Consider the following 55,737-nt stretch of genomic DNA (forward strand, 5'->3'; position numbering starts at 1 on the left):
CGTGAGACATCCGTCCACGATGTCGTGAGACACGTGTGACCGATGTCCTGAACCAGCACACTGTCAGCCCGACCAGCCGTGGGGCCCGGATCCGCATCGGATCCGGGCCTCATGCCATTTCGGTTTCGCCGCCCGGACGCGTGGCAGACTCCCCGCATGTCCGATCGGGAGCCCGGCCAGGACCGGCCGTCGCTGGAGCTGCCCTCGCTCGGGGGCTGGCGGCACCGTCGGCGCGAGCAGCGCGCCGCGCGGGCCGCGCGGCCGTCCGGTAGTGGGTCCGGGTCGGTCCCGCCGGCGGCGACCGAGCCGGAGCCGCCGCCCAACGTCACGCCGGACCGCCGTGAGCAGCCGACCATCGTGCTTCCCGAGGCCGCTGCCCCGACCGATGCCGAGACCGCGCCGGGCAGCCGCAGGCTCCCGATCCGGGCCCGCCGATCCGGCGGACCGGTCGTCGTCGTGCTCGTGGGCGCCGTGGTCGGCCTCGCGGTCGTCGGACTGACCTGGGCGTCGCTGCGCACCTGCGAGCAGGTGCGGGGCACGAGCAGCTGCGGGACGGCCGGCTACCCGCTGCTCGTCCTCGTCCTCGCCCTCGCCGTGGTCGTCGGCGGCGTGCTGCTCCGGCTGGCCCGGGTCTCCGACCCGGTGAGCACCAGCATCCTCGGCGTCGGCCTGGCGTCGGTGGTCGCGCTGCTGTTCCTGGTCGACAGCCTGGACGAGCCCGCGATGGTCGTCGTCATCCCGGTGATCGCCGCGCTGACCTTCGCCGCCTCCCACTGGGTCACCACGACCTTCGTCGAGCCGGGCGAGCGCTGACCCGCCCGAAACTTTCGGGCGGGTCAGCGCGACGCGGCGATCAGCTCCGCGATCTGCACGGTGTTGAGCGCGGCGCCCTTGCGCAGGTTGTCTCCCGCGACGAAGAGGGCCAGCCCGCGGTCGTCGTCGACGCCCGGGTCCTGACGCAGCCGGCCGACATACGACGGGTCCCGGCCCGCCGCCTGCAGCGGCGTCGGGATGTCGGCGAGCTCCACGCCCGGCGCGGAGGCGAGCAGCTCCCGCGCGCGGTCGACCGGCATCGAACGCGCGAACTCGGCGTTGATCGCGAGCGAGTGGCCCGTGAAGACCGGCACCCGCACGCAGATGCCCGACACCTTCAGGTCCGGGATCCCGAGGATCTTCCGCGACTCGTTGCGGAGCTTCTGCTCCTCGTCGGTCTCGTGGAGGCCGTCGTCGACGATTGAGCCCGCCATCGGGAGCACGTTGTAGGCGATCGTCCGCGCGTACTTCTCCGGCTCGGGGAACACGACGGCCTCGCCGTCGTAGGCCAGCTCGCGCGCCTTGTCGCCCACGGCCGCGACCTGGGTCGCGAGCTCCTCGACGCCGGCGACGCCGGAGCCGGAGACGGCCTGGTACGTCGACGCGATGAGCCGCACCAGCCCCGCCTCGTCGTGCAGCGCCTTGAGCACGGGCATCGCCGCCATCGTGGTGCAGTTGGGGTTGGCGATGATGCCGCGCCCCGCGGCGATCACGCCCGCGGCCGCCTCCGGGTTGACCTCCGAGACCACGAGCGGGATGTCCGGGTCCTTGCGGAACGCGCTGGAGTTGTCGACGACGATGACACCCGCCTCGACGAACTTCGGCGCGAGCGCCCGCGAGGTCGTGGCACCGGCGGAGAACAGCGCGATGTCGAGCCCGGACGGGTCGGCCGTGGAGGCGTCCTCCACCACGATCTCGCGTCCGGCGAACGGCAGCACCGTGCCCGCCGAGCGGGCCGAGGCGAAGAAGCGGACCTGGTCGACCGGGAAGGCGCGCTCCTCGAGGATCTGGCGCATCGCGACGCCCACCTGGCCGGTGGCGCCGACGACTCCGATGTTGATGCCCATGGCCCTACCTCCCGGTCCCGCCGTAGACGACCGCCTCGACCTCGGTCGAGTCGAGGTCGAACGCCGTGTGGGTGGCGCGCACCGCCTCGTCGACCTGCGCCTCGTCGACGATCACGGAGATCCGGATCTCGGAGGTGGAGATCATCTCGATGTTCACCCCGGCCGAGGCGAGCGAGGCGAAGAACTTCGCGGTGATGCCCGGGTGCGAGCGCATCCCGGCCCCGATCAGCGAGACCTTGCCGATCTGGTCGTCGTACAGGAGCTTGTCGTAGCCGACCTCGTCCTGGATCCGCGCGAGAGCGCCCATGGCGGTCTGGCCGTCGGACCGGGGCAGCGTGAAGGAGATGTCGGTGAGGCCGGTGGCGGCGGCGGAGACGTTCTGCACCACCATGTCGATGTTGACCTCGGTCGCCGAGAGCGCCTCGAAGATCCTGGCGGCCTCGCCGACCTTGTCGGGCACGCCGACGACGGTGATCTTGGCCTCGCTGCGGTCGTGGGCCACGCCCGCGATGATCGCCTGCTCCATCTCTTCGTCTCCTGCCAGGCTGTCCGGGATGACCCAGGTGCCCTCCTTCTGGGAGAAGGACGAACGCACGTGGATCGGGATGTCGTAGCGGCGGGCGTACTCGACGCACCGCAGGTGGAGGATCTTGGCACCCGACGCCGCCATCTCCAGCATCTCCTCGGTGCGCACGCGACCGAGCTTGCGGGCCGCGGGCACGATCCGCGGGTCGGCGGTGAAGACGCCGTCGACGTCGGTGTAGATCTCGCACACCTCGGCCCCGAGCGCGGCCGCCAGCGCGACCGCCGTCGTGTCGGTGCCCCCACGGCCGAGGGTCGTGATCTCCTTGGTGTCCTGCGAGACCCCCTGGAAACCGGCGACGATCACGATGTGGCCCTCGGCGATCGCCGACTCGATCCGGCCCGGGGTGACGTCGATGATCTTCGCCTTGCCGTGCACCGAGTCGGTGATCACGCCGGCCTGCGAGCCCGTGAACGACCGGGCGCTGTAGCCGAGGTCGGAGATCGCCATGGCGACCAGGGCCATCGAGATCCGCTCGCCGGCGGTCAGCAGCATGTCGAGCTCGCGGGCGGGAGGCGCCGGACTGACCGCCTGGGCCTTCTCGATGAGGTCGTCGGTCGTGTCACCCATGGCAGAGACGGCGATCACGACGTCGTGGCCGGCCTTCTTGGCGTCGACGATGCGGCGTGCGACGCGCTTGATGGCCGCCGGGTCGGCAACCGACGACCCGCCGTACTTCTGCACGACAATGCCCACGATGCGGTCCTAGCTGGGAGGGGGAAGGTCCGCGGGCGATTCTATCGAGCGCCGGACTCCCGCGAGTCCAGCATCTCATCGGCGACGGCGAGCCGCTCCTCCTCCTCGACGGGGAGGTCGGCGTCGAGCCGGTCGTGGGCGACGACCGAGAGCAGCGCGTTGAGCGCGGCACCGGCGAGGTTGCCCCACGACGAGACGTAGGAGAACTGCCACCACCACAGTGCCTCGGACACGTTGCCGAGCCGGTAGTGGCGCAGCCCGTTCTCGAGGTCGGTGGCGATGCTGGTCAGGTCGTCGGAGAGCTGGCTCTCGACGACCTCCGGCACGTAGGGGTCGAAGACGAAGGAGTAGGTGTCGACGCCGCCGAGCATCTCGGCGAGCGCGAGCCGCATCTCGTCGAGGTCGGGCTCGGGGCCGACGTCGGGCTGGTACTCGGCGATCGGCGTGAAGTCCCGCTGCGCACCCAACCGGGCGCCGGCGAGCAGCACCTGACTGATCTCGAGCAGCAGCAGCGAGATCGCGCGCCCGCCGTCCGCCTGGCCCGCGATCGCGCGCAGCGCCAGCAGGAAGCTCTCGACCTGGTCGGCGATCTGGCCCGCGAACTCCCGGGTCTCGGGGTCGAGGGTCAGCTCGGTCTGGCGGTCAGTCATCTGCGGATCGTCTCCCTGCAAACGCTCGTCCGAGGGTCACTTCGTCGGCGTACTCGAGGTCGCCGCCCACCGGCAGTCCACTCGCCAAACGCGTCACGCGCAACCCGAGGGGCTTCAGCATGCGCGTGAGGTACGTCGCCGTCGCCTCGCCCTCGAGGTTGGGATCGGTCGCGAGGATGACCTCGGTGAGGTTGCCGTCGGAGAGCCGCACCATCAGCTCACGGATGCGCAGCTGGTCGGGTCCGATGCCGTCGATGGGCGAGATCGCGCCGCCGAGCACGTGGTAGCGGCCCCGGAACTCGCGGGTGCGCTCGATCGCGACCACGTCCTTGTACTCCTCGACCACGCACAGCACCGCGGGGTCGCGGCGCGGGTCCCGGCAGATCCGGCACTGCTCGTCCTCGGAGACGTTGAAGCAGGTGCTGCAGAACTTCACCTTCGCCTTGACCTCGATGAGCACGTCGGCGAGTCGCCGCACGTCGGTCGGGTCGGCCTGCAGCAGGTGGAACGCGATGCGCTGGGCGCTCTTCGGACCGACGCCCGGCAGTCGGCCGAGCTCGTCGATCAGGTCCTGGACGATGCCTTCGTACAACGCGGCCTCTAGAACCCGAGCTGGCCCGGAGCACCGCCGGGCTGGCCACCGCCGGGCAGGTCACCGCCGGGCAGGCCGCCCGCGAGCGGGCCGAGGGCCTCCCCGGCCAGCGCGTCGGCGTTCGCCTTGGCGTCGCGGTAGGCCGCGACGATCATGTCGCCGAGGTCGGAGAGGTCGTCGGGGTCGCTCCCGTCGAAGCCACCGGCCTTGACCTCGACGCCGACGAGCTCGCCGACGCCGTTGACCTTGACGGTCACCGCGCCGCCGGCGACGGTGCCGTCGACGACCGTCTCCTGCAGCCGCTCCTGGGCGCTCTGGAGCTGCTCCTGCATCTGCTGCGCCTGCTGGAGCAGCGCGTTCATGTCGAATCCGCCGCCGCCCAGGGCGTCGAAGGGGTTCTGGCTCATGAGTTGCCTCTCGTCACTGGTGGCGGATCTCCTCGATCGGCTGGGCGCCGAGCTCGCGCTGGAGCAGCTCGGTGGCGCTCAGGCCTTGATGGTCGGCATCGAGGTCGTCGGGATGGGCGTCGGCGTCGGCGGAGGCCCAGTCGGGGCCGGACTGCTCACGCTGGTGGTCGGCCCCACGGGTCTGCTGGATCGCCTCGCGCGCCGCGGCGCTGGCGCCGGGACCCACCTGCTCGGGGTCGCCGGCCGGAGGCGTCTGCTCCGCGACGGGCGCGGGCTGGGGAGGCGGCGCCGCGGGCTCGACGACGGCGGACCGGGTCACCGTCGGCGTCCCCTCGGCGCGGGCACCCGGGTCGACGATCGTCTCGATCCTCCACTCCGCGCCCACCACGTCGATCGCGGCCTGGCGCAGCACGTCGTCGCACCCGGCGCTGACGAAGGAGTCGCGGGCTCCCGCGTTGGAGAACCCCAGCGTGAGGGTGGCGCCGTCGACGGCGACGACCTGGCAGTTCTGGGTGAGGTGCATCCAGGCCAGGCGGCGGCGCAGCTTGGTGGCGTCGACGATGTCGGGCCAGAGGCGGCGGACGTCGACGAGCGCCAGGCCGCTCGAGGTGGCCGGTGCAGGCGTCGGCTCGGGCGTCGGCTCGGGCGTCGGCTCGGGTGCGGCAGTCTCGGATGCGGCAGGCTCGACGGATGGTTCCCGAGGAGCCGGGGCACGAGGCGACTCGGCGGCCTCGGCCACCGGTTGCGGCTCCGGATCGGGCGCCGGCTCGGGCGCCGGCTCGGGCTCCGGGCGGGCCGCCGCCGGGTCGGGTGCCGCCGGCCGATCGGCGGGTGGCGCGGGGCGGTCCTGGGCCGGCGCGGCGGGCGCGGGCACGGTCGGGGTCGGTGCTCCCCCGCTGATCGCCATCCGCTTCTCGATGCGGTCGAGCCGCGCCAGCACGCCGTCGGTCGCGTCGTCGGCGCCCGGCAGCAGCACGCGGGCACAGAGCAGCTCGAGCAGCAGCCGCGGCGCCGTCGCACCGCGCATCTCGGTGAGCCCGGACGCGACGATGTCGGCGGCGCGGGTGAGCTCGGCGGGGCCGAACCGGGCCGCTTGGGCCACCAGCCGCTCCCCCTGGTCCTCGGACACGTCGATCAGGCCCGTCGCGGGCGCGTCCGGCACCGCGGAGACGATCACCAGGTCACGCAGCCGGCGCAGCAGGTCCTCGGTGAACCGGCGGGGGTCCTGCCCGGTCTCGATCACCCGGTCCACGACGCCGAAGACGGATGCGCCGTCCCCGGCCGCGAACGCGTCGACGACGTCGTCGAGCAGCGTGTCGGGGGTGTAGCCGAGCAGTCCGGTGGTGAGCTCGTAGGTGACCCCTGTGGTGCCGGCACCACCGAGCAGCTGGTCGAGCACCGAGAGGGTGTCGCGGGCGGACCCGCCGCCGGCGCGCACCACCAGCGGCAGTGCGGCGGCGTCGATGCCGACGCCCTCCTTGTCGCACAGCTCCGAGAGGTACGACGAGAGCAGCCGCGGCGGGATCAGCCGGAACGGGTAGTGGTGGGTGCGCGACCGGATCGTCGGCAGCACCTTGTCGGGCTCGGTCGTGGCGAAGATGAAGCGCAGGTGCGGCGGCGGCTCCTCGACCAGCTTGAGCAGGGCGTTGAAGCCCTGCGTGGTCACCATGTGGGCCTCGTCGATGATGTAGACCTTGTAGCGGCTCTTCACCGGCGCGAAGAACGCCTTCTCACGCAGGTCGCGGGCGTCGTCGACGCCGCCGTGGGAGGCCGCGTCGATCTCGATGACGTCGATCGAGCCGGGTCCGCCTCGGGCCAGGTCGCGGCAGCTCTCGCACTCCCCGCACGGGTCGGCCACCGGCGCCTGCTCGCAGTTGAGCGCGCGGGCCAGGATGCGCGCGCTGGTCGTCTTGCCGCAGCCGCGCGGCCCCGAGAACAGATAGGCGTGGTTGACCCGGTTGTTCGCCAGCGCGGCCCGCAACGGCTCGGTCACGTGGTCCTGGCCGATGACCTCGGCGAAGGACTCGGGCCGGTAGCGGCGGTACAGGGCGAGGGGGGACTCCACGCATGAACCCTAACCAGCGGCACCGACAGCCGGTAGCGGGGCGGCGTGGTGGTGCGCCCCCGTCTTGGCCCGCCTCCGCCGCCTCACCTAGACTCGGGGCAACCCCCCGTGTGGCGGCATCTCGCCCAACTCCCCCAGGGCCGGAAGGCAGCAAGGGCAAGTGAGCTCTGCCGGGTGCGCGGGGGGCCTTTTCATGCCCGGATCTCCATGCCCGGATCGTCCCCGGCAGTCGATTTCGCGGCGCCGTACGCCGCCCGGTACCCTCCTCGACGGAGGTATCGCCTAGTGGCCTATGGCGCTCGCTTGGAAAGCGGGTTGGGTTAACGCCCTCGGGGGTTCGAATCCCCCTACCTCCGCCAGCGACGTCGACCCGCCCGAAACTTTCGGGCGGGTCAGCGTCGACGACGGGCGAGCACCGGTCGCAGCAGCAGGGCGATCACCAGCAGGCCGCCGCCGATCAGGCCCCACCACACCGCGTCGTCCCGCAGGTCGGCGAGCACGTCGGGCTCCGGCTCCGGGACGGGTGCCCGGGCCTGCGGCGCGTCGCGCACCACGGTCCGCTCGACCGTGCCGTCGGCGGCCGGCGCGAGAGGCCGCGTGAGCGCCTCGTAGGGCTGCACCACCCCGGCCCCGGTCAGCGGCGTCGGGTCGTCGGTCGTGCCGTTGGCCGTGTTGACCAGGCGCGCGACGACCTGACGCGGCCCGTCGTCGGGGTGGCGCCGCCACAGCAGCGCGAGCACCCCGGCCACCTCGCCCGCCGCCGCCGCGGTCGAGGTGGGCTGCACCAGGCAGGTGCCACCGTTGAGGCCGTAGGACACGGCGTCGTACGACGGCGCCGCGACGACCGTCCGGGAGTTCTTGAGGACGTTCGCGAACGCGCCCTCGGGATCTCCGGAGGAGTTGACGGCGACGACGCCGGGATAGCCAGCCGGGAAGAGCACCGGCCCGGCGTCCTCGGTGCGGGCGCTCGGGTCGGTGGCGTCGGTGGCGAAGTCGGTCGCGAGCTCGGTGCCGTCCTCGGGCCGGTCGCCGCTGGCCGCGACCAGCACCACGCCCGCCTGCTGCACGATCTCGACCGCATGCTTGAGCCCGCCGTTCTTGCGCACCGCGAACGGCACCACGGCGACCTTGATGTCGAGCTCGTCGGCCCGGTCGGCGACCCAGCGCAGGCCGTCGGAGAGGTGCGGCGCGGACGGACGCGCGGAGTCCTCGTCCGAAGCGCCGTCGCGGTAGACCCGGACGTCGACGATCTCGGCGTCGGGGGCGAACCCGACCGGCTGCCCGTCCGGCCGGTCGGCACCGGCCACCAGGCCGGCCACCTCGGTGCCGAGCGGGTCCTCGATCTCGCCCGCCGCCCCGCCCCGCACCTCGGTCGCGTGCACCGGAACGGCGCCGCCGAGCACGCCCGGCCCGAGCACCGCGACGCGCACCGGCGTCCCCGACAGCGGGGACGTCGCGCGCGCCACCTCCTGGGCGGCGGCGATCCCGAGGTCGCGGTAGGGCGCGCTCGGGCGACCGGTGTGGCCGGGCGCGACCGACGAGTCGACGCCGAGGCAGACGTTGTCGACGGCGTACGCCGGGGGCGCCACGGTCAGCGAGGCTCCCGCCACCGCCACGAGCGCCGCGGCGACCCTCAGGCGCATGCGGGCTCGTCCCGCTCACTGGGCGGCGAGAGGGCGGCGTCGCGGGAGAGGTTGACCCCGCAGTCGAAGAGCTCCACCCAGGTGTCCGGGACGACGACCGTGGCGTGGTCGCCGTAGCCGAGCGCGTCGGCGGCGCCGTCGCCCACGAGCGGGTTGGCGCGGCCCTTGGCGTCGATGAAGAACGGCGCGCCCTGCTCGGGATCGGTCCAGCCTCCGGAGAGCACGTAGGCCCCGCGGCCCGCGGCGACCACCGGCTCCTTCTCGCCGGCCGGCAGCCCCGCAGCGCCGGAGGCGTCACCCGGGTGGCGCAGCTGCACCGTCGGGGTCTTTCCGGGCTCGGTCTCCAGCTGGGCGCAGGGCTCGTCGATCGCCTCGTCGGGCAGGAGGTCCGGCCAGGCGGCCTCCTCGAGCAAGTCGTCGCCGCGCGGGACCCGCGGCGCCGCGTCGACGGTCACCGGCGCGATCACCCGGTCGTCGGGAGCGACCAGGTTGCTGTACGCCGCCGCCTCGAACTCGGTGAGCTCGACCGGCCCGCTCTCGGTGAGCAGCAGCTGCTGGTCGCCGGCCGCGAGCAGATCGCCCACCCGGTGGTCCCCGATCACCCCGGCGTCGTCGTCCGCGGCGTACGCCGGTGTCGACCCGTAGCCGGTGATCCCGAAGCTCTCCCAGTCCAGAGGCGCACCGACCGGGAAGAGGTTGATCCAGTCGCGGCTGACGGGGATCGCGTTGCCGGTGGTCTGGAGGTTCAGCGCGGACAGCAGGTTGTCGGTCTGGTTGCCCTGCGGCACGACCGGGAGCAGCACCGCGCCGACGGCGCCGGCGGCGGGTTCGTCGACGCCGTCGCGGGGCAGCACCACGAAGAGGTCGTCCCCGTTGGTGACCGTCACGCCCTGCGCCGGGGCGGGAAGCACGTCGGGCTGCTCGGCGACCTGCACCCGGACGCCGGCGCCGGCCGCCGTGCAGGCCGTCCAGCCGCTGTCGATGAGCAGGCCGGGCGTCGGCACGCTCGCCGGGGCACCGAAGATGCCGATGTCGTCGCCGATCCGCTGCTCGTCGATGGTCTCCTGCTCGACCAGCATCGGCTCGGCGTCGCCGCCCAGGATCAGCTTCGCGCTGGTCGAGTTGATGACCGGACGCAGCTCGGGGTCGTCGCTGTCGTCGACGATGACGTACGCCGCGCCGGTGTCCTTCGAGATGATGAGGCCCTGTTGCTTCCAGTCGGTGGGCGCGGTCGGCGAGAAGACCCCGGTGATCGCGGCGCCGGCCGCGAGCAGCACCGCGAGCGCGAGCCCGCCGACGAGCGAGCGGCCGGGCCGCGCCGGCTCGACCTCGCGCCCGCCCGGTGCGCCGGAGACGAACGCGGTGACCAGGCGGCGGCGGCTGAACGAATAGGCCTCGACGAGGTCCTTCTTGGTGGCCATGTCGGTCGGCTCAGCTGCGGATCGCGGAGAACAGGCCGACGGCGACGACGAGCAGCGGCAGCAGCGCCAGCAGCCCGACGCTCTCGGCGACGTCGCCGAGGCGGCCGCGTCGCACCGACGGGGTGGCCGGCAGCAGCGTGACCGCGAGGAGGAGCGCGCCGCTCGCCGCCAGCAGCACCGCGACGGTGGGACGCCAGTCCGGCTGCAGCCAGAGGGCGGCGACGGACGTCGACAGCAGGCCGAGGATCCCGGAGACCAGGCCGACGAGGACCTCGGGTCCGGTGCGGTACTGCCGGGTGCGCAGCATCACCACCGCGCAGCAGACGACGGCCAGGATCGCGCCGGCGACGCCGAGCGAGACGGCCAGCGGGGCGATCAGCACCAGCAGCAGGCCGACGGTCGCCGTGACCGCCACCAGGATCTCGTGGGCGACGCGCGCGTCGGCGCCGACCCGGGCCGCGTCGACCGGGCGCGGCTCCGCGGTGATGTCGGCGACGCTGTAGAGCTGGTCGACCGAGGTGCCGGTGGCGCCGAGCGCCAGCCAGGGGAAGACGCTGCCCGCGACCACCACGAGCACGAGGGCGACGCTCAGCACCACCGCGGGCTCGACGTCCGCGACGTCGAGCAGCAGCCCGTCGATGAGGAAGACCGCGCCCGCGACGACCGGCGGCAGCACGAGCGTCCGGCCGGCGCCGAGCCCGAGCAGGCAGATCAGCCCGGCTCCCATCGCCGCGGCGGCGCCGGCCATCACGGGTGGGCCGAAGAACGGCTCGTCGGTCACGAGCATCAGGCCCGCGACGGCGGCGTACAGGGTGCCGGTCCACGCCACGGCGACGGCCGCCTCCGGCTCGCGCTGGGCGCGCGAGAGCACGATCGCCCCGGTCACCAGGGCGGCGGCGACCACCGCCGCGGCCACGCCGGCGAGCAGCGAGCCGCGCTGGATCAGCAGCGCCACGGCGCCGAGCGCCATCAGCAGGCCGGCCGCGCACAGGGCGGTACGGCGACCCGCGGCGGGCTCCCACGGCTTGAGATCCTGCTCGACGACGTCGGTCATCGCCTCGACCACGTCGTCGTAGACCCGCGGCGGCTCGTCGTCGACGCCGGCCGCGACCGTGAGCAGGCCGCCGTCCTCGATGCCCTGGCTGACCAGGCCGGCGTCGGGCGCGAGCTCGCGGCCCTCGGGGGTGACGAGGCGGTAGCCGCCGTAGACGGAGCCGGCGTCGAGCAGACCGACGCCGCGGGCCAGCTCGGGGACCAGCTCGGCGACCGGGACGGCGCCGGGCAGCACCAGGTCGACCCGTCGGGTGCCGGACGCGACCGTGACGCGCACCAGCCCCGGGCTGCTCACCGGTGCCTGGTTCATCGCCCTCCGACTCCTCCCGTGTCCAGCGATCCTCGTTCAGCCGTGCTCACCTGTCGGGAGAGGGGCCGGCGCAGCGCGCCGACCCCTCTCCTGACGTGTGCCTCGCGTGCCTCACATGTCGAACGAGGCGGCGCCGCGTGCGTCGGCCGCCTTGTACTCGGCGTTCGACGTGTGCACGGTCGTGCTGGTGTCCTGCAGCAGGGTCTTCATCTCCTGCATCGCGGTGTCCCACTTGGACTTGGCGACGATGTAGGCCTGCTGGGCGTTACCGGTCCAGTCGCTGCGCAGGGGGGCCAGCTCGGACTCGAGCTGGTTGAGCCGGTCGTCGATCTTCTTCACGGCGTCGGCCAGGTCCTGGGCCGCCGTGTCGAGGCCGGCGTGGTTGACGCGGAGTCCGTCGAGAGCCATCTCAGTCACTTCCTTCGTTCCGGTTCCGGTCAGCCGAGACGGCCGGTCAGCTTGCTGTAGTTGGCGGACTGGGACTGGTCGGTGTTGACGTTGTCCTTCTCCGTCGAGGTCAGCGACGCCTCGAAGTCGTTGAGCGCCCTGGTGATCACCCGCTGCTTCTCGTTCCACGCCTGGTGGAGCGCGAAGAAGGCGTTGCCACCGGCACCGGCCCACTTGCCCTGGATGCCGGCGATCTGCCCCTCCAGGTTCTTGCTGAGGCTGTCGAAGTCCTGCTTGGCCGTGGCCACGAGCCCGGCCGCCTTGGTGAGTGTGCCCTCACCCTGTCCCATCTCTGCTGCGCCCGACATGACGCCAACTCCTTCCCCCGATGGCGGCGTCGACGCCGCTCGAGACCGATGCGATTCCGGTTAGTCAGCCCGGTCCGTTCCGAGCCGGACAGGCCCCGATTACCCGGGGCCCCCTCCCCTAAACCTGAATCCACAGATGGCCGTCCGGAACTCGGGCTCCGGATCGGCGTCAGTTCGCCAGCTCCCACAGGCTCGCGAGCTCCCACAGCTCGCGGAACCAGCCGGCCGACACGACGACCGAGGCGACGACGAGCGCGCCGCACCAGCCCTCGGCGACCTCCGCACGGCGTGCCCACCACGCCGACCTCCAGCCACGGCCGGTGGCCACCGCCACGACGACGAGGACGACACCGAGCAGGACCGCGGAGACGGCCAGCGCCAGGACCGCGCCGTCACCCATGATCGGCAGCACCCCCGCGAGCAGGGCGAGCCAGCAGCCGAGGCCGGCGACCCGCAGCAGCGCACGGGCGCCGCGGTGACGGTAGCTGCGCGCGGCGAGCAGCAGTCCCGCGCCCGCCAGGCCGACCAGGCAGCGCGCGCCGATCCGGTCTACCCGCAGGGTCGCGGTGGTCAGCAGGAGCGGGGCGGCGACGAGGGCGACCACCGCCACCGCGGCGGTCGCGGCCGTCAGCAGCCGGGCCCCCTCAGTGGCGACGGCGGTCACGGCGGCGCGGCGTACGACCGAGCGGCCGCGCTTGCCGCCCGTCCGCTCGCGCGCCGACCAGGCGGTGACGGCGAGCCGCTCGAGGTCGAGGAGGTACTGGTCGGGCACGTCGATCACCAGGCCCGGTACGACGCGCGCAGCCAGCACGGCGAGCACCAGCAGGAGCGACCACGTCAGCCGTGGGGGTGCGCCCGCCAGCGTGCACAGGCCGGTGAGCCCGAAGACCACCGCGCCCACTGTGATCCACACCTGCAGGGGCTCGTCGGCGTGGCGACCGAGGGCGCGGGCCGTCGCCGCGGCGAGCGCGGCCACCAACGCCACCAGTCCGAGCACCATCGGCAGGCGCGCGGGATGTGGGTCCCACACCACCGCGAGCGCCGCCGCCGCGGCGAACGCCGGCGCGGCCACCACCCGCTGCGCGGCGTGCCGACCCACGGGCACGGCCCCGACCAAGGCCCCGGCGACCAGCACGAGCACGACCGCGAACCGGAGGCGTTCGTCGTCGACCGTGGCCGCCGCCCAGCCGGAGGCCACGGCACCGAGCGCGGCGACGGCGGCCACGACCCCACCGACTCCGCCGCGCTGACCGGGCGCCGGCGCGCTCCGGGCGGCGGACCGGCCGGCCGGGACGACGTCGGTGGTGGCGACCAGCACGTCCCCGGCGCGTACGCCGGCCTGTGGCAGCGGTGCGTCGGGCGGCAGCACGACACCGATCCGGCTGCACAGCACGGGGACCGTGGGCAGCCCGACCCGGCGCGCGTACTCAGCGGCCACGTCGACCGCCGAGGCGCCGGCGGGCACGACGAGGTCGAGCACCCCGACCGGGCCGTGCACGCTCAGCGCCAGGTCGGCGGTCGCGCTAGTGGTCATCGCTGGAAGTTCCTCGGGGATGGCCCGTGCTCCGGGTGCGTGCATCGCAAGGCGGCGGAGCGAAGGCAGACTGGGTCGTCTTTCGAGCGACGCCAACGCAGCGAGGTGCGTGCCCGGGGTGCGGGACACCCGAAGAACTTCCGGTGGTGGCCACTAGTCACCTCGTCCTCACCCTCCTGCACCCATACTCGTCGCTCGGACTGCTCTTCCCCCGAGAACCGATGCGTCAACCACGCGCGAGCGGGGTAGTTGTCCGGCCGGATGCCGGACCAGCCCGGCCCAGCACTGGAGGGGGACGCGTTGACGACGACGCTGCGCGGCACGCGCCTGGACGAGCCGGAGATGCCGTCCGGCCAGCTCGTGCTCCAGTCGCCGCCGCAGATCGAGCCCAACGAGGGCGCGAGCGGCGTGCTCATGAACGCCATCCCGATGCTCGGCAGCCTCGGCTCGATCGTGCTGGTGGCGACGATGGGCCGGGCCAGCGGCGGCCGCGGGTTCATCGCGGCGGGCATGTTCCTCTTCGCGACCCTGGGCTTCATCATCGTCCAGCTCGACCGGCAGCGGAAGCAGCGCACCCAGCAGGTGACCGGCTCGCGCACGGAGTACCTGCGCTACCTCGCCAACGTCCGCAAGCTCGCCCGCGACGCGGCCGCCCAGCAGCGGCGCGCGCTGACCTGGCACCACCCCGAGCCGGCCTCGCTGCCCGCGCTCGCCGAGGAGCGGTCGCGGCTGTGGGAGCACGCGAGCGCCGACCCCGACTTCCTCCAGGTGCGGTACGGCGTGTGCGCCCAGCCGCTCGCGCTCGAGCTCGTGCCGCCGGAGAGCACGCCGATCGACCAGGTCGACCCGGCCGCCGCGTCGGCGCTGCACCGGCTGCTCGTGGTGCACCGGCTCCAACCGGACCTGCCGGCGTCGATCGACCTCCGCGCGTTCGACCGCATCGAGGTGTGCGGCCCCGAGGAGCCGGCGCGCTCGCTCGCCCGGTCGCTCATCTGCTCGGCCACGGCGTTCCACGCGCCCGAGCACCTCGCGGTCGCCGTGCTCGCGTCGGAGCCGAACCTCGCCCACTGGGACTGGATCAAGTGGCTGCCCCACGCCCAGAGCAGTCGGCAGTCCGACGCCGTCGGTCCGATGCGGATGGTCTCGACCTCGCTGGCCGACCTCGCCGGGCTGCTGCCCGCCGACCTGCCGGACCGGCCGCGGTTCGGGGCCGACGAGCGGCCCGCCAGCCCCCACCTGCTACTGATCATCGACGGGGGAGAGCTGCCGCCGGGCAACCACGTCGTACCTCCCGACGGCCTGCACGGCGTCACGCTCGTCGACCTGCCCGCGCGCTGGGACGAGCTCGAGGACCCGACCCGGCTGCGGGTGCAGTTCGACGACGAGGCCGCCCCCGACGCCCGGGGCCGCCACGCCATCCTCGCGCTGCGGCTGCGCGAGGAGCCGATCCGGGCGCGCGCCGACGCGTGCCCGCTGGCGACCGCCGAGGCGTTCGCGCGGCGGCTGACCCCGCTGCACACGGTCGCCGCCGGGGTCGTGGAGTCGAGCGGGGAGATCGCCGCGCCGAGCGACTTCATGGAGCTCCTCGCGCTCGGCGACGTCCACTCTTTCGACCCGGGGAGGGCCTGGCGGCCCCGGCCGGCGCGCGACCGGCTGCGGGTGCCGATCGGGCTCGGCGAGGGCAGCGCGCTGGTCCACCTCGACATCAAGGAGTCCGCCCAGCAGGGCATGGGCCCCCACGGTCTGGTGATCGGCGCGACCGGCTCCGGCAAGTCGGAGTTCCTGCGCACGCTCGTCCTCGGGCTGGCGATGACCCACTCCCCCGAGCAGCTCAACATGGTGCTCGTCGACTTCAAGGGCGGCGCGACCTTCGCCGGGATGTCCGACATGCCGCACGTCTCCGCGGTGATCACCAACCTCGCCCAGGAGCTCACGCTCGTCGACCGCATGCAGGACGCCCTGTCGGGGGAGATGGTGCGCCGCCAGGAGCTGCTCCGCGAGGCGGGCAACTTCGCGTCGGTGCGGGACTACGAGAAGGCGCGCGCGTCCGGCGACGACCTGCCGCCCCTGCCGTCGCTCTTCATCGTCGTCGACGAGTTCTCCGAGATGCTGTCGGCCAAGCCGGAGTTCATCGACCTCTTCGTCGCCATCGGCCGCCTCGGCCGCTCGCTCGGGCTGCACCTGCTGCTCGCCTCGCAGCGCCTCGAGGAGGGACGACTGCGCGGACTGGAGTCGCACCTCTCCTACCGGGTCGGCCTGCGCACCTTCAGCGCGACCGAGTCGCGCGCCGTGCTGGGCGTCCCCGACGCCTACGAGCTGCCGCCGGACCCCGGCCTCGGCTACCTCAAGCCCGACCCGACGACGATGATGCGCTTCAAGGCGGCGTACGTCTCCGGCCCGCCCAGCACGAAGGTCCACCACGTCCGGCGCGACGAGGGCGGCCACGTGCGCGGCATCCTGCCGTTCACGATCTCGGAGGTGCAGAGCCTGGAGATCGCCGAGCCCGAGCCGGAGCCGATCCCCGCGAAGCCGGCTCCGGAGGACGGCGAGTCGCTCTTCGCGGTCGCCGTGCGCCACATGGTCGGGCACGGGCCGGAGGCCCACCAGGTCTGGCTGCCGCCGCTGGATGCCCCGGACACGCTCGACCAGCTCATGGGCGACCTTGCGCCCACCGGCCGGCACGGACTGGTCTCCGACCAGTGGCGTCGGCTCGGCGGCCTCGTCGTACCGCTCGGCACCGTCGACCGCCCCCGCGAGCAGCGGCGCGACACCCTCACCGTCGACCTCTCCGGCGCCGGGGGGCACGCCGCCGTCGTCGGCGGGCCGCGCAGCGGCAAGAGCACGCTGCTGCGCACGATCGTCACCAGCCTGTCGCTGACGACGACGCCGCTGGAGTCGCAGTTCTACGTGCTCGACTTCGGCGGCGGCACGTTCGCGCCGTTCGCGAACCTGCCGCACGTCGCCGGAGTCGGCACCCGCGCGGAGCCCGACGTCGTACGCCGGATCATCGCCGAGGTGCGCGGCATCGTCGATCGCCGCGAGGCCCACTTCCGCGCCCACACCATCGACTCGATCGAGACCTACCGCTCCCGGCGCGCGGCAGGCCGCACCGACGACGGCTACGGCGACGTCTTCCTCGTCGTCGACGGGTGGAGCACGCTGCGTGCCGACTTCGACGACCTCGAGGCCGAGATCCAGCAGCTCGCGACCCGCGGCCTGACCTACGGGCTGCACCTCGTCGTCGGGGCCGCCCGGTGGGCCGACTTCCGCGCGGCGATGCGCGACCTCTTCGGCACCCGGCTCGAGCTGCGACTCGGCGACCCGATGGACTCCGAGATCGACCGCAAGGTCGCCGCACTCGTGCCGACCGGTCGCCCCGGACGCGGCCTCGTGCAGGCCAAGCTGCACTTCCTGGCGGCACTGCCGCGCATCGACGGCGTGTCCGACGCCGACACGCTCGGGGACGGCGTCGAGGACCTGGTCAAGCAGGTCGGCTCGGCCTGGACCGGGCCGGCCGGTCCCAAGCTGCGGCTGCTGCCCGAGCAGATCTCGCTCGACGACGTGCGCGCCCAGGGGCAGGACCACACGCGCGGGCTCCTTCTCGGCGTCGCCGAGAAGGACCTCGGCCCGGTCGCGCTCGACGTGGAGGCCGAGCCCCACCTGCTCGTCTTCGGCGACGGTCGGTCCGGCAAGAGCAGCGTGCTTCGGGCGTACGCCGCCGAGGTGATGCGCACCCGCACCCCCCAGGACGCCCAGCTGGTCGTCGTCGACTACCGGCGCTCCCTGCTCGGCGAGATCCCCGACGAGTACCTCCTCAACTACCTCACGTCCGCTACCCAGGCCCAGCCCGCCCTGCGCGACCTCGCGGCGTACCTCGAGGGCCGGCTGCCCGGCCCCGACGTCACTCCCGAGCAGCTGCGCAACCGCTCGTGGTGGACCGGCGCGGAGGTCTTCGTGCTCGTCGACGACTACGACCTGGTCGCGACCCAGCAGGGCTCGCCGCTGCACGCGCTGGTGCCGCTGCTGCCGCAGGCCCGCGACGTCGGGCTCCACCTGGTCGTCGCGCGTCGGTCCGGTGGCGCCTCGCGCGCCCTCTACGAGCCGGTCGTCCAGTCGCTCCGGGATCTCGCCATGCCCGGCCTGCTGCTCTCGGGCAGCCCCGACGAGGGTCCGCTGCTCGGCAACCAGAAGCCGCTGCCGGCCCCGCCCGGCCGCGGCCGGCTCGTCACCCGTGACCGCGGGGTCGAGGTCGTGCAGATGGCCTGGCGGGAGCCGTCGCTGTAGGGGGACTCACACGTGGGTGTGCTCCCCCGGCCCCTTCACCTTCGTGCCCGGCAGGTCGGCGAGGTCGTAGGTGATCTCGAAGGTGCGCCGGTAGCCGGTGTGGGAGACGCGCCAGCCGTCGGACGTGCGCTGGTAGCGGTCGGAGTAGAAGGCCGCGCCCTCGAGCATGAACCGGAAGGCGGGGACGATCACCTTGTCCTGCAGGTACCACCGCGCCGAGGCGGTGTCGCCGTCGACGTCGATCTCCGGGTGGTGCACCTGGTGCATGGTCAGCATGCCGTCGCCGAGGTTGTCGCGCATGTAGGTCACCAGCGCGTCCCGGTCGTCGAAGACCAGCCCGTTGTAGTCGCCGGTCGCCTCGGGCAGGAAGCAGGCGGCGAAGCCGTCCCAGTCCTTGGTGTCCAGGGTGCGCAGGTAGCGGTACTTCAGCTGGCTGATCGCGGTGATGTCGTCCACGAGAACCAGAACGTATTCCACTTCGGGCCGCAGCGGCACCCCGGGAACGTGTGACCTCGGCGTAACCCGGCGTCAACCTCCCGGCGATCTGAACGATCCAATCTGGTGCCGGCCGGTCGTTCCACCCACCGACGACCGCCACCGAGTCGACCACCACTCCCGACCAGGAGGCAGCAATGGACCAGCACTCCCGCACCGACCGCGACACCGTCTTCGAGCAGCGCACGACGCTGCGCCTTCGGCACGCGGCCGCACTGACGTCGCTCCTCGAGGAGCGCACCGACCTGCGCGGCGTGCACGCGCTCGCCGACCACTTCGACGACGCCGTCCGCTGGTCGGCCTGAGTCCGTCGTACGGCGTCACGCACGCCGCGTCCCACGACGACGCCGGCCCCCTGAGCCCGGATCGGGGCTCAGCCTGCATTCACCGATTGTCGGCGTCGCGAGCGTCACCAGGCGGGTGCGATGGCAAGGCGTCCGTCGCGAAGGCATACCGGGCGTCTTCCGAGCGGCGGCAACGAAGCCAGCGTGCCCGAATGGTGGCGCGCAGCAGGCGAGAATCGGTGAATGCAGGCTCAGGGGCCGTCGTTATAGTCGCGGCGTGATCTTCAAGCGCGTCGGCGTCGGACGGCCGTACCCGGACCACGGGCTCTCCGCCCGGGCCTGGGCCGACGTGCCGCCGCGTCAGGTGCGCCTCGACCAGCTGGTCACGACGAAGGACACCCTGCAGCTGGCCGCCCTGCTCGACGAGGACTCCACGTTCTACGGCGACCTGTTCGCCCACGTCGTCGAGTGGCAGGGCGAGTACTACCTCGAGGACGGGCTGCACCGCGCGTTGCGCGCGGCACTGCAGCAGCGCCACGTCCTCCATGCCCGCGTGCACGCCCTGGAGGGCTGATGGTGGACGCGGCCCGGACGACGATGACCCTGGCGGTCCTCGGCGCCCTGGTCCTCCTCGCCGCCGTCTGGGGCTGGAACGCGGCGACCGAGCCGCTGCCGGCCAAGGTCGACAGCGCGGTCTGCGTGGACACCGCGGTCGAGGCCGGGTCGCAGCTCTACCCGCAGCAGGTCACGGTCAGCATCTACAACGGCGGCCGCCGCGACGGCCTGGCCGGCCGCACGATGCGGCTCTTCGTCGACGCGGGCTTCGCCGAGGGCACGTCGGGCAACGCGGCGTCGGCGAAGGTGCGCAAGGTCGCGATCTGGACCACCGAGCCCGAGAGCCCGGCGGTGCAGCTGGTCGCGGGCTACCTGCCCGACGACGCCGAGATCGAGCGGCGCGACGGCATCGGCGCCGGCATCACGATCGTCGTCGGCGACGACTACACCACCACGCGGCTCGCCAAGGGGGAGAAGTCGGTGGCCGTCGAGTCGGACACCGAGGTCTGCAGCCCGCCCGTGGGCTGAGCTCACCGCGTCGTACGTCGTCCGCGGTCGCCGAGCCACTGGGCCAGCCGCCCGTGGTCACTGACCTGACGCAGCCGCTCCTCGGTCTGCTCGCGCAGCTTGCGCGGCGTGACGACCAGCAGGTCGTCACCGTGGCGGAGCACGGTCCGGCGCTCGGGCACGAGCGTCTGATCCTCGCGGATCACCATCGACACCGAGGCTCCGGTCGGCAGCCGGAGCTCGCCGACCTCGACCCCGTGCATCTTCGAGACCGGGCTGATCGTCACCTGGAGCAGGTCGGCCGCGATCCGCTCCAGCGGCGCCGCCTCCACGTCGAGACCGCGCGGCTCGGATCGACGCGAGACCTTGAGCACGCGGGCCACCAGGGGCAGCGTGGGCCCGGTGAGGACCGTGTAGATCACGACCATCACGAAGACGATGTCGAAGAGCCTCGCCGCGTCGTCGACGCCCTCGGCCAGCGGGATCGTCATCAGGACGATCGGTACCGCGCCGCGCAGGCCGGCCCACGAGATGAACGCCAGCTCGCGCCGCGGCAGCGGCTGGACCACCGAGCTGACCAGCACCGAGACCGGCCGCGCCACCAGCGTCAGGATCAGGCCGGCCAGCACCGCGATGCCCACGGTCTCCGGGGTGATCCGCCCCGGCGACAGCAGCAGCCCGAGCATCACGAACAGCCCGATCTGGGCCAGCCACGCCACGCCCTCCGCGAACGAGCGGGTCGCCGCCCGGTGGGGCAGCTCCATGTTGCCGAGCACGAGCGCTCCGATGTACACCGCGGCGAAGCCGGAGGCGTGCACGAACGACGAGACGCCGTAGCCCAGGAACGCCAGCGTCAGCACGGCGAGCGGGTAGAGGCCCGAGGACGGCAGCGCCGCGCGCCGCATCACCCAGGCGCCGCCGAACCCGGCGGCGAGGCCGATCGCGGTGCCGGCGGCCAGCTCGTAGCCGATGATCCCGAACATGCCGAGCACGCCGTGCTCGTCGGCGCCGCCGGTCGACACGAGGGTCACCAGGACGACGGTCGGGGCGTCGTTGAGACCCGACTCGGCCTCGAGCGAGCCGGTGAGCTTCTTCGGCAGCGGCACCACCCGGAGCACCGAGAACACGGCCGCGGCGTCGGTGGGCGAGGTGACCGCGCCCAGGATCACGGCGAGCTCCCACGGCAGTCCGAGCAGGTAGTGGGCGCCGAGCGCGACCAGGAGCACCGAGGTCGCGACCCCGACCGTCGCGAGCGAGACGCCGAGCCGGATCGAGGCGCGCATCTCCCGCCAGTTGGTGGTCAGACCACCCTCGGCGAGGATCACCGCGAGGGCCGCGAACCCGATCGCGTGCGCGAGCTCGGCGTCCTCGAACTCGATCCCGAGCCCGGACTCGCCGAGGGCGACGCCCATCAGGAGGTAGATCAGCAGGCTGGGGAGGCCGGCCTTCGAGGAGAGGCGCACGGCGAGGATCGCCAGGAGCGTGACGGCCGACCCGATCAGCACGAACGTGTCGAGGTCATGCACGTCGAACGACACGTGTCACCTCGGCGATCGTCGGGGCGGCGGGACCGCAGTCTATCGGTGCGCCGACGACACCTCGCACCCGATCTCGCGCCGGCCGGCCTCACGTGGTCGGGGTGTACCCGGGGCGCCCGGCGGTGTCCCACTCCTCCCAGAACGACGTGAACTCCTCGCCGAGGAACGGGTCGCCACCCGTCATCGCGATCCCGCCGCGGCGTACGGTCCAGTCCCATGGCGCGAGCTCCTGGGCCCGCGCGAGCTGCGCGAGTGCCCGGTCACCGCGGCCGGCCCGCTGGTGGTGCGCGGCGATCCGGCGGTGCGCGAGCGCGCGCTGCTCGTCGTCGGTGCGCCGCGGACCATCGGCGCCCGCGCTCTTCGGGAGCACGCCGTCGCGCACCCACGCGCGGAGCAGGTCGTGGTGCTGGTCGGCGCCGATCCTCGTGAACTCCACGAACTGGTCGTCGCCCGGCGCGATGGTCGGCGGCTTGACGATGCGGTCGTGCTCGTCGACCCAGACGACCGACGGCACGTTGGTGATGCCGTACCGCTCGGCGGTGACGTGCGCGGTGTCGACGGCGACGGGGTACGTCGGGGAGGCCGCCTCGATCCACGGCCGCGCGTGCTCGGGATCGGCGTCGAGCGCGACCGAGAAGAGCCGGAGACCCGCACCGGCGAGCTCGTCCTGGAGTCGCTGCCAGCCGCCGAGCTCGTGGCGGCAGCCGCACCACGACGCCCAGGTGACCAGCACCCGCTTGCTGCCGGAGAGGTCGTCGAAGGACACGGGGTCGCCGTCCACGTCGGGCAGCGTCAGCGACGGTGCGCGACCGTCGTCCGCTCGACGGTGTGTCTCTGCCGACGGCGCGATGGCGACGACGCTCTCCTCCTCGCCGGCGTCCCTGGCCAGCACGTAGCCGGCCCGCTCCGCCCACGCCTCGAGGTCGTCCGGCCCGGCCTGCGGGACACAGACGTCTCCCCAGCACAGGCCGACGTCCTTGGCCACGACCTCGTGCGCGCGACCGTCGGCGTCGATCAGGGTCAGCACGCGGCCAGCATCGCATGCAACTGGAACTTGTTCTAGATTTGGTCGCATGAGCGGCACCGCGATCCCCGACGTCCTTCCTGCCTCCGTGCTCGACGGGGCGCCGTCGTACGACGTGGTCGTCGTGGGCTTCGGCATCGCCGGCGGCTGCGCCGCGCTGGAGGCGGCGCGGGCCGGGGCGCGGGTGCTGCTGCTCGAGCGGGCGGCGGTGCACGGCGGCACGTCGTCGATGTCGGGCGGCCACTTCTACCTCGGCGGCGGCACCGCCGTGCAGCAGGCGACCGGCTGGGAGGATTCTCCGGACGAGATGTACGCCTACCTGGTCGCGGTCTCGAAGGACCCCGAGCACGAGAAGATCCGGGCCTACTGCGACGGGTCGGTGGAGCACTTCGGGTGGCTGGAGGCGCTGGGCTTCGAGTTCGAGCGCTCCTACTACCCCGAGAAGGCGGTGATCCAGCCCGGCACCGAGGGGCTGATGTTCACCGGCAACGAGAAGGTGTGGCCCTTTGCGCAGCAGGCGGTGCCCGCGCCCCGGGGCCACAAGGTGCCGGTCCCGGGCGACACCGAGGGCACGAAGATGGTGATGGACCTGCTGCGGGCGCGGGTCGAGGAGGCCGGCGTCGAGGTCCGCTACGAGACCGGCGCCACCAACCTGGTCGCCTCGTCCTCCGGGGCGGTGGTCGGGCTCGCGTGGCGCTCCTTCGACACCACCGGCGTGCTCGCCGCCTCGGCCGTCGTCGTCGCCGCGGGGGGCTTCGTGATGAACCGCGACATGGTCGCGGCGTACACGCCCGCGCTCGCCGAGAAGCCCTTCACGCTCGGCTCGACGTACGACGACGGGCTCGGCATCAGGCTCGGCGCCTCGGCCGGCGCGGAGCTCAAGTACATGGACGAGCCGTTCATCACCGCGCCGTTCTACCCGCCGTCCTCGCTGATGACCGGGTTCATCGTCAACAACCTCGGCGAGCGGTTCGTCGCCGAGGACTGCTACCACTCCCGGACCTCGCAGCTCGTGATGGAGCAGCCCGACCACGCGGCGTACCTCGTCGTCGACAGCGAGCACGTCGAGTACCCGAGGTTCCCGCTGGTGCCGCTGCTCGATGGCTTCGAGACGATCTCGGAGCTGGAGTCCTCGCTGGGCCTCCCGGCCGGGTCGGTCGCGACGACGCTGGAGCGCTACAACAAGATGGCGGCCGCCGGGGAGGACCTCGACCTCCACAAGGCACCCCAGTGGCTCGCCCCGCAGGACACCGGACCGTGGGCGGTCTTCGACCTCCGGCTCGGGCACGCGATGTACGCCGGATTCACCCTCGGCGGCATCCGGGTGTCGGTGGACGGCGAGGCGCTGCGTCCCGACGAGTCGATCATCCCCGGCCTGTACGCCGCCGGCGCCTGCGCGTCCAACATCGCCCAGGACGGCAAGGGCTACTGCTCCGGCACCCAACTCGGCGAGGGGTCGTTCTTCGGGCGACGGGCTGGGCGACACGCGGCGTCGGTTTCCCCGGCTCACCGGTGAAACTGTCACTGTTGGGCCGAAGTTTCGGGGCAGAACGTCAGGTTTCCCCGGTCCACCGGGGGTTCCTGCACCGCCGTACGCTCGCCCCATGACCGACCGCTTCCAGGTGGCCAGCCGGGCGAACGTGCCGCCGTTCCACGTGATGGACCTGCTGGCGGCGTCGGCGGCGCGGCAGCGCACCCACGGCGACCTGATCAACCTGCTCGCGGGCCAGCCGATGACCGGAGCGCCGGCGCCGGTGCGCGAGGAGGCCAAGCGGCTGCTGGACTCCGGCGACCCGCTCGGCTACACGCCGGCGACGGGCATCCTGGAGCTCCGTGAGGCGATCGCCGCGCACCACCGGCGCACGTATGGCGTCGACGTCGATCCCGACGAGGTCGTGGTGACGACGGGCAGCAGCGGCGGCTTCCTGCTGGCCTTCCTCGCGGCGTTCGAGGTCGGGGACCGGGTGGCGATGGCGCGGCCCGGGTACCCCTGCTACCGCAACGTGCTCACCGCCCTCGGCTGCGAGGTGGTCGAGGTCCCGACCGGCCCGGAGACGCGTTTCCAGCCGACCGTCGAGCAGCTCGAGGCGCTGGACGGGATCAAGGGGCTGGTCGTCGCCAGCCCCGCCAACCCCACCGGCACGATGCTGCTGCCGAGCGAGCTGGCCGCCCTCGCGACGTACTGCGAGGAGCAGCGGGTCCAGCTGATCTCGGACGAGATCTACCACGGCATCGAGTACGCGCCCCTTGCGAACGGCGGAGCTCGACTCGCCCGCAGCGCCTGGGAGACCAGCCGCGAGGCGGTCGTCTTCGCGAGCTTCTCGAAGTACTTCTCGATGACGGGCTGGCGGATCGGCTGGATGCTGGTCCCCGACCGGCTGCGCCGCGCGGTCGACGTGCTCACCGGCAACTTCACGATCTGTCCGCCGGTGATCGCCCAGCGCGCCTGCCTCGCGGCCTTCGACCGGGCGTCGTACGCCGAGCTCGACGGACACGTCGCCCGCTACGCCGAGAACCGCCGCACCCTCCTCGACGGCCTGCCCAAGCTGGGCATCACCGAGCTGGCGCCGGCGGACGGCGCGTTCTACGCGTACGCCGACGTCGGGCACCTCACCGACGACACGATGGCGTTCGCCCACGACCTGCTGGACCGCACCGGGGTCGCGCTGGCTCCGGGGATCGACTTCGACACGATCGACGGTCCGCGGTTCGTGCGGATGAGCTTCGCCGGGCCCGGTGCAGAGGTCGAGCAGGCGCTGGAGCGGCTCTCCACAGCGCTCGACCGCTGAGGTTTCTCCACAACGACGCCGCGGCGACGCTCCCCTCCGACGACCCGACCGCCGGGTCGCAGGAGGGGGACGACATGTACGGCGACACCGCCGCCATCCACGGCCTGGCCGGGCAGCTGCGCACCCGCGCCGGGGAGATCCGCGACGCAGCGACGCAGCTGGCCGACGCGATCGAGGAGGTCGCCTGGGCGGGCGTCGCCGCCGAGGCGATGCGCGGCCAGACCGGCACCCAGGTCGCGGCGCTGCGACACACGGCGGTGCTCCACGACGATGCGGCCGACGCCCTGGACCAGCACGCCGACCGGGTCGCGCAGCTCCAACAGCTGATCGCGGCGATCGAGGAGAAGGCGACCCAGCTGGTGGGCGCCGCGACCTCGCGGATCGCCGATCTCGGTGGCGACCTGCTCGACCCGGTCGACGACCTGCTGGCGAGCTTCCTGCCCCCACCGCCCGGTCACCTGGCCTGGCTCTCCGTCGACCTGCCGGGGCTGTCGTGAGCCGCGACGAGCCGGCGCGGATCACCGGCGTCCGGGGCGGGTCCGGCAGCATCGAGGCGACGTACGACGCGGTCCGCGACCTCGCCGATCGCTTCGACGCCGCCGCCGACGAGCAGCGCGCGTGGGCGACGAGCGGCGCCGCCGTGCTCGTCGACCCCGACCTGCTCACGTCGGCTCCGTTGTCCCCGCTGACCTTCGCCGAGGCCGAGGCCGCGGTCACGGCCGCGACGACCGGGCCGCTCGGACTGCTGCCCGGCTCGTGCGGGTGGGAGGCCACGGCGGTGCTGGTGCGGGCCGCGCTCGCCGGACTGACCGCCAGCGACGTCGCCGCCGAGGTCGCGATCGACGCGCTCGACTGGCGGCTCGGCCTGCTCGCGGGCCTCGCGCTCCGACTGGCCGGCCCGGTCGCGCTCGCGACGGGCTCCACGCTGCCGCCCGAGGTCCGCGGCCGGCTGGGCGCCGACGTGCAGCGCTGGCTGGTGACCCACCCGCGCGAGGTGCAGCACCTGGTCAACGGCGGCGGCGGTCTGCTCACCGGGCTCGGACCCTTCGTGGTGCCCGACCGCCGCACGGCGACGGCGCTGCTGGCGGCGGCGTACGCCGACGGCGACCCGGTCGCGACCCGACGGCCCGACCTCCGGGTGCCGTCCGCCGGCCGGCAGCCCGACTCGGTCGCCGATCTCCTCGACCACCTGGCGCAGGTCGCCGCGCTGTCGCCCGACCCCGACTCGCCCGCCAACGGCACGATCGAGGTGCAGACGCTCGATCCCGACTCCGACCGCGCGCGGCACGTCGTCTACCTGCCCGGCACCGACGACCTTGCGACCCTGCCGTGGGCCCAGGACCACGACGTGCGCGACCTCGGCAGCGACCTGCGCTCCGCGGCGGGGGAGAGCACGGCCTACCAGCGCGGGATCCTGCACGCCCTCGCCGACGCCGGAGTGCGACCCGACGAGCCGGTGCTGCTGGTCGGCCACTCGCTCGGCGGGATGGAGGCGGCGGCGCTCGCCAGCCGCGACACCGGCCTCGCGGTCACCGACGTCGTCACCGCCGGCTCGCCGACCGCCCAGGTGGGCGACTTCCCCGCCGACGTCCGGGTGCTGTCGCTCGAGCACCACGGCGACGTCGTACCTCTCCTCGACGGCGCCGACAACCCGGACCGCACCGCGCAGGTGACCGTCACCTTCGAGAGCGGCCACGACGAGACGGTCGCGGACGCCCACGGCTACGAGCCCTACCGCGCCGGGGCCGCGGCCGTGGACGCCTCGACGGATCCGGCGGTCGCCGACCAGGTGGCGGGGCTCCGCGAGCGGGGCTTCCTCGGGCGGTCGGCGGAGGTGTCGAGCCAGGTGTTCCAGATCGCCCGCGACCGTTGACCGGTTTTGTCCGGGCACGCTGCGGGAATGCGAGCGACTGACTCGGGACGGCAGGAGGGCGGGGCGATGTACGGCGACACCGAGGTGATGCACAGACGGGCGCTGGAGCTCCGCGAGCAGGGCGTCGACCTCCGCGCGCTCGCCGACCGCCTGGTCGCGAGCACCGAGGGCGTCGGCTGGACCGGCCGCGCGGCGGCCGCCCTCGACGAGCGCATCCGGGTCCGCGCCGCACACCTGCGCGAGGTCGCCGGCCGCCACGACGACGCGGCCGAGGCGCTCGACGCCCACCTCGTCGAGGTCGACCGCCTCAAGGAGACCATCGCCGACATCGAGCGGCGGGCGGGCCTGCTGGCGGACGCGAACACCGCGACGCCACCCTCAGGGCACCGGGACTGGCTGACCCTCGACCTCCCGGGGCTCTGACCGCCGCACCATGCCGACCATCGACCTGGGTGCGACGCCCGCCTCGCCCGAGCCCGCCGGCCTGCTGGCCTCGCTGCCGCGACGGCTGACCCTGACGCTGCCCGAGCTCCGGCTGGCGGCGGAGCTGACCGACGGCGCACCGCTGCCGTTCGAGGTCGGGGCGCCGCGGGCCGGCGTCCTCGACAGCCGGCTCGGCCGCAGCACGGGTGAGGACGAGGCGGCGTACGCCGCCGCCCTCGCGGCGCTGCCGGAGCCCGACGCGGCTCTCTCGCGACGCGGTCTCCTGCGCGGCGATGCGCTCGACGAGGGCCTGCGCGGCGCGATCGGCCTGCTCGCGACGCCCACGGTCGCGGTCGACCTCGACGTGTCCGCCGGCCGGGGCCGCGCCAAGGCGTGGCACCGGCAGGCGGGCGGCGCGGTGGCGACACTGGCGACCGCGGACGGGATCGTGTTCGAGCTCGCCTGGTTCCCCGTCGAGAGGTGGGGCGAGGAGCTGGCGCGGGCGGCGGTGCTGCCCGAGGAGGTGGTCGTGGCGCGGTCGGTCGTCCCCGACGGGCTCGACCTCCCCTATGAGCTGCTCGACGCCGCCGCCGAGGCCGCGCGCAGCGGGCGCGGCGACCTGTTGTCGGTGCTGGCGGTCGAGCACGCCGCCGGCTGCCGGGGCGCCGACGGGGCGCCGATCCCGGAGCTCGAGCTGCTCGGCGTGCTGCAGGGACTGACCTCCGAGTGTCGCGGACGCCTGCGCGCCCTGGTCGCGGACGTCTCCGGCGAGTCCACCGACGTCGCCGGCGTCGTCTCGTGGCTGCTGCTGGCCGACGGGTGGCGGTCGCTGCGGCCTCGCCACGTGGGTAGCGTCGGTCACGTGACGGTCACGCGGGTGGCGTCGCCCGACCTCGCGCTCGCGCTGGCGCCGGTCCTCGCCGAGGTGGCGCGGTGAACGGGCAGACCGCCGGCGCCGATGCTCGCGGTGGCCAGGATCCCGATCGCTACGAGCGGCTGATGCGGCTCGCGGACCTCTTCGACGCCGCCGGCACCGAGATGCGGAGCCGGGCCGGCCTGGGCGAGCGGGTGCTGCGCGACCCGGCGGTCGCGGAGTCCGCCGAGCTGGCCGCGACCACCTGGGCCCGGCTCGACGACGAGACCCGCGCCGCCACGACCGGCCGGCACGGGCTGCTGGCACGCTCGGTCGAGCTGGACGCCGACGCGCTCGTCGTACGCGCCACCGTGCTCACCTACCGCTGGATCGACGACCTGCAGGCGACCGTGCTGCGCACGCTCGGGAGCGTGGCGGCCCGCGCGGTCGGCTACCTCGCGCCGGAGGTCACGCTCGGCGGCGGGGTCGTGGCGGCGGGCCTGATCGAGACCGACGCGCTCGATCGCGACGGTGTCGCCGCGTTCCTCGACGAGCTCGCGGCCGAGCACCCCGAGCTGCTCGACCACGCCATCACGGTCGGCGGCCTCGTCGACGGGCTGCGGATGCGCTCGCTGCTCGCGACGCCGGTGCTCGCCGGCGACCGCGCCCCCTCCGCCGCGCGGGCCGGGATGGGCGCGCTCGGCGAGGGCTCCTTCGTCGTCGATCTCGGCGCGGCGCTGCGTGACGTGGCCGGCGACCTGGTCGAGCGGTCCGACGACGACGGGCCCGACGAGCCCACCTCCGGCGGCCGGCCGGCGGGCCTCGAGGACCTGATGGTCCGGCTGTTCTCCGTGACCCGCTCGGTGGCGGTCCACCGGGTGGCACCGGGTGCATACGTCGCGTTCCTGCCCGGGCCGCACGGCCGCTCGGGCCAGCCGCTGCGCCTCGTCGGCGGCGACCACCTGCCGTACGCCGACCGCGTCACCCGCGCCCTCGAGAGCGCGATCCGGCGCTACGACGACACCCGCGCGCGGGTGATGCTCGTCGGCCACGGGCAGGGCGGCCCGACCGCGCTCGACATCGCCGCGATGGCGGAGTCGCCGCTCTTCGACGTCGACCGGGTCGTCACCGCCGGCGCGCCGTCGGCGCTGGTGCCGCGGGTGCCGCGCGCGACCCGGATGCTCAGCCTCGAGGACCGCGCCGATCCGGTGGCGCTGCTCGGCTCGCTGGTCAACGCGGCCTCCGACAACCGGCTGACCGTGGTCTTCGACGGCACCGGCGCCGAGACGGCGGCCGAGCGCTACGTCGCGGGTGCCCGCCTGGCCGACGCCTCCGACCATCCCGACCTGGTGCGCGAGATCGACGACCTGCGCGGCCTCGGCTACCTCTCGTAGGCGCAATTCGGGATAGTCCCTGACGGTCACAGGATGTCGTGCACGAACTCCCCGAGCTGGGTGAGGTTGCGACACTCGACCATCGGCACGACCTCGGCGTACCGGGACGCGGCGGAGTCGCCGGTGTCCCAGTGCCGGCGGTGCTCGGGGTTGAGCCACCAGGCATGGCGGGCCGAGCCGGCCAGCCGCTTCAACACGTCGAGGTGCAGGTCGCTGTAGTTGGAGCGCGCGTCGCCGAGGATCAGCAGCGACGACTTGGGCCCGAGCGCGTCGGCGTACGACTCCTCGAACTTCACCAGTGCGCGGCCGTAGTTGGTGCGGCCCCACAGCGCGGCGTGCGATGTGCTCGCCGCGAGGTCGGCCAGCACGTCGCCCGGGTCGGCGCCGGGCCGGAGGTGCGAGGTGACCTCATGCACGTGGTCGATGAACGTGAACGCCCGCACTGATCCGAACTGGTCGCGCAGCGCGTAGACGAGCAGGAGCGTGAACTGCGCGAAGTTCGCGACCGACCCGCTGACGTCGCAGAGCACGACGAGCTCGGTGCGGTGCGGGCGCTTCGGCCGGTGGTGGGTGACCAGGGGGACGCCGCCGGTGGAGATCGAGGCACGGACGGTACGCCGGAAGTCGAGCGGGCCCCGCCGCTTGGCGTGGTGCTCCTGGGTGAGCCGGGTGGCGAGGCGACGGGCGAGCGGGTAGACCTCGCGGTGCATCTGCTCGAGGTCGGCCTTGCGCGCCGCGGTGAAGTCGAGGCGGTCGATCGACGGCCGGAGGGCGACGTCGGCCACGTGCTCGGGCCCCTTCTCCTCGGCGATCCGGCGGCGCGCGTCGGCCTCGACCATCGCCGTGAAGCCACCGACGCGGCGTCCGGCCTCGCGGCGCGCGTCGTCCTCGACCCGGCCCTCGACGAGCAGCGCCCGCACGATCCGGTCGACGAGCTCGCCCGGTGCGACCCGCTGCAGCGCGGTGTACGCCGACCACGACGAGAGCCCCGGGCCGCGGCCGGGCATCGCCCCGAAGCGCCCGACCATCTCCGCCGCCAGGTCGAGCATCGCCTGCTGGTCGCCCTCGGCCAGCACGTCGGCGAGCTCGTCGCGGAAGTCGGCGAGAGCCCGGGCGTTGTCCGGCTCGGGCCGGCGGTCCGCCCCGCCGACGCCGTCGCCCACCATGCGCGGGAAGTAGACGTCGAAGAGCGCGTCGAAGGTGGGGCGGTGGCTCTGCTTCTTGACCAGCGTCGCGGCGTACGCGGCACGCACGGTCTCGCGCCGGTCCCACGCGAGCACGCCGAGCGCGGCGACCGCGTCGATGTCCTCGGCGAGCGACACCGACATCCCGGCGGCGCGGAGCGCCTCCAGGAAGGAGATGTGACGATCGACGAGGCCCGAGCTCATCCTGCGAACTTCAGCCCCTTGAGCGCCTTCTCGTGGTCGGAGGCGTGCTTGAGGACGACGCCGAGCGTGTCGTTGACCGCCTTCGGGTCGAGGTCGCGGATCTCCAGCGCCACCAGCGTCCTGGCCCAGTCGACGGACTCGGCGATCGACGGCGACTTCTTCAGGTCGAGCTCGCGCAGCCGGTGCACGACCTCGACGAGCATGGTGCCCACGCGCTCGTCGAGGTCGGGCACCTGGGAGGTGACGATCTCGCGCTCGCGCTGGGCGTCGGGATAGTCGAGGTGCAGATAGAGACAGCGTCGCTTCACCGCCTCCGACAGCTCGCGGGTCGCGTTGGAGGTCAGCACCACGAAGGGCCGGCGTACGGCGGCCACCGTGCCGAGCTCGGGGATCGTCACCTGGAAGTCGGACAGCACCTCGAGCAGCAGGCCCTCGACCTCGACGTCGGTCTTGTCGACCTCGTCGACCAGCAGCACGGTCGGCTCGTCGCGGCGGATCGCCGTCAGCAGCGGGCGGGTCAGGAGGAACTCGTCGGTGAAGATGTCCTCGTGGGTCTCCTCCCACGACTGGTCACCGCTGGCTTGGATGCGCAGCAGCTGCTTCTTGTAGTTCCACTCGTAGAGCGCCCGCGCCTCGTCGAGCCCCTCGTAGCACTGCAGCCGCACCAGCTCGGCCCCCGTGACCCGCGCGACCGCCTTCGCCAGCTCGGTCTTCCCGACGCCGGCCGGCCCCTCGACGAGGAGGGGCTTCTCGAGCGCACCGGCGAGGTACGCCGTGGTGGCCGTCGCCGCGTCGGCGAGGTAGCCGGACGCGGCGAGGCGCGAGGCGGCGTCGTCGGGTGAGGAGAACCAGGAGCTCGGCTGCGGCATGCGCCCATCCTTGCCTAACCCGGAGGGAAGCCGGTCGTTGACCAGCTGGGAGGACCGCGCCCGTTCTGGGGGGACGGGCGCGGTTGCGCCGCACGAGGAGGTCCGATGCCCCACCGGCTCCCGACGCCGCCGCGATGGCTGCGACTGACACTCGTCGCGGTCCGCGCCGGCACGCTGTCGGTGGCCGCGCTGGTCGGCCTGTCGGCCCTGACCGGCGCCGGTCTCGACCCGGGCGGCGGATCGACGTCCTCCTTCGGTCACCGGCCCGCCGCGGTGCAGGAGATGATCGAGCAGCACCGCTGCTCGACGACCGGCTTCGAGCGCGACGAGCCGACCTCCGCGATCGTGCGCTCGCTCGACGGGCGGCTGCGCCTGGTGGCCTTCGAGCGCGCGTGGCAGCTCTTCACCAGCCACGGCGCCGCGTCGCTGGTCGCCGTGTGCCTCGACCCGCCCGACGCCTGATCAGGGCCGGCCGTGCGCGCTCACCCGTCGACCTCCTGCGCGCCGACGGCGTGGCGGCGGGCGAGCTCCTGGTAGTACGGCGGGTTCTGCTCGATCCAGAACTCCGACGACGTCCCCTCGATCGGCTTGGTGGGCTTCGCCGGGGTGCCCGTCGCGACCATCCCGCCGGGGAGCTCGGTGCCGGGCGTGACGACCGAGCCGGCGGCGACCAGGGTGCGCGGGCCGACGACGGCGTGGTCGAGCAGCGTCGCGCCGTTGCCGACCAGCGCCTGCTCGCCGACCTCGCGGCAGTGGACGACGCAGCCGTGCCCGACGGTGGCGTCGCGGCCGACGACGAGCGTCTCGCCGGGCGCCGCGTGCAGCACCGAGTTGTCCTGCACGTTGGCGCCCTCGCGCACGATGATCGTGCAGATGTCGGCACGCAGCACCGCGCCGTACCAGACGCTGGCGCCGGCCTCGACGGTCACGTCGCCGATCAGGGTCGCGGTCGGCGCGACGAAGGCCTCGGGGTGGACGGTGGGGCGCTTGCCCTCGAACTCGAACAGCGGCATGCACCCATTCCACACCGTCTCGTGCCCGAACCCGTGGGCGGTCCGGGAACGACGAACGCCCCGGATCGAGCGATCCGGGGCGTTCGGCTGGCTGGCGGTGGCGGAGGGATTTGAACCCTCGGTGGGCTTGCACCCACAAACGCTTTCGAGGCGTTCTCCTTAGGCCGCTCGGACACGCCACCGCCGGAGAGGCTACCGGAGGCGGTCTGGCCCGGCGAAATCAGCGAGTCCATGCCCGGCCCGCAGCTGTAACGGGGTGTCGGGGGATCTTCTACCCCGTTATGACGGGTGAGAAGAGCCCGGGACACCCCGTTACAGCGGCGGCGGCGCCCAGCCCGGGTCGCGCCCCGTCGCGCCGGCGAGCCGGTCGAGGGCCGGGGCGTCGGCGGCGACCGGGACGGGCGGACCGAAGGGCCCGTCGCCGGCGTCCTCGGGCACCTCGAACCCCTCCGCGAACGACAGGCAGGCCAGCACGGCGGCGTCTCCCGGGTCGTAGGCCTGGCCGGTGGCGCGGGCGAGGTCCCAGCCGTGCACGACGACCTCGTCGAGGGCGACCAGCGCGGCGATCTCGGCCGGCATCTCGATCGGCCCGGCCATCGTCGTGCCGGCGTACGCCGCGGGGTCGGTCCACGCGGCGGCGAGCCGGTCGAGGGCGAACGGGATCTCGGCCCGCCAGCCGACACCGAGGCGCGAGCCGTCGAACGTCGCGTCGCCGCCGCCCGGCGGCGACTCCTTCGCCGCGGCCAGCGTGAAGGCGAGGGCGAGCCCGTCGAGGTGCTGGAGCAGGTCGGCGACGGTCAGGCCGACGCACGGCGTCGGCGCCTCGAGCCGGTCGTCGTCGATGCCGCCGACGACCTGGGTCACCGCGTGGACGGCAGGGGTGAAGTCGATCGGGTCCATGCAGGTCCGACCTCGCCGGCACCGCGGTTTCATCGCCGCGTTGTCATGTCAACATGCGCCGGCCGGGGGGCGCCGTTGACACGACAACGCGGGATGGACAGGCTGACGGACATGTCGCCGGGGAAGCCGCTGACCGAGGACGAGGCGGCGCTCTGGGACGCCTGGCAGGCCGCCAGCGACGCGTTGGCGCAGGTCAACACCGACGTGACGCGCGAGACGGGCGTGTCGGAGCCAGACCTCCTGGTGTTGATGCGTCTACACGACCTGGGCGGCGGCCGGCTCCGGCAGAGCCGCCTCGCGACGGCGACGGGCTGGCACCGCAGCCGGCTCTCCCACCACCTGCGCCGGATGCAGGAGCGTGGTCTCGTCGACCGCGCCGAGGCGTCCGGCGGTGTCGACGTGTCGCTGACGACGATGGGACGCGCCGCGCTGCTGCGGGCGCGGCCGGTGCACGCCGCCGCCGTACGCCGTCACCTCGTCGCACCCCTGTCGGCCCGCGACCGGCAGCGGCTGCGCGCCATCCTGGAGCGCCTCACACCGCCGGGATCGTGAGCACCGACGGGTACTGCTCCGAGTTGTGGATCGTCAGCCCCGCCAGGTGTCGCGGCAGGTCGGGCACGCTCGGCAGGAGGTGCGGCACGTCGAAGGCCTGCACGGCGATCCGGAGCCGGTGCCCCGGCTCCAGCCGCGCCGCCGTCGGGAAGACCTCGACGTCGACGGGCGCGACCTCGCCGGCCGCCAGCGGCTCCTTCGCCGCGCGCGTGAACGGGTGGTAGGGCTGGATCACCTGGCCGTCGAGGTAGCGGGTCCGCCGCTCGTCGAGCGCCCGGTGCGACACGACCTGCCAGCCGCCGGTCAGCCGGGTGACGCTGCCGTCGGGCGCCACGTCGGAGACCGAGACCGAGAGCATCCCGTCTCCGCTGACGCTGGAGGTGTAGAGGCGTGCGTTGATCGGGCCGCGCAGGCGCAGCGCCCGCGTCAGCGGGTCGGTCTGGAACACCACGCCGGTCGTGTCGTTGGGCGCGTTGTCGTTCCAGCACGGCAGGTCGGCGAGCGCGGCCTCCGGCAGCCCCGCCGTCCACTGGTTGGTCGATCGCGTGCAGAGACCCGACACGGGCACGGGCGGCACGTAGGCACGCCCGGCCACCGCGGTGCCCTGGGTGAGCCCGCCGACGCCACCGCCGGCCGCGGCCGATCCGGTGAGCCGGAAGCTCTCGGCGTGCTGCCCGCCCATCCACCGCCGCGCCTCGGTCCAGCGGCCGCTGCCCTGCTCGTAGTAGGTGAGCGGCGCGATGTCGCGGTCGAGCGTGGGGTCCTCGATGCCCCGCACGTAGCGGTCGAACCACCGCAGCTGCAGCTCCTCCAGCGTGCCGTAGCCGGCCCGGTCGATGTCGGCCGCGGACGATCCTTCGAGGTGGTCCCACGGACCGATGATCAGCTTCGTCGGCACGCCCCGACGCCGGAGGTTCTCGAAGAGCAGCGGCGTCCCTCGCTGGAAGATGTCGAACTCGCCGCCGACGAGGAACGTCGGCACCTGCACCCGGTTGATCACCCGCGCGGGCGACCGGTCGCGGTAGAACCTCCCGTCGTACGCCGCGTCGCCGCCCAGGAGCGCCTCGAGCATGAGCGGGAGCGTGAAGGTGCCGGCGGCGGTCAGGTGGTCGACCAGCGCGCCCAGACCGGACTGCGGATCGGTGGCCGTCACGGCGGGCGGGACGATGCTCGTGGCGGTGACCAGGCCGAGCCAGAGGGGGATGAAGCCGACGTCGATCGCGCCGCCCGACGCCACCACGTCGCGGTAGACGTCGTAGGCCGGCACCTGCGGGAAGATCGCCCTCAGGCCCTCCGGTCGCGCGCCGGCCGCGAAGATCTGGCTGATGCCGAGGTACGACGGGCCGCTCATGCCGATGCGGCCGTTGCTCCACGGGCGCCGGCGCGAGTGGGCCCACTCGACGATCTCGCCCGCGTCCTTGTCCTCGCGCCGGCTGAACGCGGCCCACTGCCCCTCGGAGCTGCCGGTGCCGCGCGCGTCGACGGTGAGGTGGGCGTAGCCGCGCTGCACGAGGTAGTCGCCGCTGCCTCCGGTGAGCCCGCCCGCGAAGCCGTTGGCCATCTTGTTGTACGCCGTGATCGTGACGATCACCGGGAAGCGCCGGGCGACGGGCTGCCCGTCGGCGTCGGCCGGCATCGTGAGGTCGCCGCGCAGCACCGTGCCGTCGGACATGGGGATCGCGAGGTCCTGCTGCGTGACCGTGCCCGGGAAGGTCGCAGGCCGCGGCGTCCACTGACTCTTCGCCGTCCGCTCGACCGGGGCCGCTCCCTGCGCCGGTCCGGTCGAGGTGAGTGACGGCAGCGGGCTCAGCAGCGCTCCGGCGACGAGCGCGGCGGCGAGGCGGGCATGGATCGGGCGGCGGCTCATGCCGGTCCCAACGAGAAGTTGTAACGGTGGGTTACGGGGACTACCACCCCGTCACAACGGTCGAGGAGATCCCACGATCCACCGTGACAGCGGTTCAGCCGACCAGCAGGACGTGCAGGGTGCGCGGGCCGTGGACGCCCTCGACGCGTTCGAGCTCGATGTCGCTGGTGGCGGAGGGGCCGCTGATCCAGGTGTGCGGGCGGCGCGGGTCGAGCAGCGGCAGCGCGTCGGGGACGTCGGGCACCACCTGGTCGGTCCGCACGAGGCAGACGTGCAGGTCGGGCACGAGCGAGATCGCGCGACGGCCCTGGCCCGCTCCGTGGTCCATCACGATCGTGCCGGTCTCGGCGATGCCGACCCGGGCCTCGGTGACGACCGCGTCGAACTCGTCGAGCTCGGCGGCCGCGAAGTCCGCGTCCTCGACGCCACCGGCCACGACGACCGACAGCCCGGCGGGTACGACGACACGCGCACCGTCCGGGAGGGCGGCGGCCACCCGGGCGGCGAGCTCGTCGGGCGAGCAGCGCTCGACGACGGCCCGGTAGTCGGCGACCCGGGCGGCGAAGTGGCCGACCACGTCGGGGATCGGCGCGATCCGGGGTGACTCCGGTACGTCGTACCCGGGCTCGACGCCGTCGAGGGCGGCGCGCACGCGGCCGAGGATGTCGTCGCGCGCGCTCATCGGACGGCTCCCGACGCCGGCCGGTCGGCGGTGGGAACGGCTCGTTCTGGAGCCCGCAAACCGAGCCGGGCCCACCGCTGCCCGGAGTCGCCACGCGGCGGCGGTGGGAACGGCTCGTTCTGCAGCCGGAGGACCGAGCCGGAGCCACCGCCGCCCGGAGCGAGGCGCGCGCTCATGACCGGCCTCCGTCCGTGCGCTTCCACCACTGACGAAAGGACTCGGGCGGCGCGGCGGGCAGGTCTCGCGCCGACGTCCACTTCGACGCGCCGAACCGGCGACCCACCTTCAGGCCCAGTCCGGTGAGGCGCTCGCCGAGACCGAGCCTGCGCGAGTCCGAGAGCGCGACGGCAGCGCCGCGGAAGGCCAGCGCCTCGGCCTTGGGCACGCCGCCCCGGTGGGCGTCGACGACCTTCGCGCGCTGGTCGACCAGCACCGACGGGATGTCGATGCGCACCGGGCAGGCCTCGAAGCAGGCGCCGCACAGCGAGGAGGCGTAGGGCAGCGAGTCGACCTGATCGTCGTGGCCCACGCCCCGGAGCAGCGGGTTGAGGATCGCGCCGATCGGCCCCGGGTAGACCGAGCCGTAGGCGTGGCCGCCGGTGCGCTCGTAGACGGGGCACACGTTGAGGCAGGCCGAGCAGCGGATGCAGCGCAGGGCCTGGCGCCCGACGTCGTCGGCGAGCGCACGGGTGCGGCCGTTGTCGAGCAGTACGACGTGCACCTCCTGCGGCCCGTCGCCCGGGGTGATGCCCGACCACGTGGACGTGTAGGGGTTCATCCGCTCGCCGGTCGAGGAGCGAGGGAGCAGGCGTAGCAAGGGATCCAGCCCCGACCAGGTCGGCACGACCTTCTCGATGCCGACCACGGAGACGAGCACCTCGGGCAGGGTCAGGCACATCCGTCCGTTGCCCTCCGACTCGACCACGACGAGCGTGCCGGTGTCGGCGACCGCGAAGTTGGCACCGGAGACTCCGACCTTCGCGCGCAGGAACTTCTCGCGCAGGTGTGCCCGCGCCGCGGCCGCAAGCACCGCGGGCTCGTCGCTCAGGTCGTCGGGCGCGGGGCGGCCGACGGCCGCCATCCTCGCGAGGAAGATCTCGCGGATCTCCGCGCGGTTGCGGTGGATCGCGGGCACCAGGATGTGCGAGGGCAGGTCGTCCCCGAGCTGCACGATGAGCTCCGCGAGGTCGGTCTCCCAGGCCGCGATGCCCTCGGCCTCGAGGGCGCGGTTGAGGTCGATCTCCTGGGTGACCATCGACTTGACCTTGACCACCTCGTCGACGCGGTGGCGCTTCGCGATGGCGACGACGATCGCGTTGGCCTCGGCCGCGTCGCGGGCCCAGTGCACGGTGGCGCCGTTGGCGGTCAGCGCCTCCTCGAGCCGTTCGAGGTGGGTGGCGAGGTCGACCAGCGCCGACTCCTTCACACCGGCGCCGGCGAGCCGCAGCGCCTCCCAGTCGCTGTTCCCCTCCAATGACAGAGTCACCTCGTCGACGAGCCGCTGCCGCTTGGCGCGGATCGTGCCGGTGGCGTGGGCGAGGTTGTGCCGCAGCTGCGCGTTGCCCAGCGCCTCGTGCGCGGCGGCCGGGAAGGCCGGCATCCCGACGAAGGTGCCGGTCATCGCTCACCATCCTCCGTCGCCGCAAGGATCTCGGCCAGGTGCACGGCACGTACGCCGGACTGCTGGCGGGTCAGCAGCCCCCCGATGTGGGTCAGGCAGGAGTTGTCGCCGGCCGCCAGCACCTCGGCGCCGGTGCCGCGCACGTGCCGCACCTTGTCGGCGCCCATCGCGACAGACGTGTCTGCGTTCTTGACCGCGAACGTGCCGCCGAAGCCGCAGCACTGCTCGGCGTCCGGGAGCTCGCACAGCGTCAGCCCCCGGACGTGCCGCAGCAGCCGCAGCGGCCGGTCGCCGACCCCGAGCATCCGCAGGCTGTGGCAGGTCGGGTGGTAGGTGACGGTGTGGGGGTAGTAGGCGCCCACGTCGGTCACGCCGAGCACGTCGACGAGGAACTCGGAGAGCTCGTGCACCTTCGGGGCCGTCTCCTCGACGGTGGCCGCGAGCGACGCGTCGCCCGCGCGGCGCGCCACGATCGAGTGCTGGTGCCGCGCGCATCCCGCGCACGATCCCGACGGCGTGACGACCGCGTCGTACCCCGCGAACGTGTCGACGAAGTTGCGCACGACCGGCACCGCCTCGTCGAGGTAGCCCGTGTTGACCATCGGTTGCGCGCAGCAGGTCTGCGACTCCGGGAACTCCACGTCCACACCCAGGCGGCGCAGCAGCGTGACCACCGCCTGCCCGGTGCCCGGGTAGAGCGCATCGTTGATGCACGTGACCATCAGGGCGACCCGCATGTCCCCCATCCTCACCCCAGGCGGGATGCGGCCGCATCCCAGTCGAGTCCGGGGCGGGGGTCGTAGCGGCGTACGCCCTGCGTTCGACGGACCAGCGCGCGCATCGCGGCCAGGTCGGGCAGGTCCGCACCCCCCTCGATCCGCCGCAGCGCCCGGGCCTGGACGAGGCCGTTGCCGAGCGCGGCGGCCTCGGCCGGGCCGGCCAGCACCGGTAGGCCGAGGGCGTCCGCGGTGAGCTGGCAGAGCAGCTCGTTCTGCGAGCCACCGCCGACGACGTGCACGACGTCGACCTCCCGGCCGGCGAGCGACGCCGCCAGCCGGACGTTGCGGCGGTAGGCCAGCGCGAGGCTGTCGAGGATCGTGCGCGTGATGGCGACCGGCGCGCGCGGGATCGGCTCGCCGGCCTCGTGGGCCAGCTCCTGGATGCGCGCGGGCATGCTGTTGGTCGACACGGTGCCGGGCGCGAGCAGCCGCGGATCGTCGATGTCGACCACGGTGCGCAGCGCCGGCGCCTCCGCGGCGCCGGCGAGCAGCGACGGCAGCGTGACGTCGCGCAGCCGCCGGTCGGCCCAGGTGCGCAGCGACTCCGAGAGCACCCACAGGCCCATCACGTTCCTGAGGAAGCGGATCGTGCCGTCGACGCCGGTCTCGTTGGTGAAGTCGGCGACGCGCGCGTCGGCCGACAGCACCGCGGCGTCGAGCTCGAGGCCCACCAGCGACCATGTCCCGGAGGAGATGTAGGCGAACGACTCCGACTCCGCGGGCACGCCCGCGACCGCCGAGGCGGTGTCGTGGGAGCCGACGGAGATGACGGGTACGCCGGGCACGCCGACGTACTCCGCCACCTCGTCCACCACCGGGCCCACCACGTCACCCGGTGCGCGCAGCGGAGGCAGGATCGACCAGGGCAGGCCGATGCGCCTGGCCAGCTCGAACGACCACTCCCCCGTCCGCACGTCGTAGAGACCGGTCGTGGAGGCGTTGGTGCGCTCGGCACCGACCTCGCCGGTCAGCCAGTAGGTCAGCAGGTCGGGCAGCAGCAGCATCCGCTCGGCTGCCTCCAGCGCGGGCGTGCCGAGCTCCGACACCAGCTGGTAGACGGTGTTGAACGGCAGCTGCTGCAGCCCGGTCACGTCGTACAGCTCGGCGTCGGAGACGAGCTGCCGGACCCGCGTCGGGACGCCGTCCGTGCGACGGTCCCGGTGGCTGCGTGGGTTCGCGAGCAGCTGTCCGGCGCCGTCGAGCAGGCCGTAGTCGACCGCCCACGAGTCGATGCCGATCCCGTGGAGGCGGCCGGTGCGGGCGACCTCGCGGATGCCGTGCAGCACCTCGCGGTGGATGCCGAGCGCGTCCCAGAAGAGGGACCCGTGCACCGGCACGGCTCCGTTGGGGAACCGGTGCAGCTCCTCGAGGTGCAGCGTCCGCGCGCCGACCCGGCACGCCATCACTCGCCCGCTGGTGGCGCCCAGGTCGACGGCGGCGACGCGGACGGGCTCAGTCATGTCGCCGGATCACCGGAGGAACGCCGCGGCCACACCCGCGTCGACCGGGATGTGCAGGCCGGTGGTGTGGCTCAGCTCGTCCGAGCAGAGCACGAAGACCGCGTTGGCGATGTTCTCGGGCAGCACCTCGCGCTTGAGGATGGTGCGCTGCGCGTAGAACTTGCCGAGGTCCTTCTCCTTCACGCCGTAGACCGCGGCCCGGTTGGCGCCCCAGCCGCTGGCGAAGATCCCGGAGCCCTGGACGACGCCGTCGGGGTTGACGCCGTTGACCTTGATGCCGTGCTCGCCGAGCTCGGCGGCCAGCAGCCGCACCTGGTGGGCCTGGTCGGCCTTCGCGGCGCCGTACGCGACGTTGTTGGGGCCGGCGAAGATCGAGTTCTTCGAGGAGATGTAGACCAGGTCGCCGCCCATGCCCTGCTCGATCATCGCCTTCGCGGTCGCCTTCGCGACCAGGAACGACCCCTTGGCCATCACGTCGTGCTGGAGGTCCCAGTCGCGCTCGGTGGTGTCGAGCAGCGAGCGGGAGAGCGAGAGACCGGCGTTGTTGACGACGAGGTCCACGCCACCGAAGGCGAGCACGGCCGTGTCGACCATCGCCCGCACGGCGGCCGCGTCCGACACGTCCACCTGCACGCCGACGGCCACGTCGGTCGATCCGATCGAGGCCGCGGCCTCCTGCGCCTTCTCCAGCGACAGGTCGGCGATGACGACGCAGGCGCCCTCGGCTGCGAGCTTCCTCGCGGTGGCCAGTCCGATGCCGGACGCGGCACCGGTGACGAGTGCGACGCGGCTCGCGAGCGGCTTGGGCTTCGGCATCCGCTGGAGCTTGGCCTCCTCGAGCGCCCAGTACTCGATGCGGAACTTCTCCGACTCGTCGATCGGCGCGTACGCCGAGAGGCCCTCGGCACCCCGCATCACGTTGATCGCGTTGACGTAGAACTCGCCGGCGACGCGGGCGGTCTGCTTGTCCTTGCCGTAGCTGAACATGCCGACGCCGGGCACCAGGATGATCAGCGGGTCGGCGCCGCGCATGGCGGGGCTGCCGTTGACCTTGTTGCGGTCGTAGTAGCCGGCGTAGTCGGCGCGGTAGGCCTCGTGGAGCTCGGCGACCCGAGCCAGGACCTTCTCGATCGGAGCGTCGGCCGGGAGGTCCACGACCATCGGCTTGACCTTGGTGCGCAGGAAGTGGTCCGGGCACGACGTGCCGAGCTCGGCCAGGCGCGGGTGGTTGCGGGCGGCGAGGAAGTCGAGCACGACCTTGTCGTCGGTGAAGTGACCGACCATGGGCCGGTCCCTCGACGCGACACCGCGCAGCGTGGGCGCGAGCTCGGCGGCGCGGGCGCGGCGCCTGGCGGGGCTCAGCGGCTCCCACCTCTTCACGCGCGCGCCGAAGGGCTTCTTCTTCGAGTTCGCCTTGATGTACCTCTCGGCCGTCCGGATGATCCAGAGCGAGTTCTTCTCGCACTTGTCGCTGGTCTCGCCCCAGGCCGTGATGCCGTGGCCGCCGAGGATGCAGCCGATCGCCCGCGGGTTCTGCTCCTTGATCGCGGCGATGTCGAGGCCGAGCTGGAAGCCCGGGCGGCGCCACGGCACCCACACGACCCTGTCGCCGAAGATCTTCTGCGTCAGCTCCTCGCCGTCGGCGGCGGTCGCGATCGCGATGCCGCTGTCGGGGTGGAGGTGGTCGACGTGCGGAGCGTCGACCAGACCGTGCATCGCGGTGTCGATCGACGGGGCCGCGCCGCCCTTGCCGTGCAGGCAGTAGTCGAACGCCGCGACCATCTCGTCCTCGCGGGCGACGCCCGGGTAGACGTCGACGAGTGCGCGCATCCGGTCGAGACGGAGCACGGCGAGGCCGGACTCCGTCAGCGTGCCGAGGTCTCCGCCGGAGCCCTTGACCCAGAGCAGCTCGACCGGCTCGCCGGTGACCGGGTCGGTCTCGGCGCCCTTGGCGGAGGTGTTGCCGCCGGCGTAGTTGGTGTTCTTCGGATCCGCGCCCAGTCGATTGGACCGGGCGATCAGCTGCTCCGCCGGGTTCTGGGGAGACGTGCTCACTCTCAGCTCCATCCTGCCTGCGTCCCGCCCACGCGGTCCGCCTCGATCTGCTCCTGGTAGCCGCTCTCGAGGTAGGCCCGCATCGGGTTCGCGGGCAGACCCCGGCCCTCGCGCCATGCGGCGAGGTCGGCGCGGACGTCGGTGTAGAACGCGTCCATGAAGATCTCGTTGGCCAGCAGGACGTCGCCGTCCTCCTGCGCCCGCGTCAGCGCGTCACGATCGACGAGCAGCGCTCGCGCCGTCATCTCCTGCACGTTGAGCACCGAGCGGATCTGGCCGGGGATCTTCTTCTCGATGTTGTGGCACTGGTCGAGCATGTAGGCGACGTCGCTGTCCTGCCCGAACGCTCCACCGCGGATGCACTCGAAGAGGATCCGGAAGAGCTGGAACGGGTCGGCCGCGCCGACGATGAGATCGTCGTCGGCGTAGAAGCGGCTGTTGAAGTCGAACGAACCCAGCTTCCCGAGCCGGATCAGCTGGGCGACGATGAACTCGATGTTGGTGCCCGGGGCGTGGTGACCGGTGTCCAGGCAGACCACGGCGCGCTCGCCTAGTGCGGCGACCTGCGTGTACGCCGTACCCCAGTCGGGGACGTCGGTGTGGTAGAACGCCGGCTCGAAGAACTTGTATTCGAGCACGAGCCGCTGGTCACCGGACAGTCGGTCGTAGATGGTGCGCAGGCTCTCGGCGAGGCGGTCCTGGCGGCCGCGCAGGTCGGCCTGGCCGGGGTAGTTGGAGCCCTCGGCGAGCCAGATCTTCAGGTCGCGCGAGCCGGTCGCGTCCATCACGTCGATGCACTCGAAGTGGTGGTCGATCGCCTTCTGGCGGATCTTCTCGTCCGTGTGCGTCAGGGCGCCGAGCCTGTAGTCGTCGTCCTGGAAGGTGTTGGAGTTGATGGTGCCGAGGCGGATGCCGAGGTCCTCGGCGTACCGCCGCAGCGCGGCGTAGTCGTCGTGCAGGTCCCACGGGATGTGCAGCGCCACCGACGGCGCGAGCCCGGTGAAGCGGTGGACGGTCGCGGCGTCCGCGACCTTCTCCTCGACGGTGCGCGGGGTGCCGGGGGTGCCGAAGACCTTGAACCGGGTGCCGGAGTTGCCGTAGGCCCACGAGGGGACCTCGATCGCCTGGCCCTCCAGCAGCGGGGCGATCTCGCTGAACGTCGTCATGTCACATCACTTCTGTACGTCTGGGTGGGTGAGCTGGTCCTCGAGGTGGAAGACCTCCTCCAGCAGCAGGAAGCCTTCGTCCGGGGCGCGGCCGTCGAGCTCCACGAAGAGCTCGGACATCTCGGCCTGCCACCGGGCGTTGACCTCGTGGCGGGCCATCGCGGCCTGCGCGTCCGCGATCGACGACGGCGTCTCGACGTAGCCGATCAGCAGGCCGTCGTCGCGGAGGAACAGCGAGTAGTTGTGCCAGCCCGTCCGGTGGAGTGCCTCGAGCATCTCGGGCCACACGGCGGCGTGCCGTCGCCTGTACTCCTCGATCCGGTCCGGCTTGACCTGGAGCTGGAAGCAGACGCGCGGCATCAAGGCCCCCTGGGTGTTCGGTGCGGTGGGAGCCCGGGCCACGGGCCCCCACCGCGGGACGACTCAGAAGTCGAAGTCGTCGATGTTGGACTTGTCGAAGACGAACGGGTCGCCCAGGAGCACGGTGCCGTCGGCGTCGACGGTGAACTCACCGAGCTTGCCGGCCTCGAAGGTGTCGCCCTCCTCGCCGGAGATGTCGCCGTCGACGAGCGCCTTGGCGGCGAACGCCGCGAGGTAGCCGAGGTCGCCCGGGTTCCACAGCGCGAACGCGGTGACGGTGCCGTCCTTGACGTACTCGCGCATCTGGTTCGGGGTGCCGAGGCCGGTCAGCGCGACCTTGCCCTTGTACTCCGACGTCGAGAGGTAGCGCGCCGCGGCGGCGATGCCGACGGTGGTCGGGGAGACGATGCCCTTGAGGTTCGGGTGCGACTGCAGCAGCGCCGCGGTCTTGTCGAACGACGTCTGGTCGTCGTCGTCGCCGTAGACGGTGTCGACGAGCTCGATGTCGGGGTGGTTGGCCGCGAGCTCCTCCTCCATCAGCTTGATCCAGGCGTTCTGGTTGGTCGCGTTGGCGGCGGCCGACAGGACCGCGATCTCGCCGGCGTCGCCGATCTGCTCCGCGATCAGGTCGACCTGGGCCTTCGCGATGCCCTCGGCCGACGCCTGGTTGACGAAGAGGTCGCGGCACTCCGGGTTGGTGTCGGAGTCGAACGTGACGACAGTCGTGCCCGCGTCGCGTGCCTCGTTCAGCGCGTCGCAGATCGCCTCCGGGTCGTTCGCGGACACGACGAGCGCGTTCACGCCCTGCTGGGCGGCGGTGTTGATGAACTGGACCTGCGCGTCGGGCGAGGCCGTGTCGGGGCCGACCTCGTCGAAGGTGCCACCGAACTCCTCGACGGCCTCCTTGCCGCCGGCGCTGCTGGTGTCGAAGTACGGGTTGCCGAGGTTCTTCGGCAGGAACGTCACGGTGGTGTTGCCGCCGCCGTCACCGCTGCCGCTCTCGTTGCCGCCGTCGTCGTCGCTGCCGCAGGCGGTCAGCGCCAGGCTGGCGACGAGCGTCGCCGCCGCCAGGGCGGAGAGTCGCCGGTTCCGGATCTTCATGGTCATGCTCACCTTTCGTTGGTGCTTGGTCCCGAGGACGTGGTGGCTCCCCGGCCGCGGCGGGACAGGAACGCCTGCGCCCAGCCGAGGAGAGTCGTGGAGATCACCGAGAGCACCAGGAGCGCTCCGATGACGATGTTGATCTTGTTGACGGTCTGCTGCTCCAGGCGCATGGCGCTGGAGATGACGCCGATCAGCACGACGCCGGCGACGACGCCGTGCAGCGCACCGCGGCCGCCGAAGATGGAGACGCCGCCGAGCAGCACCGCCGCGATCACCTGGAGCTCCAGCCCGTTGGCGTTGTCGCCGCGGGCGCTGCCGAAGCGCAGCGTGAAGTAGATGCCGGCGAACGCCGAGACCGCACCCGCCAGCACGAACAGCAGGAGCTTGGTGCGCTCGACGTCGACGCCGCTGAAGTGCGCGGCCTCGTCGTTGAGCCCGATCTCGTAGACACCTCGTCCGAAGCTCGAGAAGTGCAGCAGCCAGGCGAAGAGGACGAGCAGGACCACGAAGGGGATGAGGATCATCGGGTAGCTGGAGCCGTCGCCGAAGATCCGCTCCTTGGCGAGGTCGGTCCACCTGTCGGGGAAGTCGGTGATCGCCTTCGTGCCGAGCAGGCCCTGCGCGATGCCTCGGTAGAGCGCCAGCGTGCCGATGGTCACCGCGAGCGACGGCAGGCCGACGTACGCCACGAGGAATCCGTTGAACGCGCCGCAGACCGCGCCCACCACGATCGCCGCCAGCGCGGCGGCGAGGAGCGACCAGCCGGCGTCGGCGTGCAGGACGCCGACCAGCGCGCTCGAGAGTCCCATCACGCTCGCGACGGACAGGTCGATCTCGCCGGTGATGATCACGAGCGTCATCGGCAGCGCGATCAGCAGGATCGGGGCGATGTCGAGGAAGAGGTAGTAGAGCGTGAGCGGGCCGTCGAAGTTCGGCACGTTGGCGTAGGAGTAGGAGTAGACCGCCACCAGCAGGGCGATCACCGCGAACTCGCGGGTCAGCAGCACCCGACGCCACAGGGGCCTCGAGTACGCCGGGTAGGCGCGGGCCGCCCGATCGTCGGGCCGGTCCAGGGTCGCGGTGCTCATGCCCCACCCCTCATCTGCAGAGTCCTCGTCTCTTCGCGGGCGGCCACGAGCCGGCGCTGCTGGCGGGCGGAGAGCACCCGGTCGAGCACGATCGCGGCGATGATCAGGGCACCGACGACGGCACGCTGCCAGAAGTCGGAGATGCCGACGACAGGCAGCGCGCGGTTGATCGTGACCAGCAGGAAGGCGCCGATCGCGGCGCCCCACACGGTGCCGGACCCGCCGAAGATCGCCACGCCGCCGATCACCGCGGCGCCGACGGCCTGCAGCTCCATGCCGAGGCCGGCGCCCGAGCTGACCGTGCCGTAGCGCGCGGCGTACACGACGCCGGCCAGGCCGGCCAGCGCGCCGCAGAGCACGAAGGCGCCGACGATCCGCCTGGTCACCGGGAGGCCGTAGAGCACGGCCGCGTCGGGATCGGAGCCGATCGCGTAGAGCTCGCGGCCGCCGCGGGCGGTGTGGAGGTAGTAGCCGACCGCCACCAGCACGACCAGGCCGACGATCGTCAGCACCGGGATGGTCACGATCGCCTTCGTGCCGAGCGCCAGGAAGTCCTGGGGCATGTCACCGGCGTTGATGCGGTCGCTGCCGGCCCAGGTGAGGAAGATGCCCCGGTAGATGTAGAGCGTGCCGAGGGTGATGACCAGCGCCGGCACCTTGAACAGCGCGACGAGCACACCGTTGACGAGACCGAGCACCGCTCCGAAGAGCAGGCCGAGCACGACCACGGCGATGATCGGGAGGTGGGGGTGGTCGCTGAAGAGCCTGCCGGTGAAGTACGCCGTGAGGCCGAGCGTCGATCCGACCGACAGGTCGACGTTGCGGGTGATGATCACGACGGTCTGCCCGGCGGCGAGGATCAGCAGCAGCGCCGGGGTGAGCAGCAGGTCGCGCCAGCCGTCGCTGCTGAAGAGGAAGCTCGGGCTCTTGATCGTGGTCAGGACGATCACGAGGACGAGCACCGCGCCGACCGCGATCTCGCGCGAGCGGAGCAGCCCACCGAGGACGCGCCGGGTCGGCGACGCCGCACTGGGCTCCACCAGGAGCGCGTCGCTCATGCTGAGATCCCCTCGGCGGTGTGGTGGACGGTGGCCGTGGCGGCGTGCATGACCGCCTCGGGGGTGGCCTCGTCGCGCGGCAGCTCGGCGGTGATGCGGCCCTCGCAGACCACGAGCACGCGGTCGGCCATGCCGAGCACCTCCGGCAGCTCGGAGGAGATCATCAGGATCGCCATGCCCTGGCCGGCCAGGTCGGAGAGCAGCCGGTGCACCTCGGCCTTGGTGCCGACGTCGATGCCGCGGGTGGGCTCGTCGATGATCAACAGCCTCGGCTCGGTGGCCAGCCACTTGGCGAGCACGACCTTCTGCTGGTTGCCACCGCTCATGGTGGTGGCGTGCATGTCCAGCGCGCTGGTCTTCACCTCGAGCCTGCCGGCCCACGGGCCGGCGGCCCGGTTCTCGTCGCGGTTGGTGAGGAGGCCGGCGTGGGACAGTCCGCGCCGGATCACGGCCGCGACGTTGCGGGCGACCGAGGCGTCGGTGACCAGACCCTGCTTGCGGCGGTCCTCCGGGACGAACGCCATGCCGGCGCGGATGGCGGACCGCGGCGAGCGCGCCGGGACCGGCGTGCCCGCGAGGCGCACCGCGCCCGCGTCGTACCTGTCGACGCCGAAGACGGCCCGCGCGATCTCGCTGCGGCCGGCGCCGACGAGGCCGGCCAGGCCGACGATCTCGCCCGCGCGGACCGAGAAGGAGACGTCGTGGAAGGTGCCGAGGGAGGACAGGCCCTCCACCTCGAGGACGACGTCGCCGATCTCGGCGGGGGTCTTCGGGAAGAGCTCGGCGACCTCGCGGCCGACCATGCGGGAGACGATCTGGGGCACGGAGGTCTCCGCGATCGCGTCGGTGGAGACGTACTCGCCGTCGCGCATCACCGTGACGGTGTCGCAGAGCTCGAAGACCTCGTCGAAGCGGTGCGAGATGAAGACCAGCGCCCGGCCCTCGTCGCGCAGCCCGCGCGCGACCGCGAAGAGCCGCTCGACCTCGACGCCGGAGAGCGCGGCGGTCGGCTCGTCCATGATCAGCACGCTCGCGTCGAGCGAGATCGCCTTGGCGATCTCGATGATCTGCTGGTCGGCGATCGAGAGGCCCTGGGCCGGACGACGCGGGTCGATGTGGACGCCCAGGCCGGCGAAGAGTCGCTCCGCCTCGGCGTACATCGCCGCACGGTCGATCCGACGACCACGGCCGAGCGGCTGGCGGCCCAGGAAGATGTTCTCGGTGACCGAGAGGTCGGGGAAGAGCGTCGGCTCCTGGTAGATCACCGCGACGCCTGCCGCCTTCGACTCGGCGGTGGAGCCGAAGTCGACATCCTCGCCGTGCAGGCGCAGGACGCCGGAGTCGCGGCGGCGCACGCCGGCGACGATCTTGACCAGGGTCGACTTGCCGGCGCCGTTCTCGCCGACGAGCGCGTGGATCGAGCCCGGTCCGACGGACAGGCTGCCCGAGCGCAGCGCCGCGACCGACCCGAACGACTTGGCCACGTCACGCAGCTCGAGGGCGGCGCCGCCCTCGGGTGCGGTACCGGGCATGGTGGTGCTCCTTCTGGGCTCAGGGGCGGGTGGGCCTCGGTGTTGAAAGGTTTCAATCCGACGGCATGGACGTTAGGTGACTGCCATCACAGACGTCAAGGGAACGCCCGGATTTCCTCCCGTAACGATTCGGATGCGAATCGGCTGTCCGTCCGAGAGCCGGGGCCCTAGGGTGTGCCTTGATCGTTTCAGACCCGACCCGTCGCGACGGGAGGGAGGGGTGGATGTCGGTGCGTGAGCCAGGCGCCCGCAGCGCGTCGGTCAAGGACGTCGCGGCCGCCGCGGGCGTCTCGCTCGGCACGGTGTCGAACGTGCTCAACCGCCCCGACCGTGTCAGCCCCGGCACGCGCGAGCGCGTGCTGAAGGCGATGACCGACCTCGGCTTCGTGCGCAACGAGTCGGCCCGCCAGCTGCGGGCGGGCACCAGTCGCACCCTCGCCTACGTGATGCTGGACGCGAGCAACCCCTTCTTCACGGACGTGGCCGACGGCATCGACGCCGCCGCCGAGGCCGCCGACCTGTCGCTCGTGCTCTGCAACAGCCGCGACTCCGCCAGTCGCGAGCAGTCCCACCTCGCGCTGCTCGAGCAGCAGCGCGTGCAGGGCATCCTGGTCACCCCGGTCGACCCCGACTCCCCCTCGCTCGACGAGGTCGCCCGGCGCGGCACCCCGGTCGTGGTCGTCGACCGCACCCGTGCCGACCAGTCCTTCTGCTCGGTCGCGGTCGACGACGTGCTCGGCGGACGGCTGGCCGTCGAGCACCTCCTCGACCGCGGCCACACCCGGGTCGCGTACGTCGGGGGTCCCGCCCATCTCGGTCAGGTCCACGACCGGCTCGAGGGTGCCCGCTCCGCGTGGGCGGCGGCGGGTCACCCGGAGGACGCGCTCGCGGTGATCGAGACCTCCGCGCTGACGGTCGCCGAGGGGCGCGAGGCCGGCGCCCGCCTGGCCGGCATCCCCACCCGCCGGCGCCCCACCGCCGTGTTCTGCGCCAACGACCTGGTCGCCCTCGGCCTGCTCCAGCACGCGATCTCCTCCGGCGTGCGGGTGCCCGACGAGATCGCGATCGTGGGCTACGACGACATCGAGTTCGCGGCCGCGGCCGCCGTACCCCTCACCTCGGTGCGCCAGCCGCGCCAGCTGCTCGGCCGCACCGCGGCCGAGCTCGTGCTCGACGAGGCGACGAACGTCGGGCACACCCACCGGCAGGTGCTCTTCACCCCGGAGCTCGTCGCCCGCTCCTCGACCCTGGGGTGACATCGAGCGTTCCCGCTGGGCGGGAGCTGCGCGCCCCGGCCGCCCGGGGAAGGCGCGACCGCCGCTAGTGGTCGTGCCCGTTGATACGTCGGGGGTATCCGTGCTCAGCGTGCGTGCATCGCAAGGCGGCGGCGCGACGGCATACCGGGTTGTCTACCGAGCGTCGCCAACGCAGCGAGGTGCGTGCGCTGGGTGCGCAGATCCCTGGTGAATCAACGGGGATGACCACTAGCCTGCGGCGGTGACCACTCGCGACCTCGACGGACGTCGCGCACTGGTCACCGGCGGCGCCGGAGACATCGGGCGCTCGGTCGTCGAGCGCCTGGTCGCGAGAGGGGCCGAGGTCACGGTCCTCGACCGCGCCGCACCGGCCGACCTGCGGGTCGACCTCGCCGACGCTCGGGCCGTCGAGGCGATCGCCGACGTCGTGCGCACGGACGCCTTCGACATCCTCGTCCAGTGTGCGGCCGTCGTCCGGCTCGGGCGCCTGGTCGAGTCCGGACCCGACGACTGGGACCTCATGTACGCGGTGAACCAGCGCGCGCCGATGGTCCTGACCCAGGCCGCCCTGCCGGGGATGGTGGAGCGTGGCTGGGGACGCGTCGTGCTGATCGGGTCCGACAGCGCCCGGGCGGGCGCCGGTGGCGAGTCGGCGTACGCCGCGACGAAGGCCGCGCTGCTGGGCTTCGCCAGGTCGGCGGCCCGCGAGGTCGCTCGCGCCGGCGTCACCGTCAACGTGGTGTGTCCGGGCCCGATCGACACCGCGATGACCCGCGCGGCGATGGCCGACCGGCCGCAGACCCTCGAACGCCTCGTGCGCGCCATCCCGGTGGGCCGACTCGGGGCCGCCGACGAGGTCGCCGCCGCCGTCGACTGGCTGGTCGCTCCGAGTGCCGGCTTCGTGACCGGCCAGGCCGTCAGCGTGAGCGGCGGGATGACGATGCAGTAAGCGAGCAGTGAACGAGCAGTGAGCGAGTCCCAGGAGGAGCACCGATGCCTGATGCCGTGATCGACGCCCACGTCCACTGGTGGCGGCTCAGCGAGCACGACTGGTATCCCGCGCTGCCCGCGTGGGCCGACGCACTCCCACCCGGTGTCGGCGACGGCTTCAACAGGGACTTCGATCCGCTCGACTACCGAGCCGCGGCCCCTTTCGAGGCGCGTGGATTCGTCCACGTCTCGGCGGTCACCACGCCGCGCACCTACCTCGACGAGCTGGCGTGGGTCGAGGCACAGGCGGAGGCCCACGACCTCGACGTGCGGATCGTGGGCACGGTGGACCCGACACTCTCGGACGCCGAGCTGCGCGCGGACCTGGACCGCCAGGCCGAGTCGCCCCGCTTCGCCGGCGTCCGGGTCCTCTACGGCTTCGAACCGGGGTCCCCGGCCGCGTCCTCGGTGCTGACCTGGCTGGCTGCGCACGACAAGGTCTTCGACCTCGTGTGCCACCCGCGCCAGGTCGACGCCTGGCTGCGCGCGCTCTCCGCGCACCCGGACCTGCGGGTCGTGCTCGAGCACACCGGCTGGCCGGAGTCCGCGGACGATCTCGGCGCCTGGAGGGACGGCATGCGTCGGTTGGCCTCCGAGACCACCATGTCGTGCAAGGTCTCCGGCCTGGGCATGGCGCTCATGGACGTCTCCGTCGAGACCCTTCGCCCATGGGTGGAGACCGCGGTCGACGAGTTCGGGCTCGACCGCCTGCTCTTCGGCAGCAACATCCCGATCGAGACGATGGCCGGCTCGTTCGCGCGGCTCGTCGCGTCGCTGGAGGAGATCCTCGCCGGAGCCCCCACCGCTGACCTCGACTCCTTCTGGTCGGCCAACGCGGCAGCGGCCTACGGTTTCTGACCGTTCCGGACGCGCACCAACCGCGCGAGCCATCGGTGGTTGAGGAAGGTGCGCTTGCGCCTGTCTCGAAACCACCCCAGGCGCACACGAACCGCGTGGTTTCGAGGCGGTTGCCAGGACAACGTCCTCCACCACCGTGACAGCCGCCGAGCACCGGGATCGGCACGCGTTGCGGCGTACGCGCTGGGTACTGCCGGGACATGCGAAAGGCTCTGACGGTCCTCCCGGCTGCCGCGCTCGGCGCGGTGGCCGCCCATGACCTCCTGCAGAAGCGACATGCGATCCTGCGCAACTTTCCGGTGCTCGGTCACGCGCGCTACTGGCTCGAGCGGATCGGGCCGGAGCTGCGGCAGTACATCGTGGCGGGCAACGACGAGGAGCGGCCGTTCAGCCGCGACCAGCGGCGCTGGGTCTACGCGTCGGCGAAGCTGCAGAACAACTACTTCGGCTTCGGCACCGACAACGACCTCGAGCACGGTGACGGCAACGTCATCGTCCACCACCGCACGTTCGGCCGCGCCTACCCGACCCACGGCGCGGTCGGGCAGGAGGCGCGGCTGCCATCCGCCAAGATCCTCGGCGGGCCGCGGGGCCGTCGGCACGCCTTCCGGCCGGAGTCGGTCGTCAACGTCTCGGGGATGAGCTTCGGGTCGCTGTCGGGCAACGCGATAGAGGCGATCAACCGGGGTGCGGCCGAGGCCGGCTGCCTGCACAACACCGGCGAGGGCGCGATCTCGCCCTACCACCGCCACGGCGCCGACCTCGTCTTCCAGATCGGTACGGCGTACTTCGGGTGTCGCGACGAGGACGGCCGGTTCCGCCTTCCGAGGCTCAAGGAGCTCGTCGAGCGCGAGCCGGTGAAGGCGCTCGAGATCAAGCTCAGCCAGGGAGCCAAGCCCGGCCTCGGCGGCGTGCTTCCCGGCCCGAAGGTGTCCCGCGAGATCGCCGAGACCCGCGGCGTACCCGAGGGCGTCGACTGCCTGAGCCCGTCGCGACACGCGGAGTTCGACGACGTCGACTCGATGCTCGACTTCGTCGAGCTGCTGGCCGCCGAGACCGGCCTGCCCGTGGGCATCAAGTCCGCCGTCGGCGACCTGGGCTTCTGGGAGGACCTCACTGACGCGATGTCCGGCGGCGAGCGCGGCGTCGACTTCGTGACGATCGACGGCGGTGAGGGCGGCACCGGCGCTTCCCCGCTGATCTTCACCGATGCCGTGTCGCTGCCCTTCCGGCTCGGGTTCGCGCGCGTGTACGCCGAGTTCGCCCGGCGCGGCCTGCACGAGGACCTCACGTTCATCGGGTCGGGCAAGCTCGGCCTCCCCGACAACGCGGTCGTCGCGTTCGCGCTCGGCGCGGACCTCGTCAACGTCGGGCGCGAGGCGATGCTGGCCGTCGGGTGCGTCCAGGCCCAGAAGTGCCACACCGGCGAGTGCCCGACCGGCGTGGCGACGCAGAACCCCTGGCTGGCCCGTGGACTGGACCCGCTCGAGAAGACCGAGCGGGTCGCCAACTACGTCAAGACGCTGCGTCGCGACCTGCTCAAGGTCTCCGAGACCTGCGGCGTCGAGCACCCCGCACTCATCGGGCCCGAGAGCGTCGAGGTCCTCGACCAGCTCACCGAGGGGCGGCTGCTCGACGAGGTCTACGGCTACGAGCCCGGCTGGGGCTTCCCGTCGGCTCGCGACCGGGAGGAGGTCGAACGGATCATGGCCGCCTCCGCCGAGGACGAGACCCGCACGGAGGGCCCGCCGGAGACCGCTGAGGAGGGCGCACCGAGCGACGAGCACGCCGGCGAGGAGTCCGTCGACGCGTGAGTCCGGCGCGCCCGCGGTAGACCGATCCCGGACGTGGCGTCCCCGCGGGTCCACCGGGTGCGCGGCGTACGGTGGCAGGCATGGACCGCCGGAGAGCCCAGGAGTGGCTGGACCGCTATGTCGCGGCGTGGGAGACCTACGACGCTGAGTCGATCGGCGCGCTCTTCTCCGACGACGTCGCCTACCGCTACCACCCATACGACGACCCGATCGTGGGCCGCGCCGCGGTCGTCGCGTCGTGGCGCGGTGAAGGCCCCGGCGAGGGCGCGTCCACGAGGGACGAGCCCGGCACGTTCGAGGCGACGTATGCACCGATCGCGGTCGATGGCGACCTCGTTGTCGCGCAGGGCGTCACGAGGTACCGGAAGGCTCCGGGTGATCCGGTCCACCAGGTCTACGACAACTGCTTCGTGATGCGCTTCGACGACGCCGACCGGTGTCGGGAGTTCACGGAGTTCTACGTGCTGAGGCCGTCATGAGCACTCCACCGGACGACACCTTCGTCGCCGGGCTGGTCGGCCGACCTCTCGACGAGGCGGCGCGGGCGGCGACCGACGCCGGGTGGCTGGTGCGCCCGCTCACCCCCGGCGCGATGATGACCATGGACTACCGAGAGGGGCGAGTGAACCTCGAGCACGACGCCGACGACGTCGTGACCCGGGCCTGGGTCGGCTGACGCCCGCGGGCGGACGTCCAGTCCGCAACCCTTCGCTCGAAATCGACCGTCGTCGCGCAGCCGCGGTGTCGAGGTGCTCCACGCGAACTCGCATGTGACCACCCTCACGGCGAGGTGCGACGTGCACCAATCACCAGGACGGACGTCAGGTATCAACGCTGGCCCGCGAAGAACTCCTCGAGCAGCGCCGTCGACTCGGCGGCGCGCACGCCGCCGACCACCTCGGGCCGGTGGTTGAGCCGCCGGTCGCGCACGACGTCCCAGAGGCTGCCGACCGCCCCGGCCTTGGGATCCCAGGCACCGAAGACGACCCGCTCCACCCGGCTGAGCACCGCGGCGCCCGCGCACATCGTGCACGGCTCGAGGGTGACCACGAGCGTGTGCCCGTCGAGTCGCCACCCGCCGCGCACCCGGGCGGCCTCCCGCAGCGCGACGACCTCGGCGTGCCCGGTGGGGTCGTGCTCCGCCTCGCGGACGTTGCGCCCGCGCGCGACCGGGGCGCCGTCGGGGGCGAGGACGACGGCCCCGATCGGTACGTCGCCGGTCGCCAGCGCAGCGTTCGCCTCATCGAGGGCGGCGCCCATCGCGCCGTCCCAGGGTGGGGTCGTCACGCGGAGGTCAGGCCGACGGCGTCGTCGAAGAGCTCGCCGAAGCCGAGCCGCCGGGCGACGTCGGAGAGCATCTCGTCCGGATAGAGGTCGACGTCGTCGAGCAGCACGCCCATGTCCATCGCGTGCATGCCGAGGTCGCCGAGCAGGTCGAGGTCGCCGGCGGGGACCTGGTCGTCCTCGTCCTCCGGGGGTGGCAGTCCGAGGAAGTCCACGGCGGAGCTGGCCAGCTCCCACTCATCGGCGGCGGTGATGTCGGAGAGCAGCACCCGCGTGGTCGGTCCCGCGACCCGCACGATCACGAAGAAGTCCTCGTCCACGGCGATCAGGCCGACGGCGCCGCCGTCACCGGGGAACCGGCGCAGGGCGTGGGAGAGGGTGTCGACGTCCTCGATGACATCGTGCGCGAGCTCCGCCACGGCCCACGCGCCCT

General features: G+C 72.9%; 53 protein-coding genes, 2 tRNA genes and 1 other RNA gene (1 of these 56 only partly in view). 22 read left to right on the forward strand and 34 right to left on the reverse strand.

Translation table 11 applies throughout. The features are described from left to right. Positions 1-156 precede the first annotated feature (156 nt). The gene (locus PZ894_RS16820; protein ID WP_275746555.1) at positions 157-813 is read left to right on the forward strand and encodes a hypothetical protein; all 657 of its coding nucleotides are present in this window, start codon (positions 157-159) and stop codon (positions 811-813) included. A 23-nt stretch (positions 814-836) separates the two neighbouring features. Here PZ894_RS16820 and PZ894_RS16825 read toward each other — a convergent pair whose 3' ends face one another. The 6 genes from PZ894_RS16825 to PZ894_RS16850 are packed head-to-tail and all read right to left on the reverse strand — an operon-like array spanning position 837 to position 6,873. Further along, positions 837-1,880, reverse strand: coding sequence for an aspartate-semialdehyde dehydrogenase (locus PZ894_RS16825; protein WP_275746557.1), 1,044 nt, complete (start codon positions 1,878-1,880; stop codon positions 837-839). 4 nt (positions 1,881-1,884) lie between these two features. Next, positions 1,885-3,159: an aspartate kinase gene (locus tag PZ894_RS16830; RefSeq protein ID WP_275746559.1), complete on the reverse strand. Its 1,275-nt coding sequence runs from the start codon at positions 3,157-3,159 to the stop codon at positions 1,885-1,887. 41 nt (positions 3,160-3,200) lie between these two features. Next, positions 3,201-3,809: a DUF5063 domain-containing protein gene (locus PZ894_RS16835; protein WP_275746560.1), complete on the reverse strand. Its 609-nt coding sequence runs from the start codon at positions 3,807-3,809 to the stop codon at positions 3,201-3,203. Continuing rightward, positions 3,802-4,401, reverse strand: coding sequence for a recombination mediator RecR (gene recR, locus PZ894_RS16840; RefSeq protein WP_275746562.1), 600 nt, complete (start codon positions 4,399-4,401; stop codon positions 3,802-3,804). The genes PZ894_RS16835 and recR overlap by 8 nt, the downstream gene beginning before the upstream one ends. A gap of 8 nt (positions 4,402-4,409) precedes the next feature. Then, the gene (locus tag PZ894_RS16845; protein WP_275746564.1) at positions 4,410-4,808 is read right to left on the reverse strand and encodes a YbaB/EbfC family nucleoid-associated protein; all 399 of its coding nucleotides are present in this window, start codon (positions 4,806-4,808) and stop codon (positions 4,410-4,412) included. A gap of 13 nt (positions 4,809-4,821) precedes the next feature. Then, a complete protein-coding gene (locus PZ894_RS16850; protein ID WP_275746566.1) occupies positions 4,822-6,873 on the reverse strand; it encodes a DNA polymerase III subunit gamma and tau in 2,052 nt (683 codons plus the stop codon). Between the two features lie 100 nt (positions 6,874-6,973). Here PZ894_RS16850 and ffs point away from each other — a divergent pair. Both ffs and PZ894_RS16860 read left to right on the forward strand, forming a co-directional pair. Then, positions 6,974-7,064, forward strand: an RNA gene (ffs, locus tag PZ894_RS16855) — signal recognition particle sRNA small type. 80 nt (positions 7,065-7,144) lie between these two features. Then, positions 7,145-7,232 (forward strand) — tRNA-Ser (locus tag PZ894_RS16860). Positions 7,233-7,265: 33 nt separating this feature from the next. Here the strand turns inward: PZ894_RS16860 and PZ894_RS16865 are convergent. From PZ894_RS16865 to PZ894_RS16890, 6 genes are all read right to left on the reverse strand, one after another. After that, positions 7,266-8,516, reverse strand: a complete 1,251-nt coding sequence (locus tag PZ894_RS16865; protein WP_275746568.1) for a S8/S53 family peptidase — start codon at positions 8,514-8,516, stop codon at positions 7,266-7,268. Further along, positions 8,507-9,937, reverse strand: a complete 1,431-nt coding sequence (eccB, locus tag PZ894_RS16870; protein WP_275746570.1) for a type VII secretion protein EccB — start codon at positions 9,935-9,937, stop codon at positions 8,507-8,509. The genes PZ894_RS16865 and eccB overlap by 10 nt, the downstream gene beginning before the upstream one ends. A 10-nt stretch (positions 9,938-9,947) precedes the next feature. Then, positions 9,948-11,300, reverse strand: coding sequence for a type VII secretion integral membrane protein EccD (eccD, locus tag PZ894_RS16875; protein ID WP_275746572.1), 1,353 nt, complete (start codon positions 11,298-11,300; stop codon positions 9,948-9,950). A gap of 111 nt (positions 11,301-11,411) precedes the next feature. Next, complete coding sequence (locus PZ894_RS16880) at positions 11,412-11,708, reverse strand: WXG100 family type VII secretion target (RefSeq protein ID WP_275746573.1); 297 nt, start codon at positions 11,706-11,708, stop codon at positions 11,412-11,414. Positions 11,709-11,737: 29 nt separating this feature from the next. Then, positions 11,738-12,055, reverse strand: a complete 318-nt coding sequence (locus PZ894_RS16885; RefSeq protein WP_275746574.1) for a WXG100 family type VII secretion target — start codon at positions 12,053-12,055, stop codon at positions 11,738-11,740. A 169-nt stretch (positions 12,056-12,224) separates the two neighbouring features. Then, positions 12,225-13,589, reverse strand: coding sequence for a hypothetical protein (locus PZ894_RS16890; protein WP_275746575.1), 1,365 nt, complete (start codon positions 13,587-13,589; stop codon positions 12,225-12,227). Between the two features lie 300 nt (positions 13,590-13,889). Here PZ894_RS16890 and eccCa point away from each other — a divergent pair, with 300 nt between their 5' ends. Further along, positions 13,890-17,873 carry a type VII secretion protein EccCa gene (eccCa, locus tag PZ894_RS16895; RefSeq protein ID WP_275746577.1) on the forward strand — a complete coding sequence of 1,328 codons (3,984 nt, stop codon included), beginning with the start codon at positions 13,890-13,892 and terminating at the stop codon, positions 17,871-17,873. Between the two features lie 6 nt (positions 17,874-17,879). Here the strand turns inward: eccCa and PZ894_RS16900 are convergent, their stop codons facing one another. After that, positions 17,880-18,329 (reverse strand): nuclear transport factor 2 family protein, encoded by a 450-nt coding sequence (locus tag PZ894_RS16900; RefSeq protein ID WP_275746578.1) that lies wholly within the window; start codon positions 18,327-18,329, stop codon positions 17,880-17,882. Between the two features lie 176 nt (positions 18,330-18,505). Between PZ894_RS16900 and PZ894_RS16905 the strand changes: the two genes are divergently transcribed. The 3 genes from PZ894_RS16905 to PZ894_RS16915 all read left to right on the forward strand — a co-directional run bounded on the left by PZ894_RS16905 (position 18,506) and on the right by PZ894_RS16915 (position 19,735). After that, a complete protein-coding gene (locus PZ894_RS16905; RefSeq protein WP_275746579.1) occupies positions 18,506-18,673 on the forward strand; it encodes a hypothetical protein in 168 nt (55 codons plus the stop codon). Positions 18,674-18,929: 256 nt separating this feature from the next. After that, positions 18,930-19,226 (forward strand): type II toxin-antitoxin system VapB family antitoxin, encoded by a 297-nt coding sequence (locus tag PZ894_RS16910; RefSeq protein WP_275746580.1) that lies wholly within the window; start codon positions 18,930-18,932, stop codon positions 19,224-19,226. Then, positions 19,226-19,735 carry a LytR C-terminal domain-containing protein gene (locus tag PZ894_RS16915; protein ID WP_275746581.1) on the forward strand — a complete coding sequence of 170 codons (510 nt, stop codon included), beginning with the start codon at positions 19,226-19,228 and terminating at the stop codon, positions 19,733-19,735. The genes PZ894_RS16910 and PZ894_RS16915 overlap by 1 nt, the downstream gene beginning before the upstream one ends. Positions 19,736-19,737: 2 nt before the next feature. Here the strand turns inward: PZ894_RS16915 and PZ894_RS16920 are convergent, their stop codons facing one another. Both PZ894_RS16920 and PZ894_RS16925 read right to left on the reverse strand, forming a co-directional pair. Beyond that, positions 19,738-21,252 carry a potassium/proton antiporter gene (locus PZ894_RS16920; protein ID WP_275746583.1) on the reverse strand — a complete coding sequence of 505 codons (1,515 nt, stop codon included), beginning with the start codon at positions 21,250-21,252 and terminating at the stop codon, positions 19,738-19,740. 88 nt (positions 21,253-21,340) lie between these two features. Beyond that, a complete protein-coding gene (locus PZ894_RS16925; protein WP_275746585.1) occupies positions 21,341-22,279 on the reverse strand; it encodes a TlpA disulfide reductase family protein in 939 nt (312 codons plus the stop codon). 46 nt (positions 22,280-22,325) lie between these two features. Between PZ894_RS16925 and PZ894_RS16930 the strand changes: the two genes are divergently transcribed. From PZ894_RS16930 to PZ894_RS16960, 7 genes are all read left to right on the forward strand, one after another. Beyond that, on the forward strand, positions 22,326-23,792 hold the full coding sequence (locus PZ894_RS16930; RefSeq protein ID WP_275746586.1) for an FAD-binding protein: 1,467 nt from the start codon (positions 22,326-22,328) through the stop codon (positions 23,790-23,792). Positions 23,793-23,880: 88 nt separating this feature from the next. Beyond that, positions 23,881-25,065, forward strand: coding sequence for a pyridoxal phosphate-dependent aminotransferase (locus PZ894_RS16935; RefSeq protein ID WP_275746588.1), 1,185 nt, complete (start codon positions 23,881-23,883; stop codon positions 25,063-25,065). A 74-nt stretch (positions 25,066-25,139) separates the two neighbouring features. Continuing rightward, positions 25,140-25,562 (forward strand): hypothetical protein, encoded by a 423-nt coding sequence (locus PZ894_RS16940; protein WP_275746589.1) that lies wholly within the window; start codon positions 25,140-25,142, stop codon positions 25,560-25,562. Continuing rightward, positions 25,559-26,938 carry an alpha/beta hydrolase gene (locus PZ894_RS16945; RefSeq protein ID WP_275746591.1) on the forward strand — a complete coding sequence of 460 codons (1,380 nt, stop codon included), beginning with the start codon at positions 25,559-25,561 and terminating at the stop codon, positions 26,936-26,938. Before PZ894_RS16940 ends, PZ894_RS16945 begins: the two co-directional genes overlap by 4 nt. A 27-nt stretch (positions 26,939-26,965) precedes the next feature. Beyond that, a complete protein-coding gene (locus PZ894_RS16950; RefSeq protein ID WP_275746593.1) occupies positions 26,966-27,361 on the forward strand; it encodes a hypothetical protein in 396 nt (131 codons plus the stop codon). A 10-nt stretch (positions 27,362-27,371) separates the two neighbouring features. After that, complete coding sequence (locus PZ894_RS16955; RefSeq protein ID WP_275746595.1) at positions 27,372-28,298, forward strand: hypothetical protein; 927 nt, start codon at positions 27,372-27,374, stop codon at positions 28,296-28,298. Beyond that, a complete protein-coding gene (locus PZ894_RS16960) occupies positions 28,295-29,608 on the forward strand; it encodes a hypothetical protein (protein WP_275746596.1) in 1,314 nt (437 codons plus the stop codon). The genes PZ894_RS16955 and PZ894_RS16960 overlap by 4 nt, the downstream gene beginning before the upstream one ends. Positions 29,609-29,634: 26 nt before the next feature. On the opposite strand, the gene PZ894_RS16965 is transcribed toward PZ894_RS16960, so the two are convergent. Then, positions 29,635-30,996, reverse strand: a complete 1,362-nt coding sequence (locus PZ894_RS16965) for a VWA domain-containing protein (protein WP_275746597.1) — start codon at positions 30,994-30,996, stop codon at positions 29,635-29,637. Continuing rightward, positions 30,993-31,865: a MoxR family ATPase gene (locus tag PZ894_RS16970; RefSeq protein ID WP_275746598.1), complete on the reverse strand. Its 873-nt coding sequence runs from the start codon at positions 31,863-31,865 to the stop codon at positions 30,993-30,995. Before PZ894_RS16970 ends, PZ894_RS16965 begins: the two co-directional genes overlap by 4 nt. A gap of 105 nt (positions 31,866-31,970) precedes the next feature. Between PZ894_RS16970 and PZ894_RS16975 the strand changes: the two genes are divergently transcribed. Then, on the forward strand, positions 31,971-32,327 hold the full coding sequence (locus PZ894_RS16975) for a hypothetical protein (protein ID WP_275746599.1): 357 nt from the start codon (positions 31,971-31,973) through the stop codon (positions 32,325-32,327). Between the two features lie 20 nt (positions 32,328-32,347). Here PZ894_RS16975 and PZ894_RS16980 read toward each other — a convergent pair whose 3' ends face one another. The 3 genes from PZ894_RS16980 to PZ894_RS16990 form a co-directional block, all read right to left on the reverse strand. Continuing rightward, positions 32,348-32,878 (reverse strand): gamma carbonic anhydrase family protein, encoded by a 531-nt coding sequence (locus PZ894_RS16980; protein ID WP_275746601.1) that lies wholly within the window; start codon positions 32,876-32,878, stop codon positions 32,348-32,350. Between the two features lie 92 nt (positions 32,879-32,970). After that, positions 32,971-33,060, reverse strand: a tRNA-Ser gene (locus tag PZ894_RS16985). A 130-nt stretch (positions 33,061-33,190) separates the two neighbouring features. Then, the gene (locus PZ894_RS16990; RefSeq protein WP_275746603.1) at positions 33,191-33,778 is read right to left on the reverse strand and encodes a TIGR03086 family metal-binding protein; all 588 of its coding nucleotides are present in this window, start codon (positions 33,776-33,778) and stop codon (positions 33,191-33,193) included. A 93-nt stretch (positions 33,779-33,871) separates the two neighbouring features. Between PZ894_RS16990 and PZ894_RS16995 the strand changes: the two genes are divergently transcribed. Then, on the forward strand, positions 33,872-34,330 hold the full coding sequence (locus tag PZ894_RS16995) for a MarR family transcriptional regulator (RefSeq protein WP_275746605.1): 459 nt from the start codon (positions 33,872-33,874) through the stop codon (positions 34,328-34,330). Here the strand turns inward: PZ894_RS16995 and PZ894_RS17000 are convergent. The 12 genes from PZ894_RS17000 to PZ894_RS17055 all read right to left on the reverse strand — a co-directional run bounded on the left by PZ894_RS17000 (position 34,311) and on the right by PZ894_RS17055 (position 49,102). Beyond that, positions 34,311-36,197 carry a CocE/NonD family hydrolase gene (locus tag PZ894_RS17000; RefSeq protein WP_275746606.1) on the reverse strand — a complete coding sequence of 629 codons (1,887 nt, stop codon included), beginning with the start codon at positions 36,195-36,197 and terminating at the stop codon, positions 34,311-34,313. The two genes, PZ894_RS16995 and PZ894_RS17000, sit on opposite strands and share 20 nt — an antisense overlap. Positions 36,198-36,291: 94 nt before the next feature. Further along, entirely contained in the window at positions 36,292-36,879 is a 588-nt protein-coding gene (locus tag PZ894_RS17005; protein ID WP_275746608.1) for an LUD domain-containing protein, read from the reverse strand. A gap of 172 nt (positions 36,880-37,051) precedes the next feature. Then, positions 37,052-38,500 (reverse strand): lactate utilization protein B, encoded by a 1,449-nt coding sequence (locus PZ894_RS17010; protein WP_275746610.1) that lies wholly within the window; start codon positions 38,498-38,500, stop codon positions 37,052-37,054. Beyond that, positions 38,497-39,237 (reverse strand): (Fe-S)-binding protein, encoded by a 741-nt coding sequence (locus PZ894_RS17015; RefSeq protein ID WP_275746612.1) that lies wholly within the window; start codon positions 39,235-39,237, stop codon positions 38,497-38,499. Before PZ894_RS17015 ends, PZ894_RS17010 begins: the two co-directional genes overlap by 4 nt. 11 nt (positions 39,238-39,248) lie before the next feature. After that, positions 39,249-40,739 (reverse strand): rhamnulokinase family protein, encoded by a 1,491-nt coding sequence (locus tag PZ894_RS17020; protein WP_275746614.1) that lies wholly within the window; start codon positions 40,737-40,739, stop codon positions 39,249-39,251. 9 nt (positions 40,740-40,748) lie between these two features. Further along, entirely contained in the window at positions 40,749-42,794 is a 2,046-nt protein-coding gene (locus PZ894_RS17025; protein WP_275746616.1) for a bifunctional aldolase/short-chain dehydrogenase, read from the reverse strand. A 2-nt stretch (positions 42,795-42,796) separates the two neighbouring features. Further along, positions 42,797-43,960 carry an L-rhamnose isomerase gene (gene rhaI, locus PZ894_RS17030; protein WP_275746618.1) on the reverse strand — a complete coding sequence of 388 codons (1,164 nt, stop codon included), beginning with the start codon at positions 43,958-43,960 and terminating at the stop codon, positions 42,797-42,799. A gap of 6 nt (positions 43,961-43,966) precedes the next feature. Then, positions 43,967-44,320, reverse strand: a complete 354-nt coding sequence (locus PZ894_RS17035) for an L-rhamnose mutarotase (protein WP_275746620.1) — start codon at positions 44,318-44,320, stop codon at positions 43,967-43,969. 63 nt (positions 44,321-44,383) lie between these two features. After that, a complete protein-coding gene (rhaS, locus tag PZ894_RS17040; protein ID WP_275746622.1) occupies positions 44,384-45,421 on the reverse strand; it encodes a rhamnose ABC transporter substrate-binding protein in 1,038 nt (345 codons plus the stop codon). Between the two features lie 8 nt (positions 45,422-45,429). Continuing rightward, positions 45,430-46,512 carry an ABC transporter permease gene (locus PZ894_RS17045; protein ID WP_275746624.1) on the reverse strand — a complete coding sequence of 361 codons (1,083 nt, stop codon included), beginning with the start codon at positions 46,510-46,512 and terminating at the stop codon, positions 45,430-45,432. Then, positions 46,509-47,570, reverse strand: coding sequence for an ABC transporter permease (locus tag PZ894_RS17050; RefSeq protein ID WP_275746625.1), 1,062 nt, complete (start codon positions 47,568-47,570; stop codon positions 46,509-46,511). Before PZ894_RS17050 ends, PZ894_RS17045 begins: the two co-directional genes overlap by 4 nt. Then, positions 47,567-49,102 carry a sugar ABC transporter ATP-binding protein gene (locus PZ894_RS17055; protein ID WP_275746626.1) on the reverse strand — a complete coding sequence of 512 codons (1,536 nt, stop codon included), beginning with the start codon at positions 49,100-49,102 and terminating at the stop codon, positions 47,567-47,569. The genes PZ894_RS17050 and PZ894_RS17055 overlap by 4 nt, the downstream gene beginning before the upstream one ends. Positions 49,103-49,326: 224 nt before the next feature. Between PZ894_RS17055 and PZ894_RS17060 the strand changes: the two genes are divergently transcribed. From PZ894_RS17060 to PZ894_RS17085, 6 genes are all read left to right on the forward strand, one after another. Beyond that, on the forward strand, positions 49,327-50,358 hold the full coding sequence (locus PZ894_RS17060; protein ID WP_275746628.1) for a LacI family DNA-binding transcriptional regulator: 1,032 nt from the start codon (positions 49,327-49,329) through the stop codon (positions 50,356-50,358). 241 nt (positions 50,359-50,599) lie between these two features. Next, the gene (locus PZ894_RS17065) at positions 50,600-51,307 is read left to right on the forward strand and encodes an SDR family oxidoreductase (protein ID WP_275746629.1); all 708 of its coding nucleotides are present in this window, start codon (positions 50,600-50,602) and stop codon (positions 51,305-51,307) included. Positions 51,308-51,351: 44 nt separating this feature from the next. Continuing rightward, positions 51,352-52,206 carry an amidohydrolase family protein gene (locus tag PZ894_RS17070; protein ID WP_275746631.1) on the forward strand — a complete coding sequence of 285 codons (855 nt, stop codon included), beginning with the start codon at positions 51,352-51,354 and terminating at the stop codon, positions 52,204-52,206. A gap of 200 nt (positions 52,207-52,406) precedes the next feature. Further along, the gene (locus PZ894_RS17075) at positions 52,407-54,020 is read left to right on the forward strand and encodes an FMN-binding glutamate synthase family protein (RefSeq protein WP_275746633.1); all 1,614 of its coding nucleotides are present in this window, start codon (positions 52,407-52,409) and stop codon (positions 54,018-54,020) included. 80 nt (positions 54,021-54,100) lie between these two features. After that, positions 54,101-54,499 (forward strand): nuclear transport factor 2 family protein, encoded by a 399-nt coding sequence (locus PZ894_RS17080; protein WP_275746635.1) that lies wholly within the window; start codon positions 54,101-54,103, stop codon positions 54,497-54,499. Next, positions 54,496-54,696, forward strand: a complete 201-nt coding sequence (locus PZ894_RS17085) for an I78 family peptidase inhibitor (protein ID WP_275746637.1) — start codon at positions 54,496-54,498, stop codon at positions 54,694-54,696. Before PZ894_RS17080 ends, PZ894_RS17085 begins: the two co-directional genes overlap by 4 nt. Before the next feature lie 152 nt (positions 54,697-54,848). On the opposite strand, the gene PZ894_RS17090 is transcribed toward PZ894_RS17085, so the two are convergent. Together PZ894_RS17090 and PZ894_RS17095 are read right to left on the reverse strand one after the other, a co-directional pair. Further along, positions 54,849-55,280, reverse strand: a complete 432-nt coding sequence (locus PZ894_RS17090) for a nucleoside deaminase (protein WP_275746734.1) — start codon at positions 55,278-55,280, stop codon at positions 54,849-54,851. Positions 55,281-55,303: 23 nt separating this feature from the next. After that, positions 55,304-55,737, reverse strand: partial view of a tRNA adenosine deaminase-associated protein gene (locus PZ894_RS17095; RefSeq protein ID WP_275746638.1) — the 3' portion only. It continues 52 nt past the right edge of the window; the window shows 434 of its 486 coding nt (coding positions 53-486); its start codon lies off the right edge, out of view; it ends in the stop codon at positions 55,304-55,306.

It is taken from the genome of Nocardioides sp. YIM 152315 (assembly GCF_029210375.1).
Classification (GTDB): Bacteria; Actinomycetota; Actinomycetes; order Propionibacteriales; family Nocardioidaceae; genus Nocardioides.

Excerpts from the sequence above, each read along its gene's own strand:
- PZ894_RS17070 (WP_275746631.1), top strand. The coding sequence starts at position 51,352 with ATGCCTGATGCCGTGATCGACGCCCACGTCCACTGGTGGCGGCTCAGC.
- PZ894_RS17055 (WP_275746626.1), bottom strand. The coding sequence starts at position 49,102 with ATGCCCGGTACCGCACCCGAGGGCGGCGCCGCCCTCGAGCTGCGTGAC.
- PZ894_RS16975 (WP_275746599.1), top strand. The coding sequence starts at position 31,971 with ATGCCCCACCGGCTCCCGACGCCGCCGCGATGGCTGCGACTGACACTC.
- PZ894_RS17090 (WP_275746734.1), bottom strand. The coding sequence starts at position 55,280 with ATGGGCGCCGCCCTCGATGAGGCGAACGCTGCGCTGGCGACCGGCGAC.
- PZ894_RS17050 (WP_275746625.1), bottom strand. The coding sequence starts at position 47,570 with ATGAGCGACGCGCTCCTGGTGGAGCCCAGTGCGGCGTCGCCGACCCGG.
- PZ894_RS17085 (WP_275746637.1), top strand. The coding sequence starts at position 54,496 with ATGAGCACTCCACCGGACGACACCTTCGTCGCCGGGCTGGTCGGCCGA.
- eccB (WP_275746570.1), bottom strand. The coding sequence starts at position 9,937 with ATGGCCACCAAGAAGGACCTCGTCGAGGCCTATTCGTTCAGCCGCCGC.
- rhaS (WP_275746622.1), bottom strand. The coding sequence starts at position 45,421 with ATGAAGATCCGGAACCGGCGACTCTCCGCCCTGGCGGCGGCGACGCTC.
- PZ894_RS16935 (WP_275746588.1), top strand. The coding sequence starts at position 23,881 with ATGACCGACCGCTTCCAGGTGGCCAGCCGGGCGAACGTGCCGCCGTTC.
- PZ894_RS16825 (WP_275746557.1), bottom strand. The coding sequence starts at position 1,880 with ATGGGCATCAACATCGGAGTCGTCGGCGCCACCGGCCAGGTGGGCGTC.
- PZ894_RS16955 (WP_275746595.1), top strand. The coding sequence starts at position 27,372 with ATGCCGACCATCGACCTGGGTGCGACGCCCGCCTCGCCCGAGCCCGCC.
- PZ894_RS16820 (WP_275746555.1), top strand. The coding sequence starts at position 157 with ATGTCCGATCGGGAGCCCGGCCAGGACCGGCCGTCGCTGGAGCTGCCC.
- PZ894_RS16835 (WP_275746560.1), bottom strand. The coding sequence starts at position 3,809 with ATGACTGACCGCCAGACCGAGCTGACCCTCGACCCCGAGACCCGGGAG.
- PZ894_RS16970 (WP_275746598.1), bottom strand. The coding sequence starts at position 31,865 with ATGCCGCAGCCGAGCTCCTGGTTCTCCTCACCCGACGACGCCGCCTCG.
- PZ894_RS16995 (WP_275746605.1), top strand. The coding sequence starts at position 33,872 with ATGGACAGGCTGACGGACATGTCGCCGGGGAAGCCGCTGACCGAGGAC.
- PZ894_RS16865 (WP_275746568.1), bottom strand. The coding sequence starts at position 8,516 with ATGCGCCTGAGGGTCGCCGCGGCGCTCGTGGCGGTGGCGGGAGCCTCG.
- PZ894_RS17020 (WP_275746614.1), bottom strand. The coding sequence starts at position 40,739 with ATGACTGAGCCCGTCCGCGTCGCCGCCGTCGACCTGGGCGCCACCAGC.
- PZ894_RS17035 (WP_275746620.1), bottom strand. The coding sequence starts at position 44,320 with ATGCCGCGCGTCTGCTTCCAGCTCCAGGTCAAGCCGGACCGGATCGAG.
- PZ894_RS17045 (WP_275746624.1), bottom strand. The coding sequence starts at position 46,512 with ATGAGCACCGCGACCCTGGACCGGCCCGACGATCGGGCGGCCCGCGCC.
- PZ894_RS16905 (WP_275746579.1), top strand. The coding sequence starts at position 18,506 with ATGGACCAGCACTCCCGCACCGACCGCGACACCGTCTTCGAGCAGCGC.
- PZ894_RS16965 (WP_275746597.1), bottom strand. The coding sequence starts at position 30,996 with ATGAGCTCGGGCCTCGTCGATCGTCACATCTCCTTCCTGGAGGCGCTC.
- PZ894_RS16980 (WP_275746601.1), bottom strand. The coding sequence starts at position 32,878 with ATGCCGCTGTTCGAGTTCGAGGGCAAGCGCCCCACCGTCCACCCCGAG.
- PZ894_RS17075 (WP_275746633.1), top strand. The coding sequence starts at position 52,407 with ATGCGAAAGGCTCTGACGGTCCTCCCGGCTGCCGCGCTCGGCGCGGTG.
- PZ894_RS16885 (WP_275746574.1), bottom strand. The coding sequence starts at position 12,055 with ATGTCGGGCGCAGCAGAGATGGGACAGGGTGAGGGCACACTCACCAAG.
- PZ894_RS16845 (WP_275746564.1), bottom strand. The coding sequence starts at position 4,808 with ATGAGCCAGAACCCCTTCGACGCCCTGGGCGGCGGCGGATTCGACATG.
- PZ894_RS16940 (WP_275746589.1), top strand. The coding sequence starts at position 25,140 with ATGTACGGCGACACCGCCGCCATCCACGGCCTGGCCGGGCAGCTGCGC.
- PZ894_RS16890 (WP_275746575.1), bottom strand. The coding sequence starts at position 13,589 with ATGACCACTAGCGCGACCGCCGACCTGGCGCTGAGCGTGCACGGCCCG.
- PZ894_RS16915 (WP_275746581.1), top strand. The coding sequence starts at position 19,226 with ATGGTGGACGCGGCCCGGACGACGATGACCCTGGCGGTCCTCGGCGCC.
- PZ894_RS17080 (WP_275746635.1), top strand. The coding sequence starts at position 54,101 with ATGGACCGCCGGAGAGCCCAGGAGTGGCTGGACCGCTATGTCGCGGCG.
- PZ894_RS17010 (WP_275746610.1), bottom strand. The coding sequence starts at position 38,500 with ATGACCGGCACCTTCGTCGGGATGCCGGCCTTCCCGGCCGCCGCGCAC.
- PZ894_RS17005 (WP_275746608.1), bottom strand. The coding sequence starts at position 36,879 with ATGAGCGCGCGCGACGACATCCTCGGCCGCGTGCGCGCCGCCCTCGAC.
- rhaI (WP_275746618.1), bottom strand. The coding sequence starts at position 43,960 with ATGACGACGTTCAGCGAGATCGCCCCGCTGCTGGAGGGCCAGGCGATC.
- PZ894_RS17000 (WP_275746606.1), bottom strand. The coding sequence starts at position 36,197 with ATGAGCCGCCGCCCGATCCATGCCCGCCTCGCCGCCGCGCTCGTCGCC.
- PZ894_RS16990 (WP_275746603.1), bottom strand. The coding sequence starts at position 33,778 with ATGGACCCGATCGACTTCACCCCTGCCGTCCACGCGGTGACCCAGGTC.
- PZ894_RS17015 (WP_275746612.1), bottom strand. The coding sequence starts at position 39,237 with ATGCGGGTCGCCCTGATGGTCACGTGCATCAACGATGCGCTCTACCCG.
- PZ894_RS16950 (WP_275746593.1), top strand. The coding sequence starts at position 26,966 with ATGCGAGCGACTGACTCGGGACGGCAGGAGGGCGGGGCGATGTACGGC.
- eccD (WP_275746572.1), bottom strand. The coding sequence starts at position 11,300 with ATGAACCAGGCACCGGTGAGCAGCCCGGGGCTGGTGCGCGTCACGGTC.
- PZ894_RS16930 (WP_275746586.1), top strand. The coding sequence starts at position 22,326 with ATGAGCGGCACCGCGATCCCCGACGTCCTTCCTGCCTCCGTGCTCGAC.
- PZ894_RS16880 (WP_275746573.1), bottom strand. The coding sequence starts at position 11,708 with ATGGCTCTCGACGGACTCCGCGTCAACCACGCCGGCCTCGACACGGCG.
- PZ894_RS17060 (WP_275746628.1), top strand. The coding sequence starts at position 49,327 with ATGTCGGTGCGTGAGCCAGGCGCCCGCAGCGCGTCGGTCAAGGACGTC.